34 protein-coding genes, 3 pseudogenes and 1 riboswitch are annotated in these 41,553 nt (G+C 71.5%); of the genes and pseudogenes, 29 read left to right on the top strand and 8 right to left on the bottom strand.

Features of this window, described 5'->3' with window-relative positions; genetic code table 11:
- The 7 genes and pseudogenes from QC282_RS29845 to QC282_RS29815 all read left to right on the top strand — a co-directional run.
- Nucleotides 1–724: pseudogene (locus QC282_RS29845) on the top strand (serine/threonine protein kinase); the annotation flags it as partial.
- Between the two features lie 173 nt (nt 725–897).
- Complete coding sequence (locus QC282_RS29840; protein WP_279552700.1) at nt 898–3,294, top strand: serine/threonine-protein kinase; 2,397 nt, start codon at nt 898–900, stop codon at nt 3,292–3,294.
- A gap of 55 nt (nt 3,295–3,349) precedes the next feature.
- Nucleotides 3,350–4,093 carry an A24 family peptidase gene (locus tag QC282_RS29835; RefSeq protein WP_279552699.1) on the top strand — a complete coding sequence of 248 codons (744 nt, stop codon included), beginning with the start codon at nt 3,350–3,352 and terminating at the stop codon, nt 4,091–4,093.
- A 110-nt stretch (nt 4,094–4,203) separates the two neighbouring features.
- Entirely contained in the window at nt 4,204–5,403 is a 1,200-nt protein-coding gene (gene mqnC / locus QC282_RS29830) for a cyclic dehypoxanthinyl futalosine synthase (RefSeq protein WP_279552698.1), read from the top strand.
- 7 nt (nt 5,404–5,410) lie between these two features.
- Nucleotides 5,411–6,061 carry a hypothetical protein gene (locus QC282_RS29825; protein WP_279552697.1) on the top strand — a complete coding sequence of 217 codons (651 nt, stop codon included), beginning with the start codon at nt 5,411–5,413 and terminating at the stop codon, nt 6,059–6,061.
- Nucleotides 6,062–6,151: 90 nt separating this feature from the next.
- Nucleotides 6,152–6,353, top strand: a pseudogene (locus tag QC282_RS29820) (acyltransferase); the annotation flags it as partial.
- A 59-nt stretch (nt 6,354–6,412) separates the two neighbouring features.
- Nucleotides 6,413–7,108, top strand: coding sequence for a demethylmenaquinone methyltransferase (locus tag QC282_RS29815; protein WP_279552696.1), 696 nt, complete (start codon nt 6,413–6,415; stop codon nt 7,106–7,108).
- Between the two features lie 101 nt (nt 7,109–7,209).
- Here the strand turns inward: QC282_RS29815 and QC282_RS29810 are convergent, their stop codons facing one another.
- Entirely contained in the window at nt 7,210–7,548 is a 339-nt protein-coding gene (locus tag QC282_RS29810; RefSeq protein WP_279552695.1) for a PASTA domain-containing protein, read from the bottom strand.
- A 94-nt stretch (nt 7,549–7,642) separates the two neighbouring features.
- Complete coding sequence (locus QC282_RS29805) at nt 7,643–8,149, bottom strand: GNAT family N-acetyltransferase (RefSeq protein WP_279552694.1); 507 nt, start codon at nt 8,147–8,149, stop codon at nt 7,643–7,645.
- 47 nt (nt 8,150–8,196) lie between these two features.
- On the opposite strand from QC282_RS29805, the gene QC282_RS29800 reads away from it, so the two are divergent.
- Nucleotides 8,197–9,531, top strand: coding sequence for a geranylgeranyl reductase family protein (locus tag QC282_RS29800; protein ID WP_279552693.1), 1,335 nt, complete (start codon nt 8,197–8,199; stop codon nt 9,529–9,531).
- 211 nt (nt 9,532–9,742) lie between these two features.
- On the opposite strand, the gene QC282_RS29795 is transcribed toward QC282_RS29800, so the two are convergent.
- Entirely contained in the window at nt 9,743–10,573 is an 831-nt protein-coding gene (locus QC282_RS29795) for a C40 family peptidase (protein WP_279552692.1), read from the bottom strand.
- 727 nt (nt 10,574–11,300) lie between these two features.
- Between QC282_RS29795 and QC282_RS29790 the strand changes: the two genes are divergently transcribed.
- The 15 genes from QC282_RS29790 (at nt 11,301) to recQ (ending at nt 29,739) form a co-directional block, all read left to right on the top strand.
- The gene (locus tag QC282_RS29790) at nt 11,301–11,660 is read left to right on the top strand and encodes an NADH-quinone oxidoreductase subunit A (RefSeq protein ID WP_003992243.1); all 360 of its coding nucleotides are present in this window, start codon (nt 11,301–11,303) and stop codon (nt 11,658–11,660) included.
- Between the two features lie 13 nt (nt 11,661–11,673).
- Nucleotides 11,674–12,228, top strand: a complete 555-nt coding sequence (locus QC282_RS29785) for an NADH-quinone oxidoreductase subunit B family protein (protein ID WP_030610600.1) — start codon at nt 11,674–11,676, stop codon at nt 12,226–12,228.
- Nucleotides 12,225–12,971 carry an NADH-quinone oxidoreductase subunit C gene (locus QC282_RS29780; protein ID WP_279552691.1) on the top strand — a complete coding sequence of 249 codons (747 nt, stop codon included), beginning with the start codon at nt 12,225–12,227 and terminating at the stop codon, nt 12,969–12,971. The genes QC282_RS29785 and QC282_RS29780 overlap by 4 nt, the downstream gene beginning before the upstream one ends.
- The gene (locus tag QC282_RS29775; RefSeq protein ID WP_279552690.1) at nt 12,968–14,290 is read left to right on the top strand and encodes an NADH-quinone oxidoreductase subunit D; all 1,323 of its coding nucleotides are present in this window, start codon (nt 12,968–12,970) and stop codon (nt 14,288–14,290) included. The genes QC282_RS29780 and QC282_RS29775 overlap by 4 nt, the downstream gene beginning before the upstream one ends.
- Nucleotides 14,287–15,159, top strand: a complete 873-nt coding sequence (gene nuoE, locus QC282_RS29770) for an NADH-quinone oxidoreductase subunit NuoE (RefSeq protein ID WP_279552689.1) — start codon at nt 14,287–14,289, stop codon at nt 15,157–15,159. The genes QC282_RS29775 and nuoE overlap by 4 nt, the downstream gene beginning before the upstream one ends.
- A complete protein-coding gene (gene nuoF, locus QC282_RS29765; protein WP_279552688.1) occupies nt 15,156–16,505 on the top strand; it encodes an NADH-quinone oxidoreductase subunit NuoF in 1,350 nt (449 codons plus the stop codon). Before nuoE ends, nuoF begins: the two co-directional genes overlap by 4 nt.
- Nucleotides 16,502–19,006, top strand: coding sequence for an NADH-quinone oxidoreductase subunit G (locus QC282_RS29760; protein ID WP_279552687.1), 2,505 nt, complete (start codon nt 16,502–16,504; stop codon nt 19,004–19,006). Before nuoF ends, QC282_RS29760 begins: the two co-directional genes overlap by 4 nt.
- A complete protein-coding gene (nuoH, locus tag QC282_RS29755; protein WP_279552686.1) occupies nt 19,003–20,382 on the top strand; it encodes an NADH-quinone oxidoreductase subunit NuoH in 1,380 nt (459 codons plus the stop codon). Before QC282_RS29760 ends, nuoH begins: the two co-directional genes overlap by 4 nt.
- Nucleotides 20,375–21,016: an NADH-quinone oxidoreductase subunit NuoI gene (gene nuoI, locus QC282_RS29750; RefSeq protein WP_279552685.1), complete on the top strand. Its 642-nt coding sequence runs from the start codon at nt 20,375–20,377 to the stop codon at nt 21,014–21,016. The genes nuoH and nuoI overlap by 8 nt, the downstream gene beginning before the upstream one ends.
- Nucleotides 21,013–21,855: an NADH-quinone oxidoreductase subunit J gene (locus QC282_RS29745; protein ID WP_279552684.1), complete on the top strand. Its 843-nt coding sequence runs from the start codon at nt 21,013–21,015 to the stop codon at nt 21,853–21,855. Before nuoI ends, QC282_RS29745 begins: the two co-directional genes overlap by 4 nt.
- The gene (gene nuoK, locus QC282_RS29740) at nt 21,852–22,151 is read left to right on the top strand and encodes an NADH-quinone oxidoreductase subunit NuoK (protein ID WP_030778338.1); all 300 of its coding nucleotides are present in this window, start codon (nt 21,852–21,854) and stop codon (nt 22,149–22,151) included. The genes QC282_RS29745 and nuoK overlap by 4 nt, the downstream gene beginning before the upstream one ends.
- A 15-nt stretch (nt 22,152–22,166) precedes the next feature.
- On the top strand, nt 22,167–24,140 hold the full coding sequence (nuoL, locus tag QC282_RS29735) for an NADH-quinone oxidoreductase subunit L (protein WP_279552683.1): 1,974 nt from the start codon (nt 22,167–22,169) through the stop codon (nt 24,138–24,140).
- A gap of 5 nt (nt 24,141–24,145) precedes the next feature.
- Nucleotides 24,146–25,717 carry an NADH-quinone oxidoreductase subunit M gene (locus QC282_RS29730; protein WP_279552682.1) on the top strand — a complete coding sequence of 524 codons (1,572 nt, stop codon included), beginning with the start codon at nt 24,146–24,148 and terminating at the stop codon, nt 25,715–25,717.
- The gene (gene nuoN / locus QC282_RS29725) at nt 25,714–27,363 is read left to right on the top strand and encodes an NADH-quinone oxidoreductase subunit NuoN (RefSeq protein WP_279552681.1); all 1,650 of its coding nucleotides are present in this window, start codon (nt 25,714–25,716) and stop codon (nt 27,361–27,363) included. Before QC282_RS29730 ends, nuoN begins: the two co-directional genes overlap by 4 nt.
- A 315-nt stretch (nt 27,364–27,678) precedes the next feature.
- Nucleotides 27,679–29,739: a DNA helicase RecQ gene (recQ, locus tag QC282_RS29720; RefSeq protein ID WP_279552680.1), complete on the top strand. Its 2,061-nt coding sequence runs from the start codon at nt 27,679–27,681 to the stop codon at nt 29,737–29,739.
- Nucleotides 29,740–29,798: 59 nt separating this feature from the next.
- Here the strand turns inward: recQ and QC282_RS29715 are convergent, their stop codons facing one another.
- The gene (locus QC282_RS29715) at nt 29,799–30,737 is read right to left on the bottom strand and encodes a M56 family metallopeptidase (protein WP_279552679.1); all 939 of its coding nucleotides are present in this window, start codon (nt 30,735–30,737) and stop codon (nt 29,799–29,801) included.
- Between the two features lie 260 nt (nt 30,738–30,997).
- On the bottom strand, nt 30,998–32,209 hold the full coding sequence (fahA, locus tag QC282_RS29710; protein ID WP_279552678.1) for a fumarylacetoacetase: 1,212 nt from the start codon (nt 32,207–32,209) through the stop codon (nt 30,998–31,000).
- A 347-nt stretch (nt 32,210–32,556) separates the two neighbouring features.
- Here fahA and QC282_RS29705 point away from each other — a divergent pair, with 347 nt between their 5' ends.
- Entirely contained in the window at nt 32,557–33,471 is a 915-nt protein-coding gene (locus tag QC282_RS29705; RefSeq protein ID WP_279552677.1) for an HAD family hydrolase, read from the top strand.
- Between the two features lie 129 nt (nt 33,472–33,600).
- Here the strand turns inward: QC282_RS29705 and QC282_RS29700 are convergent, their stop codons facing one another.
- A complete protein-coding gene (locus QC282_RS29700; RefSeq protein WP_279552676.1) occupies nt 33,601–34,080 on the bottom strand; it encodes a transglycosylase SLT domain-containing protein in 480 nt (159 codons plus the stop codon).
- Nucleotides 34,081–34,084: 4 nt separating this feature from the next.
- Nucleotides 34,085–34,254: riboswitch (cyclic di-AMP (ydaO/yuaA leader) on the bottom strand.
- A gap of 615 nt (nt 34,255–34,869) precedes the next feature.
- Here QC282_RS29700 and QC282_RS29695 point away from each other — a divergent pair.
- From QC282_RS29695 to QC282_RS29680, 4 genes are all read left to right on the top strand, one after another.
- Nucleotides 34,870–35,880: a polyprenyl synthetase family protein gene (locus QC282_RS29695; protein ID WP_279552675.1), complete on the top strand. Its 1,011-nt coding sequence runs from the start codon at nt 34,870–34,872 to the stop codon at nt 35,878–35,880.
- Nucleotides 35,881–36,133: 253 nt separating this feature from the next.
- Entirely contained in the window at nt 36,134–37,360 is a 1,227-nt protein-coding gene (locus tag QC282_RS29690) for a DUF2092 domain-containing protein (protein WP_279552674.1), read from the top strand.
- Between the two features lie 41 nt (nt 37,361–37,401).
- Complete coding sequence (locus QC282_RS29685; RefSeq protein WP_279552673.1) at nt 37,402–38,346, top strand: ABC transporter ATP-binding protein; 945 nt, start codon at nt 37,402–37,404, stop codon at nt 38,344–38,346.
- Nucleotides 38,333–39,217, top strand: a complete 885-nt coding sequence (locus tag QC282_RS29680; protein WP_279552672.1) for an ABC transporter permease — start codon at nt 38,333–38,335, stop codon at nt 39,215–39,217. Before QC282_RS29685 ends, QC282_RS29680 begins: the two co-directional genes overlap by 14 nt.
- Before the next feature lie 90 nt (nt 39,218–39,307).
- On the opposite strand, the gene QC282_RS29675 is transcribed toward QC282_RS29680, so the two are convergent.
- Both QC282_RS29675 and QC282_RS29670 read right to left on the bottom strand, forming a co-directional pair.
- Nucleotides 39,308–39,889, bottom strand: a complete 582-nt coding sequence (locus tag QC282_RS29675) for a flavodoxin family protein (protein WP_279552671.1) — start codon at nt 39,887–39,889, stop codon at nt 39,308–39,310.
- Between the two features lie 187 nt (nt 39,890–40,076).
- Nucleotides 40,077–40,583, bottom strand: a complete 507-nt coding sequence (locus tag QC282_RS29670; RefSeq protein WP_279552670.1) for a DUF6668 family protein — start codon at nt 40,581–40,583, stop codon at nt 40,077–40,079.
- Between the two features lie 179 nt (nt 40,584–40,762).
- Here QC282_RS29670 and QC282_RS29665 point away from each other — a divergent pair.
- Nucleotides 40,763–41,553: pseudogene (locus QC282_RS29665) on the top strand (hypothetical protein); the annotation flags it as partial.

Below are 41,553 nucleotides of genomic sequence, written 5' to 3'. Positions count from 1 at the left end.
GGGGCCGCCGCGCCCGGTCGGGGCGCCGTCGGCTGCCGCCGTGCTCCCGTCGGCGGCCGGGTCGCCGCCGGGCGGCCCGGTGCCGCCGCCCACCGGAGGGCCGGGCGTCCCCGGGCGGCCTTCCGACGCGCGGCCCGGCAAGCTGTCCGTCTCGGTCGCGGCCACGTCCGCTCCCGGCACCGGCGGGCGCGGGCGGCGCCTGAGCTGCACGGTCGCCCTCGTGGTCGCGGGCGCGATGGCGGCGGTGACCGTCGGCTCGGTGTTCGTGTTCGACCTGCTGCCGGGCGGCGGGGGCCGGGACACCGCGGGCGGCAACGACGGCGCCCAGTCGCCGGTCCCGAGCGCCGGCGGGACCGGTGGCGACGCGGCGTCCGGGGTGCCCGCCCGCTACCTCGGCACCTGGGAGGGGCAGGGCACGGCCCTCGGCGGCAAACTTCCGGCGGGGACCTTCCGGGTCACGGTGCAACGCGCGGGCGTGGGACAGGAGTTGGGCCGCCTCACGCAGACGGACCAGCTCGGCGGCGTCTGCACCGACGTCCTCACCCTGAAGCAGGTCACGAAGAAACAGCTGGTGGCGACCTCGGTGGGCGCGAAGAGGAACCCGGGCCACTGCAACCAGGCCGCCACGACCGTACGCCTCGTCCCGGTCGGCGACGACCTGAAGTACGAGTCGGACAGCAAGGAGTCGGGGTACCCAGAGGCGCGCATGTCGAAGGTCAAGTAATCGCCGTACAGGACCTGTTGGCGGTCACCGGGCCCACCCTCCCGTGGGTCCGGTGATCACCCCCGGCTGCCCGGCCGCCCCACCGGACACGGCCGTTACTACTGTGTCCGCGAAAGCGAACGCACCACCGCGCACCGTGCGTCCCACGGCGCGTCACAACGGGGGAGGCCACCATGGAGACACTGCAGCCGGACGATCCCGGGGAGTTGGGCCGTTACCGTCTGCTGCGAAGGCTGGGGGCCGGTGGCATGGGGCGCGTGTACCTGGCCCGTTCGCCCGGCGGCCGTACCGTCGCCGTCAAGGTGGTCCGCCCGGACCTCGCGGCGGACGCCGACTTCCGGGCCCGCTTCCGGCACGAGGTGGAGATCGCGCGGGCCGTCTCCGGGCGCTTCACCGCACCCGTCGTGGACGCCGCCCCGGACGCGGCACTGCCCTGGCTGGCGACGTCGTACGTGCTCGGGCCCGACCTCACGGACGTGGTGGCCGCGCACGGCGCCCTGCCGGAGCGCACGGTCCGCGCGCTGGCCGCCGGGCTCGGCGCCGCGCTCCAGGAGATCCACGCGGCCGGGCTGATCCACCGCGACCTCAAGCCGTCGAACGTCCTGCTGGCCGCCGACGGTCCGCGCGTCATCGACTTCGGCATCGCCCGCGCGGTGGACGGAAACCGCATGACGCAGACCGGAGTCGTGGTCGGCTCGCCCGGCTACATGCCGCCCGAGCAGGCGCTCGGCAAGGACGTCGGCACGGCGGGCGACGTGTTCTCGCTCGGCGCGGTGCTCGCCTTCGCCGCGACCGGCCGCAGCGCCTTCGGCAACGGCGCCGCCTCGCAGGCCGCGCTGCTCTACCAGGTCGTGCACGGCGAGCCCGACCTGGACGGTGTGCCGCAGTCCCTGCTCGGCCTCGTCCGCGCCTGCCTCATGAAGGACCCGGCGCAGCGGCCCGCCCCGGCGGAGATCGTGTCGGCGCTCGCCCCGCAGGGCGTCGACGCCGCCCTGAGCGACTGGCTGCCGTCGTCGGTGGCGTCGACCATCGCCACGCACGCGGCCGGAATCCTGGACCTGGACGCCCCGGAGGCGCCCGCCGCGGCCCCGTCGTTCGGTCCGGCGCCGGCGATGCCGGGCACGGCCGCCGGCCACGACACCGGACCCGCCGGGACCCCGGCACCGGCGTACGGCGGCGCCCCGGCGCAGGGCTACGGGACACCGCCCGTCGGCACTCCCGCCCAGGGCTACGGCACGCCCCTCCCCGGCACCGTCCCACTCGGCGCGAACGGCGCGAACGGCGCGAACGGCGCGAACGGCGCGAACGGGCCGGGCGGCGCGGCCGGGCCGGGCGGCGCGTCGGGCGCCGGTGCGTCCCGGCGCCGTGTCCTCGGCCTCGCGCTCGGCGGCGCCGCGGCCGTCGCGGTCGTGGGCGGCGGGGCCGTCTGGTGGCTGGCGAACGGCGACGGCGACACCGGCCCGACGACGGGGGCGAACGGCAAGGGCGGCGGTTCCGCCGAACCCGTGAAGGAGAACTTCACGACCCCGCCGGCCGGCGTCGCGCCGCAGCCCCTGTGGCACGAGACGGTCCCCGAGGACAGCACCAGCACCGGCGTGCCGCTGCTCACCCACGCGGGCCTGCTCCTGGTCAGCGGCGACCCGCTCCTCGCCCACGACGTGAGGACGGGCAGGGCCCGCTGGACCAGGCCCGGCATCTGCCGCCCCGGCGCGCCGCTGCTCCACCACGACGGCAGGGTGTTCCTCGCCGACGGCGACTACGACGGCGTACTCGTCGCCTACGACGTGGCCACCGGCGAGGAGGCGTGGCGCAGCCGCCTCGGCAAGGACCTGACCGTCGAGAAGACCATCGCCATCGACGACAAGCACGTCTACGTCACCGCGACCGACTTCAGCCAGTCGCAGAGCGCCACGAAGTACCGCTCGGCCGTCGCCGCCGTCAGCCACACCACCGGCAGGACGGTGTGGCTGGAGAGGCGCGACTGGGGCACCAAGGACTACGACGTCCAGGGCAGCGTCTTCGGCAAGTACCTCGTCTACACCGACTCCGACGGCAACCTCACCGTGCGCGACACCGCCACCGGCGGGCAGTTGTGGACGAAGAAGACCGGCGACGACCGGGCCCGGCGGCCTGCCGTCGCGGACGGTCTGGTGTTCCTGCCGGGCGAGCCGCTGACGGCGGTCGACGCGGAGACCGGGAAGACCGTGTGGAAGCTGTCCTCGAACGGGCGGCGCGGCTTCAACGACCCGACGGCCCTCGACGGCGTGCTGTACGTCAGCGACAACGACGACGGCGTGTGGGCGGTCGACGTCAAGAGCGGCAGGCGGACCTGGCTCTGCGACGAACTCGACGTCGAGGGACCGGAGTCGTTCCTGAAGGCCGGGACGACGCTGTACGGGGCGACGGGCTCCCTGGACGGCGGGGTCGTCGCCCTGGAGGCGGGGACCGGCAGGCTCCGGTGGACGTACTCCGACCACAAGGCGCACGGCGAGCCCTGGCAGATCGCCCTCGCCGGGAACCGCCTGATGGTCACCAACGGCCCGGAGATCTACGCTCTGCCCGCGGTGTGAACCTCCGGGCGGGCGGGGGAAAGCCGGGAAAGCCGGGGACAGGGGGGAGCGGGTCATGAGCAGCGTGCCGGAGCTGGTGGTCGTCGCCGTCGCCGCCGTGTGGGGCGTGGCGGCCGGCGCCCTGCTGCCGCGTGCCGCCCACCGGTTCTCCGTGCCCTCCGGTGAGCCGTGGCGGAAGCTGTGCCCCGGCGGGCATCCGCTGCGCGGGTGGCTCGGGCGGGCGCGGTGCGCGCGGTGCGGGGAACAGGAAGGAGCCCACGGGCCCGGCGGGGGCGCCCTCGCGGTCGTCACCGGCCTGGTGTGCGCCCTGCTCGCCGCCGCCACCGGTACCCGGCCGGAGCTGGCCGTGTGGCTGCTGCTCGCGCCGGTCGGCGTGCTGCTGGCGGTCGTCGACCTCCGGGTGAGGCGGCTGCCCGACCCGCTCACCCTGCCGTTCGCGGGCGTCGCGCTCGCGCTGCTCGGCCCGGCCGCCCTCCTGCCCGAGCACGCCGGGCAGTGGACGACCGCCCTGCTGGGCGCCCTCGCGCTGGGCGCCGGCTACTTCGTGCTGTTCCTCATCAGCCCCGGCAGCATGGGCTTCGGCGATGTGAAGCTGGCCCTCGGCGCGGGCGCCGTCCTCGGCTGGTACGGCTGGCCGACGGTGATGCTGGGCACCTTCGCCGGGTTCCTGCTGGGCGCGCTCTACGGCGGTGCGCTCGTCGTCGCGCGGCGGGCGGGCCGCAAGACGGCGATCCCGTTCGGCCCGTTCCTCGTCACCGGCGCCTACCTCGGGGTGCTCGCGGGCGCCTACGCGGCCTGACGCCCCCGCCCGGCCGGGGCGCCGGGCAGCCGCACGGCCGACGTCGGCCCGAAAACCCGGCTGGCGTACGCTGAGGACGTCCGTCCACAACCCTTACGAAAGGGACGCCGGTGACCGAGAAGGCCGACCTTCAGCCCATCCTCGACCGTGCAGCCGCCGGTGGGCGGATCACCCCCGAAGAAGCTCTCGACCTCTACCGCGACGCCCCGCTCCACGCCCTGGGCGCCGCCGCCGACGCCGTACGCCGCCGCAGGTACGCCGGTACCGAGCACATCGCGACGTACATCATCGAGCGGAACATCAACTACACGAACGTGTGCGTCACGGCGTGCAAGTTCTGCGCCTTCTACGCCGCCCCCAAGGACACCGCCAAGGGCTGGACGCGCGACCTGGACGACATCCTGCGCCGCTGCGCGGAGACGGTCGAGCTGGGCGGCACGCAGATCATGTTCCAGGGCGGCCACCACCCGGACTACGGCGTCGAGTACTACGAGAAGCACTTCAAGGCCATCAAGGACGCCTTCCCGCAGCTGGTGATCCACTCGCTGGGCGCGTCCGAGGTCGAGCACATGGCCCGCATCTCCGGGGTGTCGGTCGAGGAGGCGATCCGGCGCATCCACGCGGCCGGGCTCGACTCCTTCGCCGGAGCCGGCGCCGAACTGCTGCCCGCCCGGCCGCGCAAGGCGATCGCGCCGCTGAAGGAGTCCGGGGAGCGCTGGCTGGAGATCATGGAGATCGCCCACAACCTCGGTGTGGAGTCCACGTCCACCATGCTCATGGGCACCGGCGAGACCAACGCCGAGCGCATCGAGCACCTGCGGATGATCCGGGACGTGCAGGACCGCACCGGCGGCTTCCGCGCCTTCATCCCGTACACCTACCAGCCCGAGAACAACCACCTGAAGGGCCGCACGCAGGCGACGATCTTCGAGTACCTGCGGATGATCGCCATCGCCCGCCTGTTCCTGGACAACGTGGCGCACATCCAGGGTTCCTGGCTGACCACGGGCAAGGAGGTCGGCCAGCTGTCCCTGCACTACGGCGCCGACGACCTCGGCTCGATCATGCTGGAGGAGAACGTGGTGTCCTCGGCCGGGGCCAGGCACCGCTCCAACCGGCTGGAGATCATCGACCTGATCCGCCGCGCCGGACGGGTGCCCGCGCAGCGCGCGACGACGTACGAGCACCTCGTCGTCCACGACGACCCGGCGAACGACCCCGTCGACGACCGTGTCGTCTCGCACATCTCGTCCACGGCGATCGAGGGCGGCACGGCCCACCCCGAGCTGAAGCTGCTCGCGTCCAACTGACCGCGCCGTGCTGACGATTCACGCCGCCGATCTCCTGCTTGCCGGGGACCGGCGGCCGCCGCTGCCCGGTGGCGCGGTCCTGGTCGACGGCCGGGAGATCGCGGCGACCGGCCCGTACGAGGAACTGGCGGCGGCGCATCCGGCGGCCCGCGTCCGCAGGTGGCCGGGGCTTCTCACACCGGGACTGCTGAACCCGTACGGGCCCGAACTGCTGGAGCGGGCCTACCATCCGGACCCGCGCGAGGCCGACGAGCTGGGCACCGAACCGCTCAGCGGGGACGCCCTCGCCGCGCTGCCCATGACCGACGCACGCCGGGGCGCGAGCGCGCGGCGCGGGGTGCAGCGGATGCTGGCGCACGGCACCGTCGCCGTCGCCGGGGACCTGTGGCGGCCCGCCGTGGTGGACGCCGTGCACCGCGCGGGACTCACCGCCGAGCAGCGCTTCGAGGTTCCGGCCGGTCCGCCCACCCTCGACCCGCTGGCCGGGCGGAGCCTGGAGGAGGCGATCCTGCTGCCGCTGCCGCCCCCCGGCGTGGCCGGGCGGGACGCCACGTTCGCGGTGTTCGACGTGCCCGACGAGGCCGCGCTCGCCGCCCGCGGAGCCGCGACCTGCGTGGCGACGGTCCTCGCGGGGCGGCTCGTGCACCGGCGGCGCTGAGTCAGCCCGCGAACGCCTCCGCGAACGCGCCCGCGGTCATGCGTCACGCCACTGCAGTTGGTCGCCGGGTCGTCCGACCCGGAGCCCTCCCTGTGGCACGAGATCGCGGTTGATCCTCGCCGTGCCGCTGGTCGATCTGTGCTGGCAGGTGCCCGCGTTGGAGACGTACGTGCCGCTGGAGAGCCAGTGGTTCCTGTTCGGTGTCGGCTGTGTCGTGACCGCCGGGTTCGTCCTGGTGTGCGGCTGGGTCGAGGACGTGGCGGCGCGGCGCCGGCCGAGGCTGCTGCCGTGACACCGCGGCGCGGGCCGGGCGCCCGGGGGACGCCCGGCCCCTGCTGCCACAATGGGCGGGTGACCCGCGCATCCCTGGACAAGCAGCCGCACGAAGTCGCCTCGATGTTCGACGACGTGGCGGACCGGTACGACCTGACCAACGACGTGCTGTCCCTCGGGCAGGCGCGGCTGTGGCGCAAGGAGGTCGCGAAGGCGGTGGACGCCCGGCCCGCGCAGAAGGTCCTCGACCTCGCCGCCGGCACGGCCACCTCCTCGCTGCCGTTCGCCCGCACCGGCGCCTACGTCGTCCCCTGCGACTTCTCCCTCGGCATGCTCCAGGTGGGCAAACAGCGCCACGGTTGGCTGCCGTTCACGGCCGGCGACGCCACCCGGCTGCCCTTCCGGGACGACGTGTTCGACGCCGTCACCATCTCCTTCGGACTGCGCAACGTCCACGACCACGACGCCGCCCTGCGCGAGATGTACCGCGTGACGCGGCCCGGCGGACGGGTCGTGATCTGCGAGTTCTCCCAGCCGACGTGGGCGCCGTTCCGGACGGTCTACACCGAGTACCTGATGCGCGCCCTGCCGCCGGTGGCCCGCGCGGTGTCCTCCAACCCCGACGCGTACGTCTATCTCGCCGAGTCCATCCGCGCCTGGCCCGACCAGGCCGGCCTCGCGGGTCGGCTGAGCGGGGCCGGCTGGTCGAAGGTGGCGTGGCGCAACCTCTCCGGCGGCATCGTGGCGATGCACCGGGGGTTCAAGGAGAGCTGAGCCCGCGGGCCGCGAGGCCCGCGCGTGGGCGCCCGTCCTCGCGGGCGCCGTCGGCTGGCAGGCGCTGGGAGCCCGTTGCTCAAGGGCGGTTCGAGAGCGCCTCAGGGGTGGCTGAGGACCGGGTGGAAGTCCTCCGGCTCGCCCAGTTCGCGTCGCAGACCGCCCGGCGGTGGGGTGCCCCGCCGGGGCTCGCGGACGCCCCCGCCGCCCTCGCCGTCGCCGAAGTCGAACCAGACGGTGACGACGGCGCCCCGGGGGACCGCGACCCCGGGCAGCGGGAACTGCCGTACGACGTAGTCGACGACGGTGCGGTGGAAGTCGGGCCGGTCGGGCGAGGCGAGCAGCACACCACCTGCCTCGGCGGTCTCACGCGCGTCCACGGCCATCAGGCCGACGAGGCGTGGCACGAGGACTTCCGGACTCTTGGGTGTCAGGCGCACGGACGTCACCCCCCAGCGGTAGAGGCAGGGTAACTCCGGCCGTCCGCCGCCCGGAAGCGTCAAGTACCTTTCCGTAGCCGACGATTACCGTGCGTCACAGATTCAGGCGGTAGCAGTGCCCCTCGCGCTTCGAGGCCGGCGTCGTGAACGTCCCGGCGAGCTCCATGCCGAGCCGCCGGGTCACCGCGATGGACCGTTCGTTGCGGGCGTCGACCATCGCCACCACGCTCGCTATGCCCGCCGCGCGCACCCGCTCCAGCGTCTGCCGGGCCGCCGCCGTGACGTACCCCTTGCCCCAGTGCCCGCGGCCGAGCCGCCAGCCGATCTCCATCTCGCCTGCGGGGCCCCACGCGTGGGGCCAGGGCTGGGCGCCCGTGAAGCCGATGACGTCCCCGGACTCGTCGAGCATCGTCCACAGGCACAGGCCGAGCTCCGCGTCGTGCCGCCGCTGCCGGGCGGTGAGTTCCTCGTAGACCGACAGTTCGGCGGACCTGCCGCCGTGGAACTCCATCACGTCCGGGTCGTCGAAGACCCGGTGCCAGGCGACGGCGTCCTCGTCGGTGGGGACGCGCAGTCGTACGGCGGGGAGAGCTCGGTTCACAGGGCAGCCCTTCAGTGGGTTGATCAATTCTGCTGAATAGACTGCCCATGTCCAGTGCCGGTCGGCACGCAGATTCCGAACCTTGGGGAGATCCCGCCGTGACCGAGCCCCTCTCCGACAACTCCGCCGATGTGATCGTCGTGGGCGCGGGGCCAGCCGGCTCCACGACCGCGTATCACCTGGCCAGGGCAGGGCTCGACGTCCTCCTGCTGGAGAAGACCGAGTTCCCGCGGGAGAAGGTGTGCGGCGACGGCCTGACCCCGCGCGCCGTCAAGCAGTTGGTGTCGATGGGCATCGACATCTCCGAGGAGGCCGGCTGGCTGCGCAACAAGGGCCTGCGGATCATCGGCGGCGGGGTGCGGCTCCAGCTGGACTGGCCGGATCTCGCCTCCTTCCCGGACTACGGTCTCGTCCGCAAGCGCGACGACTTCGACGAGCAGCTCGCCCGCCAGGCGCAGAAGGCGGGCGCCCGGCTCTACGAGCGCTGCAACGTCTCCGGCCCGGTCGTCGACGACCGCACCGGCCGCATCACCGGCGTCACCGCCAAGCTCGGTGAGGACAAGCGCGAGGTCACCTTCCGCGCGCCGCTCGTCGTCGCCGCCGACGGCAACTCCACCCGGCTGTCGCTGGCGATGGGCCTGCACCGCCGCGAGGACCGCCCGATGGGCGTCGCCGTCCGCACGTACTTCACCTCGCCGCGCCACGAGGACGACTACCTGGAGTCCTGGCTGGAACTGTGGGACCGCCGCGGCCCCCAGGACCGTCTGCTGCCCGGCTACGGCTGGATCTTCGGCATGGGCGACGGCACCTCGAACGTGGGTCTCGGCGTCCTCAACACCTCCGCGTCCTTCAAGGAGCTGGACTGGCGCGAGGTCCTGAAGGCCTGGTGCGCGTCCATGCCGGAGGACTGGGGCTACACGCCGGACAACATGACCGGCCCGATCCGCGGCGCCGCCCTCCCCATGGCCTTCAACCGCCAGCCGCACTACACGCGCGGGCTGCTCCTCGTCGGCGACGCGGGCGGCCTGGTGAACCCCTTCAACGGCGAGGGCATCGCCTACGCCATGGAGTCCGGCCAGATCGCCGCCGAGGTCATCGTCCAGGCACACGCCCGCTCGACGCCGGCCCAGCGGGAGATCGCGCTGCGGCGCTACCCGCGCATCCTGAAGGACACCTACGGCGGCTACTACACGCTCGGCCGGGCCTTCGTGAAGCTCATCGGCAACCCGAAGGTCATGCAGATCGCCGCCCAGCGCGGTCTGACGCACCCGATGCTGATGAAGTTCACGCTCAAGCTGCTCGCCAACCTCACCGACCCGACGGGCGGCGACGCGATGGACCGCATCATCAACGGCCTGAGCAGGGTGGCCCCGAAGGCCTGACGCCGCGAGGGTGTGACGGAAGGGCCGCTGCCCCCGAGGCAGCGGCCCTTTTGTGTCCGTATGGTCGACCGGTGTGGCCATGTCCGGCCGATCCGGAGGGATTTGGCCTGTTCGGCCCGTTGAGCCCGTTCAGTCCGTTCGTCCGGTTAGGGTTGTTCGGCCTGTCAGGCCCGTTCGGTCCGTCCTGTCCGTGGAGTCCGTCGAGTCCGGGTCAGAGGACGCGCACCGCGCCCGACGCCGGGTAACCGGAGAGGTCCTGGATGACGACGCCCTTGGACGGGTTCGCGGCGTCCAGGTACTGGCCACCGCCGATGTAGACGCCCACGTGGTGCGCGGAGCCCTTGCCGCCCCAGTACAGGATGTCGCCGACCTGGAGGTTGGACAGCGACACGTCGGTGCCGACCATCGACTGGTCCTGCGAGACGCGCGGCAGGTCCACACCGACCTGACGGAACGCGGCCTGCACCAGGCTGGAGCAGTCCCAGGCGTTGGGGCCGCTGGCGCCCATGACGTAGGCGTCGCCCACCTGGGCCTTGAGGAAGGAGATGACGGTGGCGACGCTGCCACCGGTCGGCACGGAGACGTCGCTCGTGGCGCCGGCGGTGCTCAGCGTGGCGCGCTCGGCGCTGCGGGCGGCGCGCTCGGCGGCGGCCTTGCGGGCGGCCTCCGCGGCCTTCTTCTTGGCTTCCGCCTTCTTCTTGGCCTCGGCGAGGTCGGCCTTGGCCTCCTTCGCCGCCTTGGCGGCCGCGGCGTCACGCTCGGCCTGCAGCTGGTAGTTCGCGGCGGCCAGCTGCGTGGCGTCCGCGGACTCGGCGACCTGTGCGGACAGGTCGGCCGTCAGGGTGGGCAGTTCGAGGGTCTGCGTCGCCGGCTCGGCGGCGTTCGCCGAACCCGACGCACCGGCTACTGCCAGGGTGCTGAGGACGCCACCGGCAACTCCGGCCCGCATCGCGATCGTCGACGCGCTGCGGCGGGGTTTCCGGTGGCTGCGTATGTGAGCGGTGTGGGACATGAGAACAACGGGTACCAGGGGCTCCTCCATACCTTCAAGAAACGTGTGCTGCGCCACAGTTGTTCAATGAAGCCCCCGAATCCCGCGCGTGTCGCTCTTTATTGACGCCGTAACGGACATTGCGGGCGCACCGCAACCGGCCCGTGATCACGCTCTTTCATCATTACGCCCGAATTGCCCCCCACCTACCACCTGTCGGGACGGATGGCCAAGCCCGGTTCTCAGGGGCCTCTCATGAATGTGGCGGAGGTCACGGAACGGTTACCGGGATGGGTGCGTCGTGTGTGCGCCGCGTTCCGCGAGCCGCGCCCGGGTCCGCTCGTGAACGCGTGCACGCGTCCACATCGCTCCGCGGGCCTCCTCCGAGGTGTGAACGCGATCCACTACCAAGTGATCCCGTCCAGCACCAATTTGCATGCGCGGGAACCCTCTTGATATGGAGACGCACCCTCTCCACCTGCGCTGACTAGCGAAAATGTCACGTCTGGTGATCAACTGAACGCTTCGCGTATGAAGATCAACGCTCATACGACTTCATGATCCTTCGTCAGGTGGTGGAGATCACAAAGCTTGTGCAATACCCCGTGTCGCAGATCACAGACCTCCGGGCATAAGATGCGGAGCGGTTGGGCTTGTGACCTGCTTCACATGTTCTCGATCTTCGCCGGGGCGGGCGAGGTTGAGGGGACTGTGGGGGCGGGAGTGAGCTCGACGCAAACCGCCAGCAGTCAGTGCCGACTGAGAGGAGCGAGGAGCGGTGAACGCGTATGCGCCCATCCTCGTACTGGGAGCCCTCGGGGCAGGCTTTGCGATCTTCTCCGTGGTCATGGCCACGCTGATCGGTCCGAAGCGGTACAACCGCGCCAAGCTCGAAGCCTACGAATGCGGTATCGAGCCGACCCCCACGCCGGCCGGCGGCGGGCGCTTCCCCATCAAGTACTACCTGACGGCGATGCTCTTCATCGTCTTCGACATCGAGATCGTCTTCCTCTATCCCTGGGCCGTCACCTTCGACGCCCTGGGGATTTTCGGGCTCGTGGAGATGCTGCTCTTCGTGCTCACCGTCTTCGTCGCGTACGCGTACGTATGGCGGCGCGGCGGCCTGGAATGGGACTGAGGGGCCTTTAGACATGGGACTCGAAGAAAAGCTGCCGAGCGGCTTCCTGCTGACCACCGTCGAGCAGGCCGCGGGCTGGGTGCGCAAGGCGTCGGTCTTCCCGGCGACGTTCGGTCTGGCCTGTTGCGCCATCGAGATGATGACCACCGGAGCCGGCCGCTACGACCTCGCGCGCTTCGGCATGGAGGTCTTCCGCGGTTCGCCGCGGCAGGCGGACCTGATGATCGTCGCGGGCCGGGTGAGCCAGAAGATGGCCCCGGTGCTGCGGCAGGTCTACGACCAGATGCCGAACCCCAAGTGGGTGATCTCCATGGGGGTCTGCGCCTCGTCCGGCGGCATGTTCAACAACTACGCGATCGTCCAGGGCGTCGACCACATCGTTCCCGTCGACATCTATCTGCCGGGCTGCCCACCGCGGCCCGAGATGCTGCTGGACGCCATCCTCAAGCTCCACCAGAAGATCCAGAGCTCCAAGCTCGGCGTCAACGCCGAGGAGGCGGCCCGTGAGGCGGAGGAGGCGGCCCTCAAGGCGCTGCCCACCATCGAGATGAAGGGGCTGCTGCGATGAGCGACGTGAACAACGACGCCGGCGGCGTGAACCCCGAGAAGGACCTCTCGGCCTCCAACCTCCCCGGCCGGCGCGGCGAGGGCGGCGAGGAGATCCGCGTCCAGCGCGGCATGTTCGGCGCCAACAACGGCGGCGACACCTCCGGCTACGGCGGCCTGGTGCGCTCGGTCCGGCTCCCGGGGCCGGCCGCCCGGCCCTACGGCGGCTGGTTCGACGAGGTCGCCGACGAACTGGAGGGCGCGCTGGAGGAGCAGGGCCTGCTCCCGGACAACGCCATCGAGAAGACGGTCGTCGACCGCGGCGAGCTGACCTTCCACATCGAGCGCGAGCACCTCGTCCGCGTCGCCCGCACCCTGCGCGACGACCCGGCCCTGCGCTTCGAACTGTGCACCGGCGTCAGCGGCGTCCACTACCCGAACGACAGGGGCCGCGAGCTGCACGCCGTCTACCACCTGCGCTCGATCACCCACAACCGGCTGATCCGCCTGGAGGTCAGCTGCCCCGACAGCGACCCGCACATTCCGTCGCTGGTGCCCGTCTACCCGACCAACGACTGGCACGAGCGCGAGACCTACGACTTCTTCGGGCTCGTCTTCGACGGTCACCCGGCCCTGACGCGGATCATGATGCCGGACGACTGGCAGGGCTTCCCGCAGCGCAAGGACTACCCCCTCGGCGGCATCCCCGTCGAGTACAAGGGCGCCCAGATCCCGGCTCCGGACCAGCGGAGGTCGTACTCGTGAGCACCTCGCACGCATCCCCTCGCGAGACCACCGAGGGCACCGTCTACACCGTCACCGGTGGCGACTGGGACGAGGTCGTCCAGTCCGCGGCCCGCGCCGACGACGAGCGCATCGTCGTCAACATGGGCCCGCAGCACCCGTCCACGCACGGTGTGCTCCGCCTGATCCTGGAGATCGACGGCGAGACCGTCACCGAGGCCCGCTGCGGCATCGGCTACCTCCACACCGGCATCGAGAAGAACCTCGAATACCGGACGTGGACCCAGGGCACCACGTTCGTGACGCGCATGGACTACCTGACGCCGTTCTTCAACGAGACGGCGTACTGCCTCGGGGTCGAGAAGCTCCTCGGCATCGAGGACGAGATCCCCGACCGCGCGTCCGTCGTCCGCGTGCTCCTGATGGAGCTCAACCGGATGTCCTCGCACCTGGTGGCCATCGCCACCGGCGGCATGGAACTCGGCGCCACCACGATCATGATCTACGGATTCCGTGATCGTGAACTCATTCTCGACATCTACGAGCTGATCACCGGCCTGCGGATGAACCACGCGTACATCCGCCCCGGCGGACTCGCCCAGGACCTGCCGCCCGGCGCGGTGGACCAGATCCGCGAGTTCGTGAAGAAGATGAAGAAGAACCTCCCGGAGTACGACAAGCTCGCCACCGGGAACCCCATCTTCAAGGCCCGCATGCAGGACGTCGGCTACCTCGACCTGGCCGGCTGCATGGCCCTCGGCGCCACAGGACCGGTCCTGCGCTCCGCCGGCCTGCCGCACGACCTGCGCAAGGCACAGCCGTACTGCGGCTACGAGACGTACGACTTCGACGTCCCGACCGCCGACACCTGCGACTCCTACGGCCGCTTCCTGATCCGGCTGGAGGAGATGCGCCAGTCACTCCGGATCGTCGAGCAGTGCCTGGACCGGCTGCAGCCCGGCCCGGTCATGGTCGCCGACAAGAAGATCGCCTGGCCCGCCCAGCTCGCCCTGGGACCGGACGGACTGGGCAACTCCCTCGACCACATCAAGAAGATCATGGGCAGCTCCATGGAGGCCCTGATCCACCACTTCAAGCTGGTCACCGAGGGCTTCCGCGTCCCGCCGGGACAGGCCTACACGGCGGTCGAGTCGCCCAAGGGCGAGCTCGGGGTGCACATCGTCTCCGACGGCGGCACCCGCCCCTACCGGGTCCACTTCCGGGACCCGTCCTTCACCAACCTTCAGGCCATGGCGGCGATGTGCGAGGGCGGCCAGGTCGCCGACGTCATCGTCGCTGTCGCGTCCATCGACCCCGTGATGGGAGGCGTCGACCGGTGACCACCAGTTCTTCGGAGCGGGGCGTCAGCCTGGGCATGCCCGAACTGCCCGCGCCCGCCTACCCGGACGACGTCCGAGCCCGGCTGGAGACCGACGCGCGCGAGATCATCGCCCGCTACCCGGACTCCCGGTCCGCGCTCCTGCCGCTGCTGCACCTCGTGCAGTCGGAGGAGGGGCACGTCACGCGCACCGGGATGCGGTTCTGCGCGGACGTGCTCGGCCTGACCACGGCCGAGGTGACCGCCGTCGCCACCTTCTACACCATGTACCGGCGCAGGCCCTCCGGCGACTACCAGGTCGGCGTCTGCACCAACACGCTGTGCGCGGTGATGGGCGGCGACGCGATCTTCGAGGAGCTCCAGGAGCACCTCGGCGTCGGCAACGGCGAGACCACCGACGACGGCAAGGTCACGCTGGAGCACATCGAGTGCAACGCGGCCTGCGACTTCGCGCCCGTCGTCATGGTCAACTGGGAGTTCTTCGACAACCAGACCCCGGACAGCGCCCGCCGCCTCGTCGACGACCTGCGCGCCGGACGCGAGGTCACGCCCACGCGCGGCGCGCGGCTGTGCACCTTCAAGGAGACCGCGCGGATGCTGGCCGGCTTCCCCGACGAGCGGCCCGGGGCCGTCGAGGAGAGCGGCAGTGCGGGACCGGCGTCGCTGGTGGGTCTCCGCCTGGCCAAGGGAGAGACCGCACCCGCGCGCGTGGTCCATCCGCGCGACGGCGGACCCCACGACGAGCCGCGGGGCACCGCGGTGCACGAGCCGTCACCGACGGAGCACCTGAGCTCGCACGACGCGCCACAGGACACGTCGGCCTCCGACCCGGACCACCCGGCCGGGCCAGTCGCCGAGGAGGGGGAGTGATGACCTTGGCACCCGAACTCAAGGACACGAGCCCGGAGAAGCTGCTCGCACCCGTGCTGTCGGCCTTCTGGGACGAGGACAGGTCCTGGACGCTGGACGTCTACCGGAGGCACGAGGGGTACGAGGGGCTCCGCAAGGCGCTCGCCATGTCACCCGACGACGTGATCGCGTACGTCAAGGACTCGGGTCTGCGCGGCCGCGGCGGCGCGGGATTCCCGACGGGCATGAAGTGGCAGTTCATTCCGCAGGGGGATGGAAAGCCGCACTATCTTGTTGTCAACGCCGACGAGTCGGAGCCCGGGACCTGCAAGGACATCCCGCTCCTCTTCGCGAACCCGCACAGCCTCATCGAGGGCATCGTGATCGCGTGCTACGCGATCAGGTCGTCGCATGCGTTCATCTATCTGCGTGGTGAGGTCGTCTCCGTGCTGCGGCGGTTGCACGAGGCCGTGCGCGAGGCCTACGCGGCCGGCTACCTCGGGAAGAACGTCCTGGGCAGCGGCATGGACCTGGACCTCACCGTGCACGCGGGCGCGGGCGCGTACATCTGCGGTGAGGAGACAGCGCTGCTGGACTCCCTCGAAGGCCGCCGTGGTCAACCGCGGCTGCGTCCCCCCTTCCCTGCCGTCGCGGGCCTCTACGCGTGCCCGACTGTGGTGAACAACGTCGAGTCGATCGCGTCGGTTCCCGCGATCATGAACCGGGGCAAGGAGTGGTTCCGGTCGATGGGGAGCGAGAAGTCTCCCGGCTTCACGCTGTACTCCCTCAGCGGCCACGTCGCCAACCCCGGCCAGTTCGAGGGCCCGATGGGCATCACGCTCCGCCAGCTCCTCGACATGAGCGGCGGAATGCGGCCCGGTCATCGCCTCAAGTTCTGGACGCCGGGCGGCTCCTCGACCCCGCTGCTCACCGACGAACACCTCGACGTCCCTCTTGACTACGAAGCAGTGGCCGCCGCGGGTTCCCTGCTCGGCACGAAAGCCCTCCAGTGCTTCGACGAGACGACCTGCGTCGTCCGTGCCGTCACCCGCTGGACCGAGTTCTACGCCCACGAGTCCTGCGGCAAGTGCACGCCCTGCCGCGAAGGGACCTACTGGCTCGTGCAGCTGATGCGCGACATCGAGGCCGGCAAGGGCACGATGTCCGACCTCGACAAGCTGAACGACATCGCCGACAACATCAACGGCAAGTCGTTCTGCGCCCTCGGCGACGGCGCCGCCGCGCCGATCTTCTCCTCGCTGAAGTACTTCCGTGAGGAGTACGAGCAGCACATCACGGGCCGCGGCTGCCCCTTCGACCCGGCCAAGTCGACGGCCTGGGCCGACCGCACGGAGGTGAACGCATGACCGTGACCACCAACGCTCCCTCAGGCGGGGGAGAGGCGGCGGTCCCGCCGGAGGACCTCGTCACGCTGACGATCGACGGCGCCGAGATCAGCGTGCCCAAGGGCACGCTGGTGATCCGCGCCGCCGAACAGCTCGGCATCGAGATCCCCCGGTTCTGCGACCACCCTCTCCTCGACCCGGCCGGCGCCTGCCGCCAGTGCATCGTCGAGGTCGAGGGACAGCGCAAGCCGATGGCCTCCTGCACCATCACCTGCACCGACGGCATGGTGGTCAAGACCCACCTCACCTCGCCGGTCGCGGAGAAGGCGCAGAAGGGTGTGATGGAGCTCCTGCTCATCAACCACCCGCTGGACTGCCCGGTCTGCGACAAGGGCGGTGAGTGCCCGCTGCAGAACCAGGCGATGTCGCACGGCGACGCCGACTCCCGCTTCGAGGGCAAGAAGCGCACCTACGAAAAGCCCGTGCCGATCTCCACCCAGGTGCTGCTCGACCGTGAGCGGTGCGTGCTGTGCGCCCGCTGCACCCGGTTCTCCAACCAGGTCGCGGGCGACCCGATGATCGAGCTGCTGGAGCGGGGCGCGCTCCAGCAGGTCGGCACCGGCGAGGGCGAGCCCTTCGAGTCGTACTTCTCCGGCAACACCATCCAGATCTGCCCGGTCGGCGCGCTCACCTCGGCCGCCTACCGGTTCCGCTCCCGCCCCTTCGACCTGGTGTCCTCGCCGTCGGTGTGCGAGCACTGCTCCGGCGGCTGCGCCACCCGCACCGACCACCGGCGCGGCAAGGTCATGCGCCGCCTCGCGGCCGAGGACCCCGAGGTCAACGAGGAGTGGATCTGCGACAAGGGCCGCTTCGCGTTCCGCTACGCGCAGCAGCGGGACCGGCTCGACACACCCCTGGTGCGCAACGCGGAGGGCGACCTCGAACCGGCGTCCTGGCCCGAGGCGCTCCAGATCGCCGCGCAGGGGCTGCTCGCCTCGCGGGGCCGCACCGGTGTGCTGACCGGCGGCCGGCTCACCGTCGAGGACGCCTACGCGTACAGCAAGTTCGCGCGCGTGGCGCTCGACACCAACGACATCGACTTCCGCGCGCGTGTGCACAGCGGCGAGGAGGCCGACTTCCTCGCCGCACGCGTCGCGGGCCGCGGCCGTGACCTCGACGGTACGGGCGTCACGTACACCGCCCTGGAGAAGGCGCCCGCGGTGCTGCTGGTCGGCTTCGAGGCCGAGGAGGAGGCGCCCGGCGTCTTCCTCCGGCTGCGCAAGGCCTGGCGCAAGCACGGGCAGCGGACCTTCGCGCTGGCCACGCACTCCACCCGGGGTCTGGAGAAGGCGGGCGGCACGCTGCTGCCGGCCGCTCCCGGCACCGAGACCGAGTGGCTGGACGCACTGGCCGGCGGTGTCGGCCTGGAGGGCGACGGCGCCACGGCCTCCGAGGCGCTGCGCGCCGAGGGCGCGGTGATCGTCGTCGGTGAGCGGCTGGCCGCCGTCGCCGGCGGGCTCACCGCCGCCGTACGGGCCGCCTCCGCCACCGGCGCCCGGCTGGTGTGGATTCCGCGCCGGGCCGGGGAGCGCGGCGCGATCGAGGCGGGCGCGCTGCCGTCGCTGCTGCCGGGCGGGCGCCCGGCGACCGATCCACGCGCGCGTGACGAGGTCGCGGGCATCTGGGGCGTCGCCGAACTCCCGCACCGCTACGGCCGCGACACCGGCCAGATCGTCGAGGCGGCGGCGTCCGGCGAACTGCAGGCGCTGCTCGTCGCGGGCGTGGAGATCGCCGACCTGCCCGATCCGGCACGCGCGCGTGCCGCGCTCGCCGAGGTCGGCTTCGTGGTGTCGCTGGAGCTGCGGCCCAGCGAGGTCACGCGCCACGCCGACGTGGTCCTGCCCGTCGCGGCGGTCGCCGAGAAGGCGGGCACCTTCCTCAACTGGGAGGGCCGGGTCCGCCTCTTCGAGACCGCGCTCAAGCCCGACCAGATGACCCGCCGCGTGGCCCCCAGCGACGGGCGGGTGCTGCAGATGCTCGCCGACGCCATGGACGTACACCTGGGGCTGCCGGATCTGCGGACCACGCGCGCGGAGCTGAACCGGCTCGGTGCCTGGGACGGGCCGTGGGCCGACGAGCCCCTGGGGAGCGCGGGCGTGCTGCCCCGGCCCGCCGCGGGTGAGGCCGTGCTCGCCGGGCACCGGCTGCTGCTCGACCAGGGTCTCCTCCAGCAGGGCGACGAGGCGCTCGCCGGGACCCGGCACGCCGCGTACGCGCGCGTGTCGGCCGCGACGGCCGCCGAGGCCGGCATCAAGAACGGCGACCTGCTGGCCGTGACCGGCCCCGCCGGAACGACCGAACTGCCGCTGCTCATCACCGAGATGCCCGACCGGGTGGTCTGGCTCCCGCTGAACTCCGCGGGCTCGGGTGTCGCCTCCGACACCGGCGCCCGGCCCGGTTCCCTCGTCCGCATCGGTCCGGCGACCCTCGCCGGCGAGGCCCCCAAGGAGGTGGAGGCATGAGCCCGTACCTCGCCGCTGAAGACCTCTCGATGTTCGGCCGCGACCCGTGGTGGCTGGTCGGCATCAAGGCGGTGTTCTGCTTCGCCTTCCTGATGGGGACCGTGCTGATCGCCATCGTCATGGAGCGCAAGGTCGTCGCCTGGATGCAGCTGCGCATCGGCCCCAACCGGCACGGCCCCTGGGGCATGCTCCAGTCGCTCGCCGACGGCGTGAAGCTGATGCTCAAGGAAGACGTGATCGTCAAGCGCGCGGACAAGGTCGTCTACGTCCTCGCGCCGATCGTCGCGGCCATCCCGGCGTTCATGGCCATCGCCGTGATCCCCTTCGGGCCGGCCGGCAACGAGATCTCGATCTTCGGCCACCGCACCACGATGCAGCTCACCGACCTGCCGATCGCGATGCTGTACGTCCTCGCCATCGCGTCGGTCGGCATCTACGGCATCGTGCTCGCGGGCTGGAGCTCCGGATCGACGTACCCGCTGCTCGGCGGGCTGCGGTCCTGCGCGCAGATGATCTCCTACGAGATCGCGATGGGCGCCGCGTTCGCCTCGGTGTTCCTGTACTCCGGGTCGATGTCGACCTCGACCATCGTCGAGCAGCAGACCGACCGCTGGTACATCCTGCTGCTGCCGGTCTCCTTCGTGCTGTACATCGTCACGATGGTCGGCGAGACCAACCGCGCCCCGTTCGACATGCCGGAGTCCGAGGGCGACCTGGTCGGCGGCTTCAACACCGAGTACTCCTCGATCAAGTTCGCGATGTTCATGCTCGCCGAGTACGTGAACATGGTGACGGTGTCCACGGTCGCGGTCACGCTGTTCCTGGGCGGCTGGCGGGCCCCGTATCCCATCAGCACCTTCTGGGAGGGCGCCAACCACGGCTGGTGGCCGCTGCTCTGGTTCGTCATCAAGGTGCAGCTGCTGCTGTTCTTCTTCGTCTGGCTGCGCGGCACGCTCCCACGCGTGCGCTACGACCAGCTGATGAAGCTCGGCTGGAAGGTCCTCATCCCGGTCTCCGTGGTGTGGCTGATGCTCGTCGCGACGGTGCGGGCCCTCAGGAACGAGAACTACGACTTCACCGACATCGCCCTCTACGTGGGCGGCGGCGTGCTCGTCCTGCTCCTGCTGTCCTTCGTCGCCGACATGTTCCGCGAGCGGTCCACCAAGCAGGACGAGGAGGCCGCCGGGGAGCCGGCCGCGTTCGACCCGATGGCCGGTGGGTTCCCCGTGCCGCCGCTGCCCGGACAGGAGTTGCCGCCCGTGCCGCGGCGCCGCTCACGCAGTGAGCGGGAGCTGGTTGTCAGTGGTGGCCCCGATACTCAGAGTGACGGATCTCTGGGCGGATCTACGGATGGAAAGGAGGCGTCCGATGGCTGAGGAGCCCAAGGAGACCAAGCCCGGTTTCCAGAATCCCGTGGCCGGCTTCGGCGTGACCTTCAAGGCCATGTTCAAGAAGCGGCTCACGGAGCAGTACCCGGAGCAGCAGAAGACCACGGCTCCGCGCTTCCACGGACGGCACCAGCTCAACCGCCATCCGGACGGCCTGGAGAAGTGCGTCGGCTGCGAGCTGTGCGCCTGGGCCTGTCCCGCCGACGCGATCTACGTGGAGGGCGCGGACAACACCGAGGAGGAGCGCTACTCGCCGGGCGAGCGGTACGGGCGGGTGTACCAGATCAACTACGCCCGCTGCATCCTGTGCGGCCTGTGCATCGAGGCGTGCCCCACACGCGCGCTCACGATGACGAACGAGTTCGAGCTGGCCGACTCCACCCGCGCCGACCTCATCTACACCAAGGAGCAGCTGCTCGCCGGTCTTGAGGACGGCATGGTCGACTCCCCGCACGCCATGTACCCGGGGACGGACGAACAGGACTACTACCGGGGCCTGGTGACCGAGGCCGCGCCCGGCACGGTGCAGCAGGTCGCGCACTCCGAGGGCGAGGTCGTCCAGGAAGCCGACTCGACCTTCGGCGCGAGCGAACCGGCGTCGGAGAAGGTGATCGGCCGATGACCGCGCAGCTCGCCGCCTACACCACCTCCACCGGGGAGGCGTTCCAGTTCTGGGTGCTCGGCACGATCGCCGTGATCGGCGCCCTGTGCACCGTGTTCATGAAGAAGGCCGTGCACAGCGCGCTCTGCCTCGCCGGAACCATGATCGTCCTGGCGGTGTTCTACCTCGCCAACGGCGCCTACTTCCTCGGCGTCGTGCAGATCGTCGTCTACACCGGCGCGATCATGATGCTGTTCCTGTTCGTCGTGATGCTCGTCGGTGTCACCTCGGCGGACTCCCTGAAGGAGACCATCAGGGGCCAGCGCTGGCTGGCCCTGGTCAGCGGGCTCGGCTTCGGCATCCTGCTGGTCGCCGGCATCGGCAACGCCTCCCTCACGGAGTTCAGCGGCACCGGCCAGGCCAACGCGGGCGGCAACGTGGAGGGCCTCGCGGCGCTCATCTTCACGAAGTACGTCTTCGCCTTCGAGATCACCGGTGTGCTGCTCATCACCGCCGCCATCGGCGCCATGGTGCTCACCCACCGGGAGCGCACCGAGCGCGCCAGGACGCAGCGCGAGCTCTCCGAGGCGCGCATCCGCGAGGGCAAGCACCTCCCGCCGCTGCCCGCGCCCGGCGTGTACGCCCGGCACAACGCGGTGGACATCGCGGGCCTGCTGCCCGACGGCACCCCGTCCGAGCTCACCGTCAGCAAGACGCTGCGTGAGCGCGGGCAGATCCGGGACGTGTCGACGGAGGCGCTCAACGACCTGCGGGCGCTGGAGCAGCGTTCCGAGGAGCGCCTGGAGCGCCGCGCGATCGACCCGGCGAACCTCAAGCGGGCCGAGGAGGCGTCGAAGTGAATCCCGTCAACTACCTCTACCTCGCGGCCCTGTTGTTCACGATCGGCGCCACGGGCGTACTGATCAGGCGCAACGCGATCGTGGTGTTCATGTGCGTGGAACTCATGCTCAACGCCTGCAATCTCGCGTTCGTCGCGTTCTCCCGCATGCACGGCAACCTCGACGGCCAGATCATCGCGTTCTTCACGATGGTCGTCGCCGCCGCGGAGGTCGTGGTCGGGCTCGCGATCATCGTGTCCCTGTTCCGTACCCGCCACTCGGCCTCGGTCGACGACGCCAGCCTGATGAAGCTGTGAGGGGTCGGTAGAACCGTGACTAACGCTGAGAACCTGATCGCGCTGCTGGTGGCGGCGCCCCTGCTCGGAGCGGCGGTCCTGCTGTGCGGCGGACGCCGGCTGGACGCCGTAGGACACTGGATCGGCACGTTGCTGGCCGCCCTGTCCTTCGTCATCGGCCTGGTGCTCTTCGCCGACCTGCTCGGTGAGGACGCCGCCCACCGCACCCTGACGCAGCACGTGTTCAGCTGGATCCCGGTGGAGGGCTTCCAGGCCGACGTGGCCTTCCGCCTCGACCAGCTGTCGATGACGTTCGTCCTGCTGATCACGGGCGTCGGCTCGCTGATCCACCTTTATTCCATCGGTTACATGGAGCACGACGAGCGGCGCCGCCGCTTCTTCGGCTACCTGAACCTGTTCCTCGCGGCGATGCTGCTGCTCGTCCTCGCCGACAACTACCTGCTGCTGTACGTCGGCTGGGAGGGCGTCGGTCTCGCCTCCTACCTGCTCATCGGCTTCTGGCAGCACAAGCCCAGCGCCGCCACGGCCGCGAAGAAGGCCTTCCTCGTCAACCGCGTGGGTGACGTCGGCCTGTCCATCGCGATCATGCTGATGTTCACGACGTTCGGGACGTTCGCGTTCGGCCCGCTGCTCGGCACGCACGAGGAGCCGGGCCTGGCCGGGGACGCCACCGAGGGGCAGCTGACCGCGATCGCGCTGATGCTGCTGCTCGCGGCCTGCGGCAAGTCCGCGCAGGTGCCGCTGCAGTCCTGGCTCGGCGACGCGATGGAGGGCCCGACCCCGGTCTCGGCCCTCATCCACGCCGCGACGATGGTGACCGCGGGCGTCTACCTGATCGTGCGCTCCGCGGCCGTCTTCAACGGCGCCCCGGACGCGCAGCTCGTCGTCACCGTCGTCGGCGCGGTCACGCTGCTGTTCGGTGCGATCGTCGGTTGCGCGAAGGACGACATCAAGAAGGCGCTGGCCGGCTCGACCATGTCGCAGATCGGCTACATGGTGCTGGCCGCGGGCCTGGGCCCCATCGGCTACGTCTTCGCGATCATGCACCTGGTGACGCACGGCTTCTTCAAGGCGGGGCTGTTCCTCGGCGCCGGTTCGGTCATGCACGGCATGAACGACGAGGTCGACATGCGCCGCTACGGCGGTCTGCGCAAGTACATGCCGGTCACCTTCATCACCTTCGGCCTCGGATACCTCGCGATCATCGGCTTCCCGGGCCTGTCCGGCTTCTTCTCCAAGGACAAGATCATCGAGGCGGCGTTCGCGAAGGGCGGCACCGAGGGCTGGATCCTCGGCGCCTGCGCCCTGCTGGGCGCGGCCATCACCGCGTACTACATGACGCGCGTGATGCTGATGACGTTCTTCGGCGAGGAGCGCTGGCGCAACGCCCCGACGCCGTCCCCGGCCGAGCCCGACGTGGAGCCGGCCGCCGAGACGCGCGGCGCGTACGAGCCTCCGCACCCGCACGAGTCGCCGAAGGTCATGACGATCCCGATGATCGTGCTGGCCGTCGGTTCCGTGTTCGGCGGCGCGTTCTTCGGCATCGGCGACCGCTTCCTGCACTGGCTGGAGCCCGTCACCGGGCACGACCACGGCCACGCCCCGATCGGCGCCCTGACGGTCACGCTGTCCACGGTCGCCGTGATGGTGATCGGCGTCGCCCTCGCCTGGGCGCAGTACGGGCGCCGCCCCGTCCCGGCTGTCGCCCCGCGCGGATCGCTGCTCACCCGGGCCGCCCGGCGCGACCTGCTCCAGGACGACTTCAACCACGTCGTGCTGGTCCGCGGCGGGGAGCACCTCACGCGCTCCCTGGTGTACGTCGACCACACGCTGGTCGACGGGGTCGTCAACGGCACGGCGGCGTCGGTCGGCGGCCTGTCCGGCCGGATGCGCAGGCTGCAGAACGGCTTCGCGCGGTCCTACGCGGTCTCGATGTTCGGCGGTGCGGCGGTCCTCGTCGCCGCGACCCTGCTGATGAGGGCGGTCTGATACCGATGTCCTTTCCCCTGCTGACAGCGACGGCGGTGCTCCCGGCCGTCGGGGCCATCGCCACGGCCGCGGTACCGGCCGCGAAACGCACCGCCGCGAAGTGGCTGGCGCTGCTCGTCTCGCTCGCCACGCTCGTGCTGGCGATCGTCGTGCTGGTCCGCTTCGACCCGGACGGCGACCGCTACCAGCTCACCGAATCCCATTACTGGATCAAGGAATTCGGGGTCCGTTACGAACTGGGCGTGGACGGCATCGCGGTGGCGCTCATCGCGCTGACCGCCCTGCTGATCCCGTTCATCATCCTCGCGGGCTGGCACGACGCCGACCCGCTGGAGACGGGCAGCAAGCGGTGGCGGCCGACGCAGGGCTTCTTCGCCCTGATCCTGGCCGTCGAGGCGATGGTGATCATCTCCTTCGAGGCCACCGACGTCTTCCTCTTCTACATCTTCTTCGAAGCCATGCTCATCCCGATGTACTTCCTCATCGGCGGCTTCGGGGACCGTGCCCACGAGCACGGCGAGGAGGCGGCGTCGACCCAACGGTCGTACGCGGCGGTGAAGTTCCTCCTCTACAACCTGGCCGGCGGTCTGATCATGCTGGCCGCGGTGATCGGCCTGTACGTGGTCGCCGGGAACTTCTCGCTCACGGAGATCGCCGAGGCGCGGGCCAACGGCTCGCTGGACATGGCGACGAACACCGAGCGCTGGCTGTTCCTCGGCTTCTTCTTCGCCTTCGCGGTGAAGGCGCCGCTGTGGCCGCTGCACACCTGGCTGCCCAACGCCATGGGCGAGGCCACTGCCCCGGTCGCCGTGCTCATCACGGCGGTCGTCGACAAGGTCGGCACCTTCGCGATGCTGCGCTTCTGCCTCCAGCTGTTCCCGGAGGCCAGCAAGTGGGCGACGCCCGTGATCCTCGTGCTCGCCCTGGTCAGCATCATCTACGGCGCGCTGCTCGCGGTGGGCCAGCGGGACATCAAGCGGCTGGTGGCGTACGCGTCGATCTCGCACTTCGGCTTCATCATCATGGGCATCTTCGCGATGACCAGCCAGGGCCAGTCGGGCGCGACGCTGTACATGGTCAACCACGGCATCTCGACGGCCGCGCTGATGCTGGTGGCCGGCTTCCTGATCTCGCGGCGCGGCTCGCGGCTCATCGCCGACTACGGCGGAGTGCAGAAGGTCGCGCCGGTGCTCGCCGGCACGTTCCTGATCGGCGGTCTGGCGACGCTGTCGCTGCCCGGACTCGCGCCGTTCGTCAGTGAGTTCCTGGTCCTGGTCGGCACGTTCGCGCGCTACCCGGTGATCGGCATCATCGCCACCCTCGGCATCGTCCTCGCCGCGCTCTACACCCTCGTCCTGTACCAGCGGACGATGACGGGCCCGGTGAAGCCCGAGGTGGCCGCGATGCCGGACCTCAGGGTGCGCGAGCTGGTGGTGGTCGCCCCGCTGGTCGTGCTGCTGATCTTCCTGGGTGTCTATCCGAAGCCCTTGACGGACGTGGTCAATCCGGCGGTCGAGCAGACCATGTCGGACGTACAGAAGAAGGATCCCCAGCCCGAGGTGGAGGCGGCCAAGTGAGCGCATCAGCCGTCCACAGCCTGTGGACAACCGCGGCCGAGCCGATCTCGAAGATCGACGCGCCGAAGATCGAGTACGGACAGCTGGCACCGACCCTGATCGTCGTCGGAGCGGGTGTCGTCGGCGTGCTGGTCGAGGCGTTCGTCCCGCGCAAGGCCCGTTACCTCGTCCAGATGTTCGTGTCGGTCGTCGCGCTCGTCGCCGCGTTCGCCGCGGTGGTCGCGCTCGCGGCCGACGGGTACGGCACGACGAAGGCGCGCATCGCCGCGATGGGCGCGATCGCCGTCGACGGTCCGGCACTGTTCCTGCAGGGCACCATTCTGCTGGCCGGACTGGTGGGCCTGTTCACCTTCGCCGAGCGGCGGCTCGACCCGCTGGTGCACGGCAACCGCGTCGACTCGTTCGCCGCGCAGGCCGCGTCCGTGCCGGGCAGCGACAGCGAGAAGGCGGCAGTCAAGGCCGGGTTCACCACGACCGAGGTCTTCCCGCTGCTGCTGTTCGCCGTCGCCGGCATGCTGATCTTCCCGGCGGCGAACGACCTGCTGACGCTGTTCATCGCGCTGGAGGTGTTCTCGCTCCCGCTGTACCTGATGTGCGCGCTGGCCCGCCGCAAGCGGCTGATGTCGCAGGAGGCCGCGGTCAAGTACTTCCTGCTCGGCGCGTTCGCCTCGGCGTTCACGCTGTTCGGCATCGCGCTGCTGTACGGCTACGCGGGCTCGATGTCGTACGCGACGATCGCGCAGGTCGTCGACGGTTCCGTGCAGAACATCACGCCGGCGCTCGCCAACACCATGGGCAACGACGCGCTGCTGCTGATCGGCGCGGCGCTGCTGGTGATGGGTCTGCTGTTCAAGGTGGGCGCCGTGCCGTTCCACATGTGGACGCCGGACGTGTACCAGGGCGCCCCGACGCCGGTGACGGGCTTCATGGCGGCGGCGACCAAGGTCGCGGCCTTCGGCGCGCTGCTGCGGGTGCTGTACGTGGTGCTGCCCGGTCTGCGCTGGGACTGGCGGCCGGTGATGTGGGCCGTCGCGATCATCACGATGCTGGGCGGTGCGATCGTCGCGATCACGCAGACCGACATCAAGCGGCTGCTGGCGTACTCGTCGATCGCGCACGCGGGCTTCATCCTCGCCGGTGTCATCGCGATGACGCCCGACGGTGTGTCGTCGGTCCTCTTCTACCTGGCGGCGTACTCCTTCGTGACGATCGGCGCGTTCGCCGTGGTCACGCTGGTGCGGGACGCGGGCGGAGAGGCCACGCACCTGTCCAAGTGGGCCGGGCTGGGCCGCCGGTCGCCGCTGGTGGCGGCCGTGTTCGCGGTGTTCCTGCTGGCGTTCGCCGGCATTCCGCTGACGTCCGGTTTCTCGGGCAAGTTCGCCGTGTTCAAGGCGGCGGCGGAGGGCGGCGCGGCCCCGCTGGTCGTGGTCGGTGTGATCTCGTCGGCGGTCGCGGCGTTCTTCTACATCCGCGTGATCGTGCTGATGTTCTTCAGCGAGCCGAAGCCGGAGGGCCCGACGGTCGCGGTGCCGTCCCCGCTGACGATGACGGCGATCGGTGTGGGTGTGGCCGTCACGCTGGTCCTGGGTGTGGCTCCGCAGTACTTCCTGGACCTCGCCGGACAGGCGGGAGTGTTCGTGCGCTGACGCGACGCACGCCACGCGGACGGCTCGGCACCTGCTCGGGGGGTGCCGGGCCGTCCGCGTTCGCGGGTACCGCGCGCCGACGGGCCGCACCGACGGGCCGCACCGACGCGCCGCACCGACGCGCCGCACCGCCACGCCGCACCGCCACGCCGCACCGACGGGCCGGAGACCGATGGGCCGGAGACCGACGGGCGGACACCGACGGGTCACGAGATCGGGGCGGGCCTGTGGATAACTTCCGGGGCTGTCGGCGCGGACCCCTATCGTGGAGGCAGTGGTCGAGGGACCGCGTACGGGGGACGGGCGATGCATGGGATGGGCGGGACGGTTGTGACGACCGACGTGGACACGTCGAGGATGTACGACGCGAGCGAGGCGCTGGCCACGCTGCACCGGGTCTTCGGGTACGAGGCCTTCCGCGGCGAGCAGGAGGCCGTGATCGAGCACGTCGTGGCGGGCGGCGACGCCGTCGTGCTCATGCCGACCGGCGGCGGCAAGTCCCTGTGCTACCAGATCCCGGCCCTGGTCAGACCGGGCACCGGAGTCGTCGTCTCCCCGCTCATCGCGCTGATGCAGGACCAGGTGGACGCCCTGCGGGCGCTGGGCGTGCGCGCCGGGTTCATGAACTCGACGCAGGACTTCGACGAGCGGCGCATGGTCGAGGCCGAGTTCCTGGCCGGCGAGCTCGACCTCGTCTACCTCGCGCCGGAGCGGCTGCGGCTGGACGCCACCCTGGACCTGCTGTCGCGCGGCAAGATCTCCGTCTTCGCGATCGACGAGGCGCACTGCGTCTCCCAGTGGGGCCACGACTTCCGCCCCGACTACCTGTCGCTGTCGCTGCTCGGCGAGCGCTGGCCGGACGTCCCGCGCATCGCCCTGACGGCGACGGCCACGCACGCCACGCACCAGGAGATCACCCAGCGGCTGAACATGCCGCGGGCCCGCCACTTCGTGGCGAGCTTCGACCGGCCCAACATCCAGTACCGGATCGTGCCGAAGGCCGACCCCAAGAAGCAGCTGCTGGCCTTCCTGCGCGAGGAACACCCCGGCGACGCGGGCATCGTCTACTGCCTCTCGCGCAACTCGGTGGAGAAGACCGCCGAGTTCCTCACGCGCAACGGCGTCGAGGCGGTGCCGTACCACGCGGGGCTCGACGCGGGCACCCGTGCCGCGCACCAGTCCCGCTTCCTGCGGGAGGACGGGCTGGTGGTCGTGGCGACCATCGCCTTCGGCATGGGCATCGACAAGCCGGACGTCCGCTTCGTCGCCCACCTCGACCTGCCCAAGTCGGTCGAGGGCTACTACCAGGAGACGGGCCGCGCCGGCCGGGACGGACTCCCGTCGACGGCGTGGATGGCGTACGGGCTCAACGACGTCATCCAGCAGCGCAAGATGATCCAGTCCTCGGAGGGCGACGAGGCGTTCCGCCGACGGGCCGCCCAGCATCTGGACTCGATGCTCGCGCTGTGCGAGACGGTCCAGTGCCGCCGCGGCCAGCTCCTCGCCTACTTCGGCCAGGACCCCGACGCGCCGCGCTGCGGCAACTGCGACACCTGCCTCACCCCGCCCGAGACGTGGGACGGCACCGTGGCCGCGCAGAAGGTGCTGTCGACGGTGGTGCGGCTCAAGCGGGAGCGCGGACAGAAGTTCGGCGCCACACAGATCGTCGACATCCTGATGGGGCGGCGCACCGCCAAGGTGATCCAGTTCGACCACGACCAGTTGTCCGTGTTCGGCATCGGCGAGGAACTGACCGAGGCCGAATGGCGGGGCGTGGTACGGCAGTTGCTCGCCCAGGGGCTGCTCGCGGTCGAGGGCGAGTACGGCACGCTGGTGCTGACCGAGGCCAGCGGGGCCGTGCTGCGGCGGGAGCGGGAGGTGCCGCTGCGCAAGGAGCCGAAGAAGCCGGCCGGTTCACGCGGCACGACGCCCCGCGGCGAGCGCAGACCCAAGGCGGCGGCGGCCGAGCTGCAGGAGGAACTGCTCCCGGCGTTCGAGGCGCTGCGGGCCTGGCGCGCCGAACAGGCCAGGGAACAGGGCGTCCCGGCGTACGTCATCTTCCACGACGCCACGCTCCGGGAGATCGCCACGGTGTGGCCGGCGTCGGTCGCGGAGCTCGGCGGCATCAGCGGGATCGGCGAGAAGAAGCTGACGACGTACGGCGAGGATGTGATCGGGGTGCTGGCCTCGCTGGACGCGCCCGGCGCCGCGCCGGGCGGGACGGCGGCGGGCGCTGCCCCGGCGACGGCGGGCGGCCCGGCGGCAACGGCTCCGCCGGCCGGGCCCACCGCGGCGGTGGGCCCGTCGCACGACGGCGGTCCGCACGACTGGCCGGACACGCTGGAGGAACCGGACGAGCCGGAGGACTGGGGGTAATCCGGAGGACTGGGGGGTAGATCCGGTCACCCGGGCCGTCGGATGCGTGCCGTCGGCCGCTACGACAGCGCCGTCAGCCCGGGTGCGAAGGTGATCAGGAGGGGGAGGAGCGGGACGAGTGCCGCGAGCGCCGTGGTCAGGGCACGGTGCCTGCGGTCCAGGCGGGGCGAGGGCTCCAGCAGGCGGTTGACGCGCTCGCCGAGCAGGCGGTTGCTGGAGGCGCAGGACAGGACGCCACGGTGCTGGTTCAGTTCGATCAGGGCCAGGGCCGTGGTCAGGTGGCCGCAGCGCCGGGAGGCGGTGTCGTCGGCGGCCAGTTCGACGAGGCGGTGGGTCTGGTCGCAGAAGTGGGCGAACAGCGGCACCCGCGGGAAGCCGGTGGCCAGCGCGCTCGACAGGTGCAGCAGCCAGTCGTGCCGGGCGCGGGCGTGACCCCGTTCGTGGGTGAGGACGGCGTCGAGCTGGTGGTCGGTCAGGCGGTGCAGGGCACCGGTGGTGACGACCAACTGGGGTCGGCTGCCCGGCATCCACCAGGCGTCGGGGTACTCGTCCTCCAGGACCAGCAGGGGGCCGCGGGCCGGCGGCAGACCGGCGGGCAGTTCGGGGGCGCGCTCGCGCAGGTGCGCGCGGGCCCGTGCGCGGCGCCGGCGCGCCTCGACCAGCTCGCGGGCGAGCATCGCCGTCGTCCAGGCGGCGCCGCTCGCCAGCAGCACGAAGAGGGCGACGGCCCAGGCCGGCGCGGCCGACAGGTTGTAGGCGGCGGTCACCGCGGGCGGCGCGGGGGCGAACAACTGGGTGCGGACGGTGCCGAACACGGCGGCGGCGCCGAGCGCGAGGGCCGTCAGACAGCACAGCAGGACGGTGGCGACCAGGCACTGCCACACCCACAGCCCGACCACGGGTTCCCGCTCGGGCCAGGCGGCCCGGGTCAGTGCGCGCGGGACCGGCACGGCGGCGGTCAGGGCGACGACGCTCAGCAGGAGCAGGCAGACTGTCATGCCACGGGCTCCGGTTCATGGTCGGAAGAAGTGCGGCCTCGGGTCGTGCTGTTGGACCGGTGCGACGGTGACCGCGACGTCCTCGGCCCGCGTGGCTCGCCCGGACCCGCCTGCGCCGACCGCCGTGAACCGGCCGACGGCGCGGTGAGCACCGGGCGTGGCGTGCGTCCGTGCACACCGCCCGACGCCAGTATGACGGCGCCGGGCGGTGCGAGACAGGTGTCAGGAGCGATAGGCCGGGGAAGGCACCCCCGGAATATTCACTGCGCCACGATGCGCCCGGTGACCTCGCCCAGCCCGACGCGGACCCCGTCAGGACCCGGCGCCCAGGCGGTCATCGTCACCACGTCCCCGTCCTCCAGGAACGTCCGCTTGCCGTCGGGGAGTTCCAGCGGGTCGCGGCCGTTCCACGTCAGCTCCAGCAGCGAGCCGCGCTGCCCCTGCTCGGGACCGCTGACGGTGCCGGAGCCGTACAGGTCGCCGGTGCGCAGGGAGGCGCCGTTGACGGTCATGTGGGCCAGTTGCTGGGCGGCCGTCCAGTACATGGTGGAAAACGGCGGCTCGGAGACGGTGTGGCCGTTGATCGCGACGGAGATCCGCAGGTCGTAGCCGCCGGGTTCGTCGTCGGCGTCGTCCAGGTAGGGCAGCAGGTCGTGGGTGCGCCGCGGGGGCGCGACACGGGCCGCGTCCAGGGCGTCCAGCGGGGTGATCCACGCGGAGACCGAGGTGGCGAAGGACTTGCCGAGGAACGGGCCGAGCGGGACGTACTCCCAGGCCTGGATGTCCCGCGCGGACCAGTCGTTGAGCAGGCACAGCCCGAAGACGTGCTCGCGGAAGTCGCCGAGCGCGACCGGGCGGCCCAGCTCGGACGGCACGCCGACGACGAAGCCGACCTCCGCCTCGATGTCCAGGCGGACGGACGGCCCGAAGACCGGCGCCGGGTCGGTGGGCGCCTTGCGCTGGCCCGAGGGGCGTACGACGTCCGTGCCCGACACGACGACGGTGCCGGAGCGGCCGTGGTAACCGATGGGCAGGTGCTTCCAGTTGGGGGTGAGGGAGTCCTCGGCGTCGGGGCGGAAGATCTGGCCGACGTTCCGGGCGTGGTTCTCGGAGGCGTAGAAGTCGACGTAGTCCGCGACCTCGAAGGGCAGGTGCAGGGTCACGTCGGACAGCGGGTGGAACAGCGGCTCCAGGGTCTGTCGGTGCGAGGGGACTGTCACCCATGCCGTCAGCGCGCGCCGCACGTCCGACCAGGCGGTGCGGCCGGCGGCCAGCAGCGGGTTCAGGGTCGGCCGCGCGAGCAGGGAGGCGTACGGCGAACCGAGCGCGTGCGCCGCCGCGCCCGCGTCCAGGACGTGGTCGCCGAGCCGGACGCCCACGGTCCGCTCCTCGGAGCCGGGGAGCGAGAACACGCCGTACGGAAGGTTGTGCGGGCCGAAGGGGTCGCCCTCGGGTACATCGAACGGGGGCATGGGGTGCTGCCTCGCTTTCGTGTGCGCCAGGTGCTCCACGCGTCGTGGGACCGCGCCACACGTTACGGCCGGTCTGTCGGTCTTGGGCAGAGGCCACCGCACGTGCGGCGCGCGGCGGCATGCCGGTGCGAACCGCGGCACCCGCACCGGCGGTGCGGGTGGCACGTCGGTGCGCACGACCGCCAAGCCCTCGAAGCGGGGGGGGTCGGGTCCCGAACCGGGCGGGCCGGTGATCATCGGCGCTCAGAAACGGCTGGCGGCGCTCAGAAACGGCTGGTGGGAATCAGAAACGGCTGGTGGGGAAACCGCGGTGAGTCGACGGCGCGCGCGGTCCGTATTCTCTGATCATGCCCGCACCCCTCGCGTACTCACTGATCGCCACCGACCTGGACGGGACGCTTCTGCGTGGTGACGACACCTTCTCCGACCGGTCCCACGCCGCGCTCGCGCGGGCGGCGGAGGCCGGCGCCCGGCATCTCGTCGTGACCGGGCGCCCGGCACCCCGGGTGCGGCCGCTGCTCGCCGAGCTCGGCAGCACGGGCCTCGCGGTGTGCGGGCAGGGGGCGCAGGTGTACGACGCCGGCACGGACCGCCTGCTGTGGTCGGTCACCCTGGACCGGGAGCTGGCGGAGACGGCGCTCGGCAAGATCGAGGCCGAGGTGGGCGAGGTGTTCGCGGCCGTCGACCAGGACGGTGTGGACGGGCTCACGCTGATCGAGCCGGGCTATCTGATGCCGCACCCGACCCTGCCGGCGGTGCGGGTCGACCGGCGCGAGGAGCTGTGGCGGGCGCCGATCAGCAAGGTGCTGCTGCGCCACCCGGGCCTCACCGACGACGAGTTGGCGGCGACGGCGCGCGGAGCGATCGGCTCCCTGGCGACGGTGACCAGGTCGGGGCCGGGAACCGTGGAGCTCCAGCCGTGCGGCATCACGAAGGCGACCGGTCTGGCGCTGGCCGCCGAGCACCTGGGGCTGGGTCCGGACCGGACGATCGCCTTCGGGGACATGCCCAACGACATCCCGATGTTCGACTGGGCCGCGCACGGCGTCGCCATGGCCAACGCGCACCCCGAACTGAAGGCGGTCGCGGACGAGATCACGCTGTCGAACGAGGACGACGGTGTGGCCGCCGTCCTCGAGCGACTGTTTCCCACGCCCGGACCGGCACCGGAGCCCCGGTCGGCCCGGGAGTATCCGGCGGCACCGAGGAACCTGTCGGTACCGAAGCCCCGGTCGGAACCGCAACCCCGGCCGGCCTGCTAGGCACCCCGGGTCCGAGGAGGCCCCGGCCCGCTAGGCACCCCGGGTCCGAGGGCGTCCCGGCCCGCTAGGCAACCCAGGGCCGGGGACGTCCCGGCCCTGTAGGCATCCGGGGCCCGTGGACGCCCCGGCTCAGTACGCGCCGAAGACGTTGTCGATCGAGCCGTACCGCTGGGCCGCGTAGTTGCAGGCGGCGGTGATGTTCGCGACCGGGTCGTACGGGTCGAACGAGGTGCCCGGCACGTGGTACGCCCGGAAGGTCGGGTCGATGACCTGGAGCAGGCCCTTGGACGGCGTGCCGGCGGCGGCGTTGGAGTCCCAGTTGTTGATGGCGTACTGGTTGCCCGAGGACTCCCGCATGATGTTGCGGTAGATGCCGTCGTAGGAGCCGGGGATGCCGTGCTCCGCCATGACGGCGAGGGACTGGCGGATCCAGCCGTCGAGGTTGTCCGGGTACGTCGTCGCCGCGGCGGCAGCGGTCGGGGTGGCGGCGGAGGCGCTGGTCGCGCCGATCAGCGGGAGCGCGAGCACGGCGGCGCCGGTGCCGGCGACGGCGAGCTTGCGGACGAGGCTGCGGTTCCCGGCACGGCGGGACTGACCGAATGCAGGCATGACGAATTCCTCTCCTACGCCTGCGAGGTGAGCTGTCGGGTTCGGGCGGGAGGTGCCCGGCCGGGCCCTGACGGGCACGGCTTCACCCCGAGCCGTTCCGGTTCGGTGACCGGCCCGGCGTCTTACCTGGGTCCCCCGCTCCTGCCGTGCGAGTGGGTTCGTCGTTGGTGGTGCGGGCGGTGGCAGGACTCGGCGTCCGCCCGACAGGCCGGGAACGTATGCGAGGGCACTTGTCGGGAACAAGTGGCGGGATCACAGAACGTCCCGGTTGACCTTGGAACGGCGCTTATGGGGTGCTTGATCCTTCGCGGTCGCCGAGGCCCAACTCGCTTGCGCGGGGCGGGGAGCCGGACGCCGGGGAGTGGGTTGCCGGGCCCGGGGAACGCGTGACTCAACTCACGGACGTCATCCTCGAAGGGCATGTAGGACTAAGGGGAATTGGTGCTTCAAGCGCGGCAAATCGGGCGCGAGCGACTGCGTGTGTGTGCGTGTGCGTGGGTGGCGAAACGGTGGCGGAGGCTCTGGTAGAACCGGGCATGTGCCCTGGAAGGTGCTTCGCTGAGCGATTCGTAGCCATCAGCGTCGATTCTCGTCGAGTCGTACATATCGGCCATGTCAGTACGTATCGAGTGATCGAGAATATGGGAGTCGTGATCCGATACCTGACGGCCTGGACGGGTGGGCGCTGGCGGTGATCGAAACGTGACCGGATACGCTGACTTGAGTGATGGCAGCGACCTATCGACAAACGGGTAATCGCCAGTAGGCACCAGCAGACAGGAGACCTTCGTGACCGTCGTCGGGCCGTTCGGGCTGAGCGTGCGGGACCAGGCTCTGGAGGCCGATGTCCAGGCCGGTTTGTCGGCTGTCGAAGAAGGGTTGCTTGAGGCAACCAAGAGCGAGGTGCCGTTCATCACCGAGGCCGCCCAGCACCTGGTGCGGGCGGGAGGCAAGCGGTTCCGCCCGCTGCTCGTGATGCTCGCCGCGCAGTTCGGCGACCCGTACGCGCCCGGGATCGTGCCGTCCGCCGTCGTCGTCGAGCTGACCCACCTGGCCACGCTGTACCACGACGACGTGATGGACGAGGCCGACGTGCGGCGCGGGGTGCCCAGCGCGAACACCCGCTGGGGCAACTCCGTGGCCGTCCTCACCGGCGACTTCCTGTTCGCCCGCGCCTCGCAGATCCTCGCCGACCTCGGGCCCGAGGCGGTGCGGGTGCAGGCCCTCGCGTTCGAGCGGCTGGTCACCGGACAGATCCTGGAGACCGCCGGCCCGCAGGACGGTCGAGACCCGGTCGAGCACTACTTGGACGTGCTGGGCGGCAAGACGGGCTCCCTGGTGGCGGTGTCGTGCCGGTTCGGCGCGATGATGTCCGGCGCCGACGAGCGGGTCGTGGACGTCCTGACCCAGTACGGCGAGCGGCTCGGCGTCGCCTTCCAGCTCGCGGACGACGTGCTCGACATCGCGTCCGAGTCGGCCGAGTCCGGCAAGACGCCGGGTACCGACCTGCGCGAGGGCATCGCGACGCTGCCGGTGCTGCGGCTGCGGGAGCGGGCGGCGCGGCTGGGCCTCGCCGAGGACCTCGCGCTGTGCGAGCTGCTGGACTCCGACCTGAGCGACGACGCGCGCCACCAGCGGGCACTGACGGCGCTGCGGTCGCACCCGGCGCTGGAGCAGGCCCGGCGGGACACCGTCCGGTACGCGGAGGAGGCCCGCGCGGCGCTGGCCCCGCTGCGGGAGTGCGACGCGAAGACGGCGCTGATGCAACTGTGCGACGCGGTGGTGCACCGGGCGGGCTGACCTGCCGTCGCTCGCCCGACCCCTACTGGTCGGGGGAGCCGTGGGGCCCTCGTGTCATACCCCAGGTGTACATGGACTTGGGTCCCCGGGTTGACGCAACTCGGCGGCCGATTTGGTCAGATGGATGCCACGGACAACACCAGTCCTCACCGATTCGGGTGAGAATGGCGGCTCGGGGTGGGACCGGCGCGAGTACACGAGACGCGGGGACACGAGAAGGACAGCCGCCGCCGACGACGGAGGTAAGGCACACATGGCACCGTACGCATCCGACGACACCACGACCACGGGGGACGCCGACGGCCCGCGCACCGGCCGGCGCAGGGCCGCGCGGTACGTCGTCCCGGTCGCGGTGATGGGGGTGGCGGCCGCGACCATCGGGCTCGTTCCCGCGCTCGCCGACTCCGGTGACCCCGACCTCCCGGAGATCACCGCCCAGCAGCTGATCGAGAAGATCGCGAAGTCGGACGTGCAGCAGCTGTCCGGCACCGTCAAGATCAGCACGGACCTGGGGCTGCCCGACCTCGGCGGGCTGGAGAGCGGCCTGCTGTCGGGCGCCGGCCGGCAGGACGGCGGGAGCGGTTCGTCCGCCGACCCGTCCGCCCGGCTCACCGAGCTGGCCAACGGCACGCACACGCTGCGCGTCGCCGCCGACGGCCCGGACCGGCAGAAGCTGTCCCTGCTGGAGAACGCGGCCGAGTACAGCCTCATCCACAACGGCAAGGACGTCTGGGGCTACGACAGCGAGTCCAACGAGGTCTACCACTCCACCGCCGGGGACACCGACCGCGGCCAGCGCGAGGACGAGGTCCCGGCCACGCCGAAGGAGTTCGCCGAGCAGGCCCTGAAGGCCGTCGACGACACCACGTCCGTGACCGTCGACGGCACCGCCCAGGTCGCCGGCCGGGACGCGTACAAGCTGCTGATCAAGCCGAAGCAGTCCGGTTCCACGGTCGGCGCCGTCAGCGTCGCGGTGGACGCGAAGACCGGTATGCCGCTGAAGTTCACGCTGACCCCGGCCTCCGGCGGCGCCGCCGTCGTGGACGCGGGCTTCACCAAGGTCAGCTTCGCCAGGCCGGCCGCGTCGACCTTCGACTTCACGCCGCCCAAGGGCGCCAAGGTCACCGAGGGGGAAGAGGCCGCCGGGCACGCCCCCGAAGCGGCGCCCGAGCTGAAGGGGAAGGCCGGCAAGGAACTCGGCAAGGAACTCGACGGGCTGAAGGTCATCGGCGAGGGCTGGAACACCGTCGCCACCTTCGACACCGGCGGCCAGGGCCTGCCGACCGGCTCCGAGGCGGGTGAGCTCGGCGCGTTCGGCGGCTTCCTGGACTCGCTCGGCGACAAGGTGAACGGCAGGTTCGGCTCGGGCACGGTCTTCACGACCCGCCTGGTCAACGCCCTGATCACCGACGACGGCAAGGTCTACGCGGGCGCCGTCACGAAGGACGCCCTCGTGAAGGCGGCGAACGCGGGGCGGTAAGTCCCGTACGCACAGGGCGCGGTGGGGGATCGAGGGAGCCGATGGGTGACACGGACGGCGGCGTCATCGACACCCGCGCGCTCACCAAGCGCTACCGCGGCGGACAGCTCGCCGTGGACGGTCTCGACCTGACCGTCCCGGCGGGCAGCGTCTTCGGCTTCCTCGGCCCGAACGGCTCCGGCAAGACCACCACCATCCGCATGCTGATGGGCCTCGTCGAGCCGACCTCCGGCACCGCGCGCGTCCTCGGGCAGCCCATGCCCCGGGCCGCGCGCTCCGTGCTGCCGCACGTCGGCGCCCTCATCGAGGGGCCCGCGCTGTACGGCTTCCTCTCCGGCCGCGACAACCTGATCCGTCACGACGCCGCCGACCCGACCGCCGACCCCCGCACCCGGCGGGCCCGCGTCGCGACGGCGCTGGACCGGGTGGGGCTCGCGGCGGCGGCCGGCAAGAAGGCGAAGGCCTACTCGCTCGGCATGAAGCAGCGGCTGGGACTGGCCGCCGCGCTGCTCCGGCCGCGCCGGCTGCTGGTCCTGGACGAGCCGACCAACGGGCTCGACCCGCAGGGCATGCGGGAAATCCGCGCACTGGTGAGGGAGTTGGCCTCGGACGGCACGACCGTGTTCCTCTCCTCGCACCTGCTGGACGAGATCGAGCAGGTGTGCACGCACGCCGCCGTGATGGCGCGGGGCCGCCTCCTCACCCAGGGCCCGGTCGCCGACCTGGCCGCCGGGGCGCGCGGGCGGCTGGCGGTGACCACCCCGGACACCGCCGACGCGGCCCGGGTGCTGAAGGAGCAGGGCGTCGGCGACGTCGTGGTCGCCGACGACCGGGTGACCGGCGAGGTGCCGGAGCGCGACCTCGCCGAGGTGAACGTCGCGCTGGTGACGGCCGGCGTCCGGGTCCGCGGCTTTTGCGTCGAAAGGCCCTCCCTGGAGGACGCGTTCGTGGCGCTGACGGGGGAGGGCTTCGATGTCGCGCGCTGACACGGCCGCCGGGGAGAGCCGTCCGGTGCGCGCGGTGTGGACGTTCGGGCTGCTGCGCAACGAGCTGGCGACGACCTTCCGGCGCTGGCGCACGCTCGCGCTGCTGGGCGTGCTGGCCGCCGTGCCGGTGCTGATCGGGGTCGCCGTCGAGATCGAGACGGGTGACGGGTCGGCGGGCGGCGCCGGGGGAGGCGGCGAGGGACCGGCGTTCATCTCGCAGATCACCAACAACGGTCTGTTCCTCGTCTTCAGCGCGCTGGCCGCGACGCTGCCGTTCTTCCTGCCGATGGCGGTCGGTGTCGTCGCGGGCGACGCCGTCGCCGGCGAGGCGGGCGCGGGCACCCTGCGCTATCTGCTGGTCGCCCCCGCCGGCCGCACCCGCCTGCTGCTCACCAAGTACGCCGCGGTCCTCGCCTTCTGCCTGGCGGCCACCCTCGTCGTCGCGGTGTCCGCGCTGGCCGTCGGGGCGCTGCTGTTCCCGCTCGGCGATCTCACGACGATCTCGGGGACGCGGATCGGTTTCGCCGACGGCCTGGTCAGGGCGCTGCTGATCGCCCTGGTCGTCGCCGCGTCACTGACCGGCGTCGCGGCGCTCGGCCTGTTCGTCTCCACGCTGACCAACAGCGGCGTCGCGGCGATGGCGACGACCGTGGGGCTGCTGATCACCGTGCAGATCCTCGACCAGATCCCGCAGCTCCACGCCGTCCACCCCTACCTCTTCCCGCACTACTGGCTGTCCTTCGCCGACCTCATGCGCGAGCCGGTCCACTGGGACGACCTGCGGAGGAACCTCGGCCTTCAAGGGCTGTACGCGGCGGTGTTCGGGTCGGCGGCGTGGGCATGGCTGGCGGCGAAGGACATCACGACCTAGGCCGGGTCCGTGACGTGGCCGGCGTCGTCGCCCGGAGCGCGGCGGGCGCCGCTTCGCGGACACGCCCCGGGGCCTGCCCCCCGCGAGCCGTCAGCTCTCGTAGGGGAAGCGGGCGAGGGGCGGGTCCTGGGCGAAGAACGTCTTGGCGCGCGTCAGGGCCTCCGTGTCCCTCAGGACGTCGCCCGGCCTGCTGCCGTTGCCGAGCAGGACGCCGCCGAAGCGCATGCCCAGGTAGGCCGCCGAGTTGTTCAGGGTGCCGGCCAGCGGATCTGCGACCTCCTGTTCCTCGTGCGCGAGCGCGGTGACGCCCCACAGCGTGCGGCCCGCCATCGTGGCCTTGAAGTCGAGGCCGGGGGTGCGCAGCCAGCCCGACCAGTGGTCGAGGTAGCGCTTGGTGTGCGCGGACACGGAGTACCAGTACAGCGGCGAGGCGATGACGAGGTCCGTCGCCGCGAGCGTGGCGTCGAGCAGCAGCGCGACGTTGCCCTCGGTGGGGCGGACGTGGTCGCTGTCGTGCCGCAGGTCCTCGAAGTCGGGCAGGGGGTGCTCGGCGAGGTCGATCCACTGCTGCTCGACGCCGCCCGGGAGCTGTTCGGCGGCGGCGCGGGCGAGCAGTTCGGTGTTGCCGTCGCTGCGGCTGCTGCCCAGCACGAAGAGGAAACGGCGGGTCATGAGGTCCCCCAAATGATCGGCGTGCATCAATAATGCGCATCTGCATCATATGCGTGTGCATGAAATACCTCAAGGGGTGGCGGAGGGCGGGTGGGGCGGGGGTGGAGGACCTGGGGGGGGGGCGGACGGGTTCTGCCCGTAGACGCGGACGGTGGGTCGCGGCGGTCAGCTCTCGGTCAGCGCTTGGTCAGCGCACCGCTCCTGTCAGCCGGGCCAGCGCCTCCGTCTCGCGCGGGCGCGCGCCGCTGACGTCGCCGAGGCGCCAGGCCGGGACCCACGGGACGCGGTGGACGTCGACGGCCGACTCGATGGTCCGCACGCGCTGCGCGAGCGGGCGCGGCAGCCGGCCCGGCGCGTCCGCGACGAGGACGACGGCGTCCAGGTCGAGCCCCGGAGGCGTCTGCCCGCGGCGGAACGCCTCCACCGCGCGTACGGCGCTCTCCAGTCCGGTGGCGTGCGTGCGGGCGACGAGCAGTACCGAGGAGGGGTCGTCGGGGCCGGGCCAGGCGTGCCCGCAGTCGTGGCCGCCGTAGACCGCGGCGAGCGTCGTCGCGCCGGCACCGCCGTGCGTGGCGACCCACGAGAAGCGCCGTGCCGTGGCGGACGCGCGGGCCTCGGTGGGCGGTGCCGGCTCGGGTGCGGGCACCGGTCCGCGGATCCAGCTCTCCGGCCCTGGTCGCATGCCTGTCTGCATGCCCGGTCTTCTCCCTCGTCACGCGGATTTCATGCCACCCGGCCCGGCCCGCGGCGCGGTCACGGCTTGGGACGAGCCTGTGACACCTCGGTGACGTGAGAATCGCGGGCGAACGGAGAGACTCGGGGACAGGTGTACGTACGACCGGCGACTCCCCGGCGCACCCGAATGAGGGGACGATGTCTCGACTCAGCCGCGAGAAGCGGGAACAGAAGCGTGGCGCGGACTCCGCGGCTCCGCAGGCCCCGATCGAGGTGCGCGTACCCGTGCCGGTCCCCGTGCGGGGAGCGGACGGGGACGTGGGCGCCGGGGACGCGGTGATCGGCGCGACGGTCGGCGGCGTTCCGCTCACCGCGGCCGACGACGAGAAGATCCAGCAGGCCGTCCTGGACCGCCTCCACCGCATCGCCCTCGCCTCCGGGCACCCGGTCCTGGCCACGATCCACGACGACCGCATGGGGTACGTCATCCCGCTGCGGGTCGACCTGGACGGCTCCAGCCACCTGACGGCGGACCCGGTGCCGGTGCCGGTGCCGGTTCCGGGGCCTTCGCCTTCGTCTGGGCCTGCGTCTGCGCCAGCTCCTGCGCCGGCGCCGGCGCAGGAGACGCGGCCCGCACCGCTGGCCCCGCCCGGGTCCGGGGCACCTGCCGCGTCCGGCGCCGAGCCGTCCCCGCCGCCCGTGACCCGCGACCGGCACACGCATGTCCTGCGGCCGGTTCCGGAGCCGGTGCGGGAGTCGGCCCCGACGTTCCGCATGCGGGCCGTGCCCGAGCCGGAGCCGACGGGGGAGCCCGGCACGGAGGCTTCACGCACCCGGTCGCCGGACGCACGCCACGGCGAGCCGCTGTCCTCCTCCGCTCCGCAGCGTGGCGAGTCGCTGTCCTCCTCCGCTCCGCAGCGTGGCGAGTCGCTGTCCTCCTCCGCTCCGCAGCGTGGCGAGTCGCTGTCCTCCTCCGCTCCGCAGCGTGG

Origin of the sequence: Streptomyces sp. DH24 (assembly GCF_029813775.1) — a bacterium.
Classification (GTDB): Bacteria; Actinomycetota; Actinomycetes; order Streptomycetales; family Streptomycetaceae; genus Streptomyces.
This window is presented reverse-complemented; position numbering and strand designations above follow the sequence as displayed.

Coding starts and splice junctions, on each gene's coding strand:
- QC282_RS29840 (WP_279552700.1), top strand. CDS start 898: ATGGAGACACTGCAGCCGGACGATCCCGGGGAGTTGGGCCGTTACCGT.
- QC282_RS29835 (WP_279552699.1), top strand. CDS start 3,350: ATGAGCAGCGTGCCGGAGCTGGTGGTCGTCGCCGTCGCCGCCGTGTGG.
- QC282_RS29800 (WP_279552693.1), top strand. CDS start 8,197: ATGTCCAGTGCCGGTCGGCACGCAGATTCCGAACCTTGGGGAGATCCC.
- QC282_RS29795 (WP_279552692.1), bottom strand. CDS start 10,573: ATGGAGGAGCCCCTGGTACCCGTTGTTCTCATGTCCCACACCGCTCAC.
- QC282_RS29785 (WP_030610600.1), top strand. CDS start 11,674: ATGGGACTCGAAGAAAAGCTGCCGAGCGGCTTCCTGCTGACCACCGTC.
- QC282_RS29780 (WP_279552691.1), top strand. CDS start 12,225: ATGAGCGACGTGAACAACGACGCCGGCGGCGTGAACCCCGAGAAGGAC.
- QC282_RS29760 (WP_279552687.1), top strand. CDS start 16,502: ATGACCGTGACCACCAACGCTCCCTCAGGCGGGGGAGAGGCGGCGGTC.
- nuoH (WP_279552686.1), top strand. CDS start 19,003: ATGAGCCCGTACCTCGCCGCTGAAGACCTCTCGATGTTCGGCCGCGAC.
- nuoI (WP_279552685.1), top strand. CDS start 20,375: ATGGCTGAGGAGCCCAAGGAGACCAAGCCCGGTTTCCAGAATCCCGTG.
- QC282_RS29745 (WP_279552684.1), top strand. CDS start 21,013: ATGACCGCGCAGCTCGCCGCCTACACCACCTCCACCGGGGAGGCGTTC.
- QC282_RS29730 (WP_279552682.1), top strand. CDS start 24,146: ATGTCCTTTCCCCTGCTGACAGCGACGGCGGTGCTCCCGGCCGTCGGG.
- recQ (WP_279552680.1), top strand. CDS start 27,679: ATGGGCGGGACGGTTGTGACGACCGACGTGGACACGTCGAGGATGTAC.
- QC282_RS29715 (WP_279552679.1), bottom strand. CDS start 30,737: ATGACAGTCTGCCTGCTCCTGCTGAGCGTCGTCGCCCTGACCGCCGCC.
- fahA (WP_279552678.1), bottom strand. CDS start 32,209: ATGCCCCCGTTCGATGTACCCGAGGGCGACCCCTTCGGCCCGCACAAC.
- QC282_RS29705 (WP_279552677.1), top strand. CDS start 32,557: ATGCCCGCACCCCTCGCGTACTCACTGATCGCCACCGACCTGGACGGG.
- QC282_RS29700 (WP_279552676.1), bottom strand. CDS start 34,080: ATGCCTGCATTCGGTCAGTCCCGCCGTGCCGGGAACCGCAGCCTCGTC.
- QC282_RS29690 (WP_279552674.1), top strand. CDS start 36,134: ATGGCACCGTACGCATCCGACGACACCACGACCACGGGGGACGCCGAC.
- QC282_RS29685 (WP_279552673.1), top strand. CDS start 37,402: ATGGGTGACACGGACGGCGGCGTCATCGACACCCGCGCGCTCACCAAG.
- QC282_RS29680 (WP_279552672.1), top strand. CDS start 38,333: ATGTCGCGCGCTGACACGGCCGCCGGGGAGAGCCGTCCGGTGCGCGCG.
- QC282_RS29675 (WP_279552671.1), bottom strand. CDS start 39,889: ATGACCCGCCGTTTCCTCTTCGTGCTGGGCAGCAGCCGCAGCGACGGC.
- QC282_RS29670 (WP_279552670.1), bottom strand. CDS start 40,583: ATGCAGACAGGCATGCGACCAGGGCCGGAGAGCTGGATCCGCGGACCG.